Annotated in this window: 49 protein-coding genes and 4 pseudogenes (1 of these 53 only partly in view); 22 read left to right on the forward strand and 31 right to left on the reverse strand. The window is 72.7% G+C overall.

Features of this window, described 5'->3' with window-relative positions; genetic code table 11:
* The first annotated feature begins 174 nt into the window (after positions 1–174).
* Positions 175–357, forward strand: a complete 183-nt coding sequence (locus ACFVVL_RS26575; protein WP_387679421.1) for a hypothetical protein — start codon at positions 175–177, stop codon at positions 355–357.
* The gene (locus ACFVVL_RS26580; protein WP_387679424.1) at positions 344–1,732 is read left to right on the forward strand and encodes an amidase; all 1,389 of its coding nucleotides are present in this window, start codon (positions 344–346) and stop codon (positions 1,730–1,732) included. Before ACFVVL_RS26575 ends, ACFVVL_RS26580 begins: the two co-directional genes overlap by 14 nt.
* Positions 1,733–1,910: 178 nt before the next feature.
* Here ACFVVL_RS26580 and ACFVVL_RS26585 read toward each other — a convergent pair whose 3' ends face one another.
* The 3 genes from ACFVVL_RS26585 to ACFVVL_RS26595 all read right to left on the reverse strand — a co-directional run bounded on the left by ACFVVL_RS26585 (position 1,911) and on the right by ACFVVL_RS26595 (position 3,322).
* Complete coding sequence (locus ACFVVL_RS26585) at positions 1,911–2,309, reverse strand: DUF2267 domain-containing protein (protein WP_387679427.1); 399 nt, start codon at positions 2,307–2,309, stop codon at positions 1,911–1,913.
* 53 nt (positions 2,310–2,362) lie between these two features.
* A complete protein-coding gene (locus tag ACFVVL_RS26590) occupies positions 2,363–2,767 on the reverse strand; it encodes a DUF2267 domain-containing protein (protein ID WP_380289503.1) in 405 nt (134 codons plus the stop codon).
* Between the two features lie 120 nt (positions 2,768–2,887).
* Positions 2,888–3,322, reverse strand: a complete 435-nt coding sequence (locus ACFVVL_RS26595; protein WP_380289501.1) for an Hsp20/alpha crystallin family protein — start codon at positions 3,320–3,322, stop codon at positions 2,888–2,890.
* Positions 3,323–3,431: 109 nt separating this feature from the next.
* Here ACFVVL_RS26595 and ACFVVL_RS26600 point away from each other — a divergent pair, with 109 nt between their 5' ends.
* Positions 3,432–4,118, forward strand: a complete 687-nt coding sequence (locus ACFVVL_RS26600; RefSeq protein ID WP_387679431.1) for a hypothetical protein — start codon at positions 3,432–3,434, stop codon at positions 4,116–4,118.
* Positions 4,119–4,272: 154 nt separating this feature from the next.
* On the opposite strand, the gene ACFVVL_RS26605 is transcribed toward ACFVVL_RS26600, so the two are convergent.
* The 3 genes from ACFVVL_RS26605 to ACFVVL_RS26615 form a co-directional block, all read right to left on the reverse strand.
* On the reverse strand, positions 4,273–4,809 hold the full coding sequence (locus ACFVVL_RS26605) for a hypothetical protein (RefSeq protein ID WP_387679434.1): 537 nt from the start codon (positions 4,807–4,809) through the stop codon (positions 4,273–4,275).
* Between the two features lie 130 nt (positions 4,810–4,939).
* Positions 4,940–5,689: a class I SAM-dependent methyltransferase gene (locus ACFVVL_RS26610; RefSeq protein WP_387679437.1), complete on the reverse strand. Its 750-nt coding sequence runs from the start codon at positions 5,687–5,689 to the stop codon at positions 4,940–4,942.
* Between the two features lie 73 nt (positions 5,690–5,762).
* The gene (locus ACFVVL_RS26615; RefSeq protein WP_387679440.1) at positions 5,763–6,263 is read right to left on the reverse strand and encodes an NADAR family protein; all 501 of its coding nucleotides are present in this window, start codon (positions 6,261–6,263) and stop codon (positions 5,763–5,765) included.
* A gap of 144 nt (positions 6,264–6,407) precedes the next feature.
* Between ACFVVL_RS26615 and ACFVVL_RS26620 the strand changes: the two genes are divergently transcribed.
* Positions 6,408–6,776, forward strand: a complete 369-nt coding sequence (locus ACFVVL_RS26620; RefSeq protein WP_387679443.1) for a hypothetical protein — start codon at positions 6,408–6,410, stop codon at positions 6,774–6,776.
* Between the two features lie 8 nt (positions 6,777–6,784).
* Here ACFVVL_RS26620 and ACFVVL_RS26625 read toward each other — a convergent pair whose 3' ends face one another.
* Together ACFVVL_RS26625 and ACFVVL_RS26630 are read right to left on the reverse strand one after the other, a co-directional pair.
* Complete coding sequence (locus ACFVVL_RS26625) at positions 6,785–7,171, reverse strand: VOC family protein (protein ID WP_380289489.1); 387 nt, start codon at positions 7,169–7,171, stop codon at positions 6,785–6,787.
* Between the two features lie 468 nt (positions 7,172–7,639).
* Entirely contained in the window at positions 7,640–8,635 is a 996-nt protein-coding gene (locus ACFVVL_RS26630; protein ID WP_387679446.1) for a hypothetical protein, read from the reverse strand.
* Between the two features lie 449 nt (positions 8,636–9,084).
* On the opposite strand from ACFVVL_RS26630, the gene ACFVVL_RS26635 reads away from it, so the two are divergent.
* Positions 9,085–9,429, forward strand: a complete 345-nt coding sequence (locus tag ACFVVL_RS26635) for a hypothetical protein (RefSeq protein ID WP_387679449.1) — start codon at positions 9,085–9,087, stop codon at positions 9,427–9,429.
* Between the two features lie 336 nt (positions 9,430–9,765).
* The gene (cpt, locus tag ACFVVL_RS26640; RefSeq protein WP_380289483.1) at positions 9,766–10,299 is read left to right on the forward strand and encodes a chloramphenicol phosphotransferase CPT; all 534 of its coding nucleotides are present in this window, start codon (positions 9,766–9,768) and stop codon (positions 10,297–10,299) included.
* Between the two features lie 237 nt (positions 10,300–10,536).
* Here the strand turns inward: cpt and ACFVVL_RS26645 are convergent, their stop codons facing one another.
* The 5 genes from ACFVVL_RS26645 to ACFVVL_RS26665 all read right to left on the reverse strand — a co-directional run bounded on the left by ACFVVL_RS26645 (position 10,537) and on the right by ACFVVL_RS26665 (position 20,656).
* Positions 10,537–11,142 (reverse strand): hypothetical protein, encoded by a 606-nt coding sequence (locus tag ACFVVL_RS26645; protein WP_387679451.1) that lies wholly within the window; start codon positions 11,140–11,142, stop codon positions 10,537–10,539.
* Positions 11,143–11,780: 638 nt separating this feature from the next.
* On the reverse strand, positions 11,781–12,386 hold the full coding sequence (locus ACFVVL_RS26650) for a hypothetical protein (protein WP_387679453.1): 606 nt from the start codon (positions 12,384–12,386) through the stop codon (positions 11,781–11,783).
* A gap of 441 nt (positions 12,387–12,827) precedes the next feature.
* The gene (locus ACFVVL_RS26655) at positions 12,828–13,589 is read right to left on the reverse strand and encodes a 2OG-Fe dioxygenase family protein (protein ID WP_387679455.1); all 762 of its coding nucleotides are present in this window, start codon (positions 13,587–13,589) and stop codon (positions 12,828–12,830) included.
* A gap of 936 nt (positions 13,590–14,525) precedes the next feature.
* A complete protein-coding gene (locus tag ACFVVL_RS26660) occupies positions 14,526–20,195 on the reverse strand; it encodes a tetratricopeptide repeat protein (protein ID WP_387679458.1) in 5,670 nt (1,889 codons plus the stop codon).
* Positions 20,196–20,206: 11 nt separating this feature from the next.
* On the reverse strand, positions 20,207–20,656 hold the full coding sequence (locus ACFVVL_RS26665; protein ID WP_387679461.1) for a hypothetical protein: 450 nt from the start codon (positions 20,654–20,656) through the stop codon (positions 20,207–20,209).
* Here ACFVVL_RS26665 and ACFVVL_RS26670 point away from each other — a divergent pair.
* Both ACFVVL_RS26670 and ACFVVL_RS26675 read left to right on the forward strand, forming a co-directional pair.
* Positions 20,655–21,056, forward strand: a complete 402-nt coding sequence (locus tag ACFVVL_RS26670; protein WP_387679464.1) for a hypothetical protein — start codon at positions 20,655–20,657, stop codon at positions 21,054–21,056. The two genes, ACFVVL_RS26665 and ACFVVL_RS26670, sit on opposite strands and share 2 nt — an antisense overlap.
* A 27-nt stretch (positions 21,057–21,083) precedes the next feature.
* A complete protein-coding gene (locus tag ACFVVL_RS26675) occupies positions 21,084–21,383 on the forward strand; it encodes a hypothetical protein (protein ID WP_387679467.1) in 300 nt (99 codons plus the stop codon).
* Positions 21,384–21,589: 206 nt separating this feature from the next.
* Here ACFVVL_RS26675 and ACFVVL_RS26680 read toward each other — a convergent pair whose 3' ends face one another.
* Together ACFVVL_RS26680 and ACFVVL_RS26685 are read right to left on the reverse strand one after the other, a co-directional pair.
* Positions 21,590–22,258, reverse strand: coding sequence for a response regulator (locus ACFVVL_RS26680; protein ID WP_380289466.1), 669 nt, complete (start codon positions 22,256–22,258; stop codon positions 21,590–21,592).
* Positions 22,255–23,514, reverse strand: coding sequence for a sensor histidine kinase (locus ACFVVL_RS26685; protein ID WP_387679470.1), 1,260 nt, complete (start codon positions 23,512–23,514; stop codon positions 22,255–22,257). The genes ACFVVL_RS26680 and ACFVVL_RS26685 overlap by 4 nt, the downstream gene beginning before the upstream one ends.
* Positions 23,515–23,722: 208 nt before the next feature.
* Between ACFVVL_RS26685 and ACFVVL_RS26690 the strand changes: the two genes are divergently transcribed.
* Positions 23,723–24,520: an ABC transporter ATP-binding protein gene (locus tag ACFVVL_RS26690; protein ID WP_387679473.1), complete on the forward strand. Its 798-nt coding sequence runs from the start codon at positions 23,723–23,725 to the stop codon at positions 24,518–24,520.
* Positions 24,520–27,123, forward strand: a complete 2,604-nt coding sequence (locus ACFVVL_RS26695) for an FtsX-like permease family protein (RefSeq protein WP_387679476.1) — start codon at positions 24,520–24,522, stop codon at positions 27,121–27,123. The genes ACFVVL_RS26690 and ACFVVL_RS26695 overlap by 1 nt, the downstream gene beginning before the upstream one ends.
* Before the next feature lie 823 nt (positions 27,124–27,946).
* On the opposite strand, the pseudogene ACFVVL_RS26700 reads toward ACFVVL_RS26695, so the two are convergent.
* From ACFVVL_RS26700 to ACFVVL_RS26715, 4 genes and pseudogenes are all read right to left on the reverse strand, one after another.
* Positions 27,947–28,108: pseudogene (locus ACFVVL_RS26700) on the reverse strand (IS701 family transposase); the annotation flags it as partial.
* A 74-nt stretch (positions 28,109–28,182) separates the two neighbouring features.
* Positions 28,183–29,736, reverse strand: coding sequence for a group II intron reverse transcriptase/maturase (gene ltrA / locus ACFVVL_RS26705; RefSeq protein WP_387679687.1), 1,554 nt, complete (start codon positions 29,734–29,736; stop codon positions 28,183–28,185).
* 638 nt (positions 29,737–30,374) lie between these two features.
* Positions 30,375–31,365 (reverse strand): annotated as a pseudogene (locus ACFVVL_RS26710) (IS701 family transposase); the annotation flags it as partial.
* A 309-nt stretch (positions 31,366–31,674) separates the two neighbouring features.
* Positions 31,675–32,799, reverse strand: a complete 1,125-nt coding sequence (locus ACFVVL_RS26715) for a hypothetical protein (protein ID WP_387679479.1) — start codon at positions 32,797–32,799, stop codon at positions 31,675–31,677.
* A gap of 980 nt (positions 32,800–33,779) precedes the next feature.
* Between ACFVVL_RS26715 and ACFVVL_RS26720 the strand changes: the two are divergent.
* From ACFVVL_RS26720 to ACFVVL_RS26735, 4 genes and pseudogenes are all read left to right on the forward strand, one after another.
* Positions 33,780–34,239 (forward strand): annotated as a pseudogene (locus ACFVVL_RS26720) (integrase); the annotation flags it as partial.
* A gap of 175 nt (positions 34,240–34,414) precedes the next feature.
* Positions 34,415–34,624, forward strand: coding sequence for a hypothetical protein (locus ACFVVL_RS26725; RefSeq protein WP_387679482.1), 210 nt, complete (start codon positions 34,415–34,417; stop codon positions 34,622–34,624).
* Between the two features lie 206 nt (positions 34,625–34,830).
* Positions 34,831–35,334, forward strand: coding sequence for a MarR family winged helix-turn-helix transcriptional regulator (locus tag ACFVVL_RS26730; protein WP_387679485.1), 504 nt, complete (start codon positions 34,831–34,833; stop codon positions 35,332–35,334).
* A 325-nt stretch (positions 35,335–35,659) separates the two neighbouring features.
* On the forward strand, positions 35,660–35,992 hold the full coding sequence (locus tag ACFVVL_RS26735; RefSeq protein WP_387679488.1) for a hypothetical protein: 333 nt from the start codon (positions 35,660–35,662) through the stop codon (positions 35,990–35,992).
* Between the two features lie 233 nt (positions 35,993–36,225).
* Here ACFVVL_RS26735 and ACFVVL_RS26740 read toward each other — a convergent pair whose 3' ends face one another.
* The 5 genes from ACFVVL_RS26740 to ACFVVL_RS26760 all read right to left on the reverse strand — a co-directional run bounded on the left by ACFVVL_RS26740 (position 36,226) and on the right by ACFVVL_RS26760 (position 40,357).
* Positions 36,226–36,696 (reverse strand): hypothetical protein, encoded by a 471-nt coding sequence (locus ACFVVL_RS26740; RefSeq protein WP_387679491.1) that lies wholly within the window; start codon positions 36,694–36,696, stop codon positions 36,226–36,228.
* A 214-nt stretch (positions 36,697–36,910) separates the two neighbouring features.
* Positions 36,911–37,981 (reverse strand): alkene reductase, encoded by a 1,071-nt coding sequence (locus tag ACFVVL_RS26745; RefSeq protein ID WP_387679494.1) that lies wholly within the window; start codon positions 37,979–37,981, stop codon positions 36,911–36,913.
* A gap of 28 nt (positions 37,982–38,009) precedes the next feature.
* A complete protein-coding gene (locus ACFVVL_RS26750; protein WP_387679497.1) occupies positions 38,010–39,005 on the reverse strand; it encodes an LLM class flavin-dependent oxidoreductase in 996 nt (331 codons plus the stop codon).
* Positions 39,006–39,132: 127 nt separating this feature from the next.
* Positions 39,133–40,059, reverse strand: a complete 927-nt coding sequence (locus ACFVVL_RS26755; protein WP_387679500.1) for a zinc-binding dehydrogenase — start codon at positions 40,057–40,059, stop codon at positions 39,133–39,135.
* A 145-nt stretch (positions 40,060–40,204) separates the two neighbouring features.
* Positions 40,205–40,357 carry a hypothetical protein gene (locus ACFVVL_RS26760; protein ID WP_387679502.1) on the reverse strand — a complete coding sequence of 51 codons (153 nt, stop codon included), beginning with the start codon at positions 40,355–40,357 and terminating at the stop codon, positions 40,205–40,207.
* Between the two features lie 106 nt (positions 40,358–40,463).
* Between ACFVVL_RS26760 and ACFVVL_RS26765 the strand changes: the two genes are divergently transcribed.
* Positions 40,464–41,066 (forward strand): TetR/AcrR family transcriptional regulator, encoded by a 603-nt coding sequence (locus tag ACFVVL_RS26765; protein ID WP_387679505.1) that lies wholly within the window; start codon positions 40,464–40,466, stop codon positions 41,064–41,066.
* Between the two features lie 36 nt (positions 41,067–41,102).
* On the opposite strand, the gene ACFVVL_RS26770 is transcribed toward ACFVVL_RS26765, so the two are convergent.
* A complete protein-coding gene (locus tag ACFVVL_RS26770; protein WP_387679508.1) occupies positions 41,103–41,951 on the reverse strand; it encodes a phosphotransferase in 849 nt (282 codons plus the stop codon).
* A gap of 115 nt (positions 41,952–42,066) precedes the next feature.
* Between ACFVVL_RS26770 and ACFVVL_RS26775 the strand changes: the two genes are divergently transcribed.
* Positions 42,067–42,597 carry a MarR family winged helix-turn-helix transcriptional regulator gene (locus ACFVVL_RS26775; RefSeq protein ID WP_387679511.1) on the forward strand — a complete coding sequence of 177 codons (531 nt, stop codon included), beginning with the start codon at positions 42,067–42,069 and terminating at the stop codon, positions 42,595–42,597.
* Here ACFVVL_RS26775 and ACFVVL_RS26780 read toward each other — a convergent pair.
* A complete protein-coding gene (locus tag ACFVVL_RS26780; protein ID WP_387679514.1) occupies positions 42,525–43,580 on the reverse strand; it encodes an LLM class flavin-dependent oxidoreductase in 1,056 nt (351 codons plus the stop codon). The genes ACFVVL_RS26775 and ACFVVL_RS26780 overlap by 73 nt on opposite strands.
* Positions 43,581–44,293: 713 nt before the next feature.
* On the opposite strand from ACFVVL_RS26780, the gene ACFVVL_RS26785 reads away from it, so the two are divergent.
* Positions 44,294–44,851 (forward strand): DinB family protein, encoded by a 558-nt coding sequence (locus tag ACFVVL_RS26785; RefSeq protein ID WP_387679517.1) that lies wholly within the window; start codon positions 44,294–44,296, stop codon positions 44,849–44,851.
* Positions 44,852–44,995: 144 nt separating this feature from the next.
* Here ACFVVL_RS26785 and ligA read toward each other — a convergent pair whose 3' ends face one another.
* A complete protein-coding gene (gene ligA / locus ACFVVL_RS26790) occupies positions 44,996–47,068 on the reverse strand; it encodes an NAD-dependent DNA ligase LigA (RefSeq protein WP_387679520.1) in 2,073 nt (690 codons plus the stop codon).
* A 300-nt stretch (positions 47,069–47,368) separates the two neighbouring features.
* Here ligA and ACFVVL_RS26795 point away from each other — a divergent pair, with 300 nt between their 5' ends.
* The 4 genes and pseudogenes from ACFVVL_RS26795 to ACFVVL_RS26810 all read left to right on the forward strand — a co-directional run bounded on the left by ACFVVL_RS26795 (position 47,369) and on the right by ACFVVL_RS26810 (position 51,308).
* Complete coding sequence (locus ACFVVL_RS26795; RefSeq protein ID WP_387679523.1) at positions 47,369–48,655, forward strand: LPXTG cell wall anchor domain-containing protein; 1,287 nt, start codon at positions 47,369–47,371, stop codon at positions 48,653–48,655.
* A gap of 361 nt (positions 48,656–49,016) precedes the next feature.
* The gene (locus ACFVVL_RS26800) at positions 49,017–49,559 is read left to right on the forward strand and encodes a hypothetical protein (RefSeq protein ID WP_387679526.1); all 543 of its coding nucleotides are present in this window, start codon (positions 49,017–49,019) and stop codon (positions 49,557–49,559) included.
* A 416-nt stretch (positions 49,560–49,975) separates the two neighbouring features.
* Complete coding sequence (locus ACFVVL_RS26805) at positions 49,976–50,428, forward strand: GyrI-like domain-containing protein (protein WP_387679529.1); 453 nt, start codon at positions 49,976–49,978, stop codon at positions 50,426–50,428.
* Between the two features lie 282 nt (positions 50,429–50,710).
* Positions 50,711–51,308 (forward strand): annotated as a pseudogene (locus ACFVVL_RS26810) (choice-of-anchor C family protein).
* Between the two features lie 62 nt (positions 51,309–51,370).
* Here the strand turns inward: ACFVVL_RS26810 and ACFVVL_RS26815 are convergent.
* The 3 genes from ACFVVL_RS26815 to ACFVVL_RS26825 all read right to left on the reverse strand — a co-directional run bounded on the left by ACFVVL_RS26815 (position 51,371) and on the right by ACFVVL_RS26825 (position 54,276).
* A complete protein-coding gene (locus ACFVVL_RS26815) occupies positions 51,371–51,604 on the reverse strand; it encodes a WhiB family transcriptional regulator (protein WP_380294443.1) in 234 nt (77 codons plus the stop codon).
* A gap of 133 nt (positions 51,605–51,737) precedes the next feature.
* The gene (locus ACFVVL_RS26820; protein WP_387679690.1) at positions 51,738–53,030 is read right to left on the reverse strand and encodes a PP2C family protein-serine/threonine phosphatase; all 1,293 of its coding nucleotides are present in this window, start codon (positions 53,028–53,030) and stop codon (positions 51,738–51,740) included.
* 178 nt (positions 53,031–53,208) lie between these two features.
* Positions 53,209–54,276 (reverse strand): DUF4190 domain-containing protein, encoded by a 1,068-nt coding sequence (locus ACFVVL_RS26825; protein WP_387679532.1) that lies wholly within the window; start codon positions 54,274–54,276, stop codon positions 53,209–53,211.
* A gap of 296 nt (positions 54,277–54,572) precedes the next feature.
* On the opposite strand from ACFVVL_RS26825, the gene ACFVVL_RS26830 reads away from it, so the two are divergent.
* Entirely contained in the window at positions 54,573–55,496 is a 924-nt protein-coding gene (locus ACFVVL_RS26830; RefSeq protein ID WP_380294445.1) for a hypothetical protein, read from the forward strand.
* Positions 55,497–55,556: 60 nt separating this feature from the next.
* Here the strand turns inward: ACFVVL_RS26830 and ACFVVL_RS26835 are convergent, their stop codons facing one another.
* A protein-coding gene (locus ACFVVL_RS26835; protein WP_387679535.1) for a hypothetical protein crosses the window boundary here: on the reverse strand, positions 55,557–56,418 show its final stretch. Its footprint extends 995 nt past the window's final position; the window shows 862 of its 1,857 coding nt (coding positions 996–1,857); its start codon lies beyond the right edge, outside the window; it ends in the stop codon at positions 55,557–55,559.

Consider the following 56,418-nt stretch of genomic DNA (forward strand, 5'->3'; position numbering starts at 1 on the left):
CATCGACCTCGAAGTCCCCCTCGCCCTCAACAACTGGCTCCACACCTACAACATCACCATCACCGACTAACACCCACCACCACACCCCACACCCCACATAAACCACACACCCGACGGTCCTGCCCACCCACACAGGACCGTCGGGCCCCTTTCGTCCCCGAAAGGAACACGCCCATGCCCCCCACCCCGCAACCCCCGCCCGACGCAGTCGCCCTCGCCCACCACATGCATGCCGAGATCGCCACCCTGCACGAACTCGACTTCGCCGGCATCACCCCCGCCGCGGTCTACCGCATCACACCCATCCCATCCGCCAGCCCCGCCGCGCCCGCGGAACACGCCGATGCGGCCCAGTGACCTCACCGTCGCCGACGCCGCCGCGGCCATCGCCGCCCGCCGGCTGTCACCCGTCGAGCTGACCGAATCGGTCCTGGAACGCCTCGAAGCCACCCAACCCCGCCTCAACGCGTACGTCACCGTCACCGCCGACGCCGCCCGCGCCGCAGCCGCACGCGCCGAACGCGAGCTGCTCGCCGGCCGGCACCGCGGCCCCCTGCACGGTATCCCCTACGCCCTCAAGGACAACATCGACACCGCGGGCATCCGCACCACCGCCAGCTCCCGCCAATGGGCCGACCGCGTGCCCACCCGCGATGCCACCCTCGCCGCCCGCCTCACCGCCGCAGGTGCCGTCCTCGTCGGCAAGACCCACACCCACGAGTTCGCCTACGGCCTCACCACCCCCCAGACCGGCAACCCCTGGCACCCCGACCGCGTCGCCGGCGGATCCAGCGGCGGATCCGCCGTCGCCGTCGCCACCGGATCCGCGCTCTTCGCCCTCGGCACCGACACCGCCGGCTCCGTCCGGGTACCCGCCGCGCTCAACGGCGTCGTCGGCCTCAAACCCACCTACGGCCTTCTCTCCTGCCACGGCATCGCTCCCCTGGCGTGGTCCCTCGACCACCCGGGCCCCATCACCCGCACCGCCCACGACGCCGCCCTCGTCCTCGACGCCCTCACCGGCCAGGACCCCCACGACCCGGCCACCCACACTCCACCACCCGCCGACGTCCCCCGCCCCCACGACCTCCGCGGCCTGCGCGTCGGCATCCCCCGCACCTACTTCTTCGACCGCATCACCCCGGACGTCGACAAGGCCGTCCGCACCACCATCGACCACCTCACCGCCCTCGGCGCCCGGACCGTCGAGATCGACACCCCCCTCGCCGACCACCTCCTGCCCACGCTGTGGGGTCTCATGGCCCCCGAAGCCTCCGCCGCCCACGAGCACCACCTTCGCCACACCCCCCACCTCTACGGCGACGACGTCCGCACCCTCCTCGAAGCCGGGCGCCTCCTCCCCGCCGTCGACCACCTGGTCGCCCAGCGTGCCCGCACCCTCATCAACCGCACCTGGCGCCACCTCTTCACCCACGTCGACGTCCTCGCCACCCCCACCGTCCCCCTCACCGCCACCCCGCGCACCCAATCCGACGTCCACTGGCCGGACTCCACCACCGAGACCGTCACCAACGCCTACCTCCGCCTCACCGCCCCCGCCAACCTCACCGGCCAGCCCGCCCTCACCCTCCCCATCGCCCTCGACCCCACCGGCCTGCCCATCGGCCTCCAGCTCATCGCCCCCCACCACCACGAACCCACCCTCTTCCACCTCGCCACCACCCTCCAGCAAGCCCTCCCCACCCTCCGCCCCCCGCAGCCACTCGCGTAGCGCTCCACGCACCGGGGCAACACCGCACACCCTCGACGCCCCGCTGGGCCGCCGATGCCTGCATCCCTGCGACGCAACCCGGCCATGACGCCCCACCACCGCGGGCCGCTGACGGCGCACCGGTGCGCCTCGGTGGCACAGGCGCCGGTGATCTCCAGCGGCGGCCGAAGCCGCCGCTTCAGGCGACGGCAACCAGGTCCGCGCGGCCGAACAACAGGGCGTAGCCGCGAGGCAGGTGGGCGAGGAGACGGTCGGTGAGGTGGTCGTCGGCGAGGGTCGCGAGGGCGGCCAGGACGGAGGAGGCGTCCCAGCGGGCGGCGGTGAGGCTGGTGCCCAGGGAGTGGGCGAGGCCCTCGACGAAAGCGGGGGCGGCCACCGGTGCCGGGAGGGGGATCTGGGCGGCGAGGACGGCGCGGGCGCGTTCGGGCAGGGCTGCGGCGAGGTCGCAGCGTTCGTCGCCGGTGAGCTGGGAGCCGAGGAGCGCCAGGACGGCGGTGAGGACGCGTTCGGCTTCCTCGTCGGTGGGGTAGCGGCCCAGGTTGCGGACCTGCCGGAGGAGGTGGCGGTAGCGGGTCATGGCCGTGGGGCCTTCCGGGGGCCGGCCGCCGGAAGGCCGGCGGCGTGGGGTGGTCAGGGTCGTGTCCCTGCCGTCGGGCGGCCGAACAGCAGGTCGTAGCCGGGCGGCAGCTGGAGCAGGACGCGCCCGGTGAGGTCGTCTCCGGCGGCGTCGGCCACCGTGGACAGGACGGCGCCGATGTCCCACAGCGCCGTGGCTTCGGTGGCGCCCTCGATCCAGGCCGCGGTGGCGCGCACGAAGCGCTCCGGGCCGAGCGGCTCGGCGGCCTGCAAGGGGTTGAGCAGGATCAGGGCCATGGTCTCCGGTAGGCGGGCGGCCAGTTCCGCGCGCACCTTGCCGGCCAGATGGGCGCCGAGCAGGGCCAGGACGACCCGGGCGGCGCGCTCCGCCTCCTGCGGGGTGTCGTACTCGCCGCGCTCCCGGACCTCGTCCAGGAACGCCTCCCATCGAAGAGTCACCGCACTTCTCCCTCCGTTCCCAGGACCGGTGCGAGGGGTGCCCGCGGGCTGGGGTGTTCCGGCCGCCCCGCCGATCGAGGGGGGAGCGATCGGGGGCGGCCGGAACGGCAGCGGGGCCGGTCAGGCCTGGATCTGCTTGCGGTCGCCGCTGTGGCTGATCGCGACCTTGCGGGGCTTGGCCTTCTCGGCGACCGGGATCTTCAGGGTCAGCACGCCGGCGTCGTAGTCGGCGGTGATCCCGGCGGGGTCGAGGGTGTCGGAGAGCATGACCTGGCGGGAGAACACGCCGAGCGGGCGCTCGGACAGCTCCCACTTCACGCCCTCGCCTTCCTGGCGCGGGCGACGCTCGGCCTTGACGGTCACCATGTTCCGCTCGACATCGATGTCGATCGCCTCCGGGTCCACCCCCGGCAGGTCGAAGCAGATCACGTACTCGTCGCCGGCCCGGTAGGCGTCCAGCGGCATCGGAGCCGGACGCGACCAGGTCCCCGTGCTGCCCAGGAACTGCTGGGTCAGGCGGTCCAGCTCGCGGAACGGGTCAGTGCGCAGCAGCATCGCGAAACACCTCCACTGATCGAATGGGTGCCAGTGCGCTTCACCTGACACCTTTCTAGCGCGTCATCCATCCGATGACAAGTCCCGTAGTCGCCGATAGAGTGACGTCATGAATGAGAAGCCCCGCAACGGCGCCCCCGACGCTCCCCGGCCGGCCGGACCAGCCTCTTTCCTGGCGGCCGCGGCGGCGCTGGCCGCCATCGACGACGCCGTCCGCAGCGCCGAGAACCCCGCGTCGCAGCCCCCGGTCGCCCCGGGCGGGCAGGAGGGCCCCGAGCGGGCCCTGGCCGCCGTGATGCTGCTGCGCGAGCTGCGCGCCCAGCTCGCCGGCTGGGAAGCCGGTCTGGTGGAGAGCGCCCGTGAGGCCGGCGCCACCTGGGCCGACCTCGCCCGGCCCATGGGCGTCGCCAGCCGCCAGGCCGCCGAGAACCGCTACCTGCGCCTCAAGCCCGCCGGCGGCACGACGCAGCCGGGCACCGGCGCGGAACGCGTGAAAGCCGTCCGCGACCGGCGCGCCGCCGACCGAACGGTCACCGCCTGGGCCCGCGACAACGCCGCCGAGCTACGCGTCCTCGCCGCCCGGATCAGCACGACCGCACTCGACCCCGGCGCCCACCCCGCCCAGGCCGCGCTGACCGCCGCCCTCGGCGCCACCGACCCCGCCGACCTCATAGAGCCCCTCGCCGCCATCCGCCCCCACCTCGCCACCGGCCAGAGCGATCTGGTCACGCGCCTCGACGCCCTCACCGACCGCACCACCCGGCTCCGCGACGACAGCGACCGCCGCCGCGCCTGACCCCGTCACCCCCACCGGAAGCCGCCTGCAGAACCCCTGGACCGGGCCATCACCACGACACCACCAGGCCCTCCGACCCCACCGCCGGACAACCCGCCGACCTGCCGGGACCGGAGGCCGGCGCGTGTCCGGGCCGGGCACGGCAGGTGACGGGTCACTCGACCGAAGCGTCGTAGTGGGTCGCGCCTTCGGGGACCCAGGGGAAATGGACCCACGGATGGCCTGCGGGCGCGTGACCGCTCGGATCGAACGCGAGCACCGCCTCGATGAAGGGCATGGGCGGCCTGTATCCGTGGTCGATGACGTAGTGTCCGATGAGTGTCGGAGCGGCGAACGCCCTTCCCGGCCGGTCCGGGACACGGATCTCGCCCGTGCCGACGCTGCTTCGCCGATGTCCCGACCGCGGCTCGTACGACTCGGGCGGCTGCTCGTCCGAGGGCGGGCAGAGCTCGCACTCGTGGAGGCCCAGCATCTCGTTGACGGCCTGCACGGCAAGGACGGCCTCAAGCCTCTCGATGAAGCCCGCCGGCGCCACGCCCCTGGCCCATGGTTCGTCGCCCGACAACCAGCCGACGTTCAGACGCTCGTACGGGGGCTCGAACGTCAGAAACCGGTAGCCCGTGGTCATGTCGGTGAAGCAGTCTCCACCGTTCCAGTAGCTGTAGGGGCTCATGTCCTCGTAGAACGTCACTGTGTGTTCCTACCACCCGCGTCCCCACCCGGTCAGGCCGGGTGCCGCACGCTCTCGACCGGGTCTTGGCGGTCGACTCCCCCGCCGGGAGGAGCGTCGGGGTCGCCGTGACCCGAGGGGGGTGTCGTCCCTACCCGGATCGTCGACGCGCGAGATGGACGGTGATGTCGGCGGCAATCTCGACCGTCCCGGGAAGGACCCGCGTGATCGCGTCGTACGCCCGCTCCCGCCGCGATCGCGGCAGCTGGAGGTACGCCGAGACGGTCGACAGGTAGCCGACGTAGTCCGGAGCGCTCATCGTCAAGCGCCGTTCGACGACGGCCTGCCGCACGTCGCGGAACAGCGGGGACTGCTGCAACTCCGTTCCCGGCCACTGCATTTCCTCATCAGGAGCAGTCCCGTCGGGAGACGGCACCTCGTCGTTCTCCAGGTACGGCGCCCGCGCCGCCCGCACGGACTCCTCCAGGGCCGGGTCGGCCGGCCGCACCTGGCCGCCGAAGGAGGCGAACACGCCCCCCGGTTCCAGCAGCGCGGCCGCTCTCGGCCACCGGCCCGCCGGGCGCGTCCAGTGCAGGGCGGCCGCCGCGAAGACCAGCCCGTAGGTCTCGCCCGGCCGCAGGTCCTCGAACGCGGCGCGGACGGTCGTCACGTTCGCGGGCACGGTCTTGTTCAGCTCGGCGAGCATGGCAGCGTCGGGCTCCGTCGCCGTGACCGCGACCCCACGGCCGGCGAACAGGCGGGTTGCTTTGCCCGTCCCCGCACCGATCTCCAGGGCCGTCCGGACCGGCCGGCCCGCGTACCTCATCACCAGGTCGAACAGCTCCGTGGGATACCCGGGCCGGAACCTTTCGTAGGCTTCCGCAGTTGCGCCGAAGCCCATTGCACGAGCTGACATGCCGAGCATCCTCGCACGAGCGGGGCGGACAGCGCCCGGCAGTACTCCCCCCTCGCCGTCACCGCCCGTCACCAGCCCCGTCGGGCCGGGGCTGGCCGGAACGGCCGCGGCCGTGGTGGGCCTCGGCGCGGAGTTGGCGGCGGGTGCTCATCAGGATCCGCCCGAGCGTGTTGCGTCCCGAGCCGGTCCTTCCGCGCCCCCAGTAGTGATCGGTACCGGTGTCCTCGACGATCTCCTCGTCACCGGTGGACAGCAGGACCGCACGAATGTCCGCGTGCGCCCGGAACTTGGCCCCCACCGCGCGGCGCATCACCTCGTCCTTGACGCGCTCCCAGTCACGCCGCAGCGGTCGCGACGGATCACGGCCCAACTCCGCCGCACGCAGCGGCGTACGGGCCCGACGGATCAGATCCGCATGGCGGGTACCGGCGAACTTCTGCGCCTGGAAATAGTGCTCCGACGTCGGCCACACCGACCCGTCGAGCTCCAACGCGTGCGCGGAGAAATTCGAGAAACACCCGTACGGAACGTCATCCGCACCATAGAAGAAGATCGTCACCCACAGCCCCCCTCACACCGGCGACACCCGCACCGTCCCAGACGCCCCACCCCACCCGCAACCGCATTCGGCCGGCGGCAGCGCATCCGGAGCACCGCCGCCCGCCGGCCGCACGGCACTCCCCGCACTCCCTAGGATCCCGCCGTGACCACCTGGACAGAACAGCCCACCCCGGGCGACATCGAAGCGGTCGTCCGCCACTACTTCCACCTGCTCCGCACCGGCAGGATCCCCGACGTCGAGCAGTTCGTCGACGACCACCCGACCCGGCACGTGCTCACCGCACTGTGGACCGCCACCCACACCGACGACAGCCCCACCGCCGGCCGATGGGGACAGGATCTGTCCTGGCTCGGCGAGCTCCACCTCGCCGCCTTCCGGTGGGGCCACACCACCAGCCACGTCAGCATCGAGATCACCCACGGGGCCCGCACCCTCGACGTCGCCCTCGGCTTCTGGATCAAACCCACCGGCACCGGCTGGACCCTCACGGGGCCGGCCACCTACTGGTAGTACCGCGCTCAGTGCTGGTGGGCGAGTTGGATGAGGTTGCCGCAGGTGTCGTCCAGGACGGCCGTGGTGACCGGGCCCATCTCGGTCGGCTCCTGGGTGAAGTGCACGCCGAGTGCGCGCAGTCGCTCGAACTCGGCGTGCACGTCGTCCACGGCGAAGGACGCGGCGGGGATGCCGTCGCCGACGAGTGCCTTCTTGTACGGGCCGACGGCGGGGTGGCTGTCGGGCTCCAGCAGGAGTTCCGTGCCGTCGGGCTGCTCGGGCGAGACCACGGTCAGCCACCGGGGACCGCCGAGCGGGACGTCGTGCTTGAGCACGAAACCGAGCACCTCGGTGTAGAAGCGCAGGGCCTTCGCCTGGTCGTCGACGAAGACGCTGGTCAGGTTGATTCTCACGGCGTTCCCTCCACCGGGTCTCGATGCGCTCAAGGAGTGTGGTGTCCGGGCCCACGAGCCCACCCTAGTCGTCCCGTCACTGCGGCGCGGTCCTCACGCCTCCGACGTGGACGGCTCGGCCGGCTTCGCCCGGGCAGGCGCGATCGATCCGGCCACGGCCGCCGTCCACGCCTTCGGCCGCCGAGCGATCGCGCAGCTCGGGCGGGGCGAGCGGGCGTCCCGAAGCCGTCACCGAGGCCCCGCCCGTTGTCGGCGTACTCGTGACGGAGGGCGTCGACCTTTCCCTCGTGCAACCACTCGCAGCGGACCAGGGGTCGCACAAGGCCGGCCTCGAACCGGGCAGCCGTCCGTGTCGCCGTGTCCCGCGCCGGGGTCAGTCCGCGAGGCCGGGACGGCGGGTTGCAGCACGATGTCCTCGGCCTTCTGCAGCGGCGGTCGGCACACCCGGTGCACGACCGGGTGAACGACTCACTGCATGACTTCGAGATGCGGATGGTCGAACGACGTCGGGCAGATGTAGATCTGCATGTTGTATCCCCTGCCGATCTGCACCATCGGCGGATCCGAGGGCATGCGAAGTCCGATGCGCTCCGAGGGGACGCGGTCTTCGAGGGGAATCCAGCTGCCGCTTCCGCCGTTCCACTCCCCGCTGCTGACGGTGAGCAGCGGCCGGTACTCGGTCCCGCAGGTCGGGCAGGGCATGGGCGAGGGGTCGCAGAAGCTCCACGGGCCCCAGCCGCCGGTCTTCCAGCCGGGGGCGACCGAGAGCTCGTACTGGTAATAGGCGCCACCGGGGCCTTCTTCCGCGTTCTCCTTCTGCTCCTGCCCCCAGTCGGAGAGGCGGTCGGCGAGCTCCTTCGGCAGTTCGTGCGGCGCCGGGTACTCGGTGACGACCTCGGGGTGCAGGACGCACGGTTCGGGAACGTAGTTGCCGTAGTGCTCGACGTCGGCAGACCCAGGAGGAGCGGTGAGCAGCTCGCCGACGCTCGCGGCGTTCCGCCAGACGAGGCGGGCCGCGGGAAGCCCTTCGCCGTCGTGCTCGACGGGGCACCACAGGACCTGCAGGAGGTCGGCTCCCTCGGGGCCGGTGAGGCCGGGGACGTCGCGGAGGTAGAGCTGGGCGACCGGCAGCAGGGCGTTCGGCTCGGTGCGAGGCGGGTGTCCGGTCTGGAGCTGGTCGAGGTACGCGCGCTCGTCGGGGGTGAGGAAATCCTCCCCCGACTCGCGGTGGCGGAGCCAGGCGGCTTCGAGCAGCGCCCGCCTTCGGCGGACGTCGTCGAGGGAGACGGGCGGCTCCCAGTGGTGGTGCTCCTGCGCGCAGGTCGGCCACGGCTCGTCGGACGGCCACAGGAGCGGCCCGCCGACGGAGCTGTCGCGGACGGACGGCACGCCGGCACGCGGGTGCAGGCGGACGGCTCGCCGGGCCAGCGGCGCCAGCTCCGGGAACAGGGACGCGATGTCCACAGGTCGGGGCGGGGTTGTTCTCGGCACCTGTGCTCCTTCAGCGGCGACCTGCGAGTTCCGGGTGGACTCTATACGCGGGATGTGACAGTTCCTGTCGGCCGCCCGGTCAGGTGGTCTCCGCCGACGCCGACGTCGACGCCTGCCGACATCACGCGGCCCTGGACGCCGGCGGAACGCGCCCGCCTGCTGGGTCAGCCATGGAGGGTGGCGTACCGGCCATCCTCCCTCCCCTCACTTGTTAGTGGCCATGTCAATCGACAGGCTGTATGTGTCCGTACGGCTGCCGTACCGACCGCTCCGCCCCACCGCGGACACCGACGGCCGGTCCTCCGTCCGGTTCGACCACCGATCCGGCATCCCGGATGCCTGCACGGGGTCGCGGCACAGCTGGGGCGGCGTGAACGGCACCGATGTCCAGCGGAACCGTCCGAGAGAGATGAGGAAGAAGCATGCGCAAGATCGGGATGGCCATGATCACCCTGTCGCTCGCCGTGGGAACGGGGATCGCCGCAGCCCCCGGCGCCGCGGCGGCGACGCCGTGCCCGAGCGGAGCGGTCTGTATCCGCGAGTTCGGCGGAGACATCCTGAGCAAGAACATCTTCTACAGCTACGGCGCCCACAACCTCGACAACGTCACCGGGTACCACATACTCGTCAACAGCCAGACCGGCGGCGCGGGCCTCAAGTTCTGCCGCGGCTACGACGGCACGGACTGCTCGATCACGTACCGCGACAAGGGTGAATACCCCGCGATCGACTTCACGCCGATCAACTCCATCGTCCTCCTGCCGTAGTCACGCATTGGGGGGGCAGCCGGGCTGCGCGGTGTCGGCGGCCGGGGTGTCTTCGAGCGCGGCCCGTCGGACGAGGGCGGCCTCGTGCATGTGGCGGCGCCGTTCCTCGTGGGCGGTGTGGTCGGCGAAGGGCGGCCGGGCCGGAGCGGTCGGCGCGGGGCAGTCGGCGGGCCGCTCGTCAACAGCGTGCTCGGGCAGGGGCGCGGGGCCAGGACCGAAGATCGTGGGGACGGTTCCCGGAATCCTGCGCCTGAAATCTGCCTACCCCACACCGCGCTGTGCCGGTTCGTCAGAAAAGATGTCGGATTGGTCCCCGGACCACCTTAGAGTGGCGCGATGGCGACTCAAGTGATCATTCTCAACGGCGGTTCCAGTTCGGGGAAGACCGGGGTGGCCCGCTGCCTCCAGGCCGTCCTGCCGGACCCTTGGCTGACGTTCGGGGTGGACACGCTGATCCAGGGCATGCCCCCGTCCGTCGTCGCCTCGGAGGAGGGGATCGACATCGGCACGGACGGCTCGGTGTCGGTGGGGGACGGCTTCCGGGAGCTGGAGGACGCCTGGATGGCGGGGATCGCGGCCATGGCCCGCGCCGGGGCACGGGTGATCGTGGACGAGGTCTTCCTCGGCGGCCCCGCCTCCCAGCAGCGGTGGCAGCGGGCCCTGGCAGGCCTCGAAGTGCTCTGGGTCGGTGTGCGGTGCGAGGCCGAGGTCGCGGTGTGGCGCGAGGTCATGCGGGGTGACCGGGTCACGGGTATGGCAGAGGCCCAGGCCGAGGCCGTCCACCAGGGCGTGCACTACGACCTGGAGGTGGACACGGCCGGTGCCGCGTCCGTGGAGTGCGCGCGGTTGATCGCGGCTCGACTCGGCTGACCCGCGCGGCCGACACCTGCGCCATCCGGACGCCTGGGCCGCCAGTCCCGAACCTTTGGATCTCTCGGGAATGCGGCCGGCTGGTGTCGCCCCTCACGCCCGGCTTCGATCGGACGGGCCCGGTGGTCACCGAGCAGGACGCCGGGCTCGCGAAGCTGCGCAAGGTGCTGCTCACCGAGCGGGTGAGGCCGGCGCGGCACCCGGGTCGGGTACAGCGGCGCTCGCTGACGCTTCCGATCAGTCGGCTTCCGGCGTGCGGCACCGCTTCGTCAGCCGGGCGGTGACCTGACGCAGGAGGACCGATGGCGACGGCATGACGGCATACCAGGTGTTCGCGCTTTCGTCCGTAGCCGGGGCCCAGGCGGCCACCACCGGGAGTTCACAGTGGTCGCCGACTTCCAGCGGAGGCAGCGTCCACGCCAGACCGTGGTTGTGGCCGAAGTCCACGCCCCATGTGCTCGACGCACGGCCGTCCACCCCGTCGATCAGTGCGGCCCATCGCTGAGGCACCTCGCCCGAATCGGCCGCCCAGCAGATCGCCTCCTCGTCGTTTCCTCCGACGGTGAGCCGGGTTCTCTCGTCCTCCACCGTGATCGCCGCCAGCGCCTGCCCGCCGTCCCATCCCGCGTCGGCACCCTCCGGAAGCCGCAACGGAAGCCCCGCAGAGAACCGCAGCCGCCCGATCGGCGCAAGGACATCGATCCGCCAGACCGCCGCGCGGCAGTCGGTGAGCGGCCCCCAGACCCCGGGGTCGAGCTCGGGATCGTACGGGGTCAGCAGCAGTTCGACACGGGCCACCGGGGTGCCCCAGCGTGCGGCCGCCCGGCAGCTCGAAGTGCGCATCGGGCAGCAGCGGAAGGCCGGTGTTCCCGATGGTCGTGGTGAAGGCCAACGGGCCGAATGGAGTGTCGATCGCCGGCTGACGGGCGAAGCCCAGCGGGGTGCGCGGGACGGCGGGGAGCAGCACCGGCCCAGCGTACCGGGGCATCCTGCGGAGATTGTCGGGTCAGGCAACACCCGCTGCACGGCTGAGCACCGGCGCCTCTCATGCCGGCCGGTCTCGGCATGCCGGCCGTCCGCCGTGAGGTCGTTGTCGCGTTGGAGGCCGTCTCGGCGTGACCACCGTGGCTCTGCGGCCTGCGGCGCCGACGTGACCCGTCACCCCTACGGGCCGAAGGCCTTCGAGTACCGGCTCGCAGGACGTTCAGAAGGTCAACGGCGCCTATCACGACATTCACGGCTGCGACCTCACCGCCGTCGTCACCAGCGGCACGTTCACCAATGGCCGCCCCCCGGTTCTGCACCCAGGGCGGCATCGGCAGGACCGACCACCGTGCTCTCGGCCTGTGGGCCGAGGGCACCGGCCGACCTCCCTGGCGCTGACACCCCGACCGTCGAACCCCCGACGGGGCGTGCCCTCGGTCAGGGCCACCGCGGGCTCCGGTTCCCGGCGGCTTTCGAACCACGTATACCGTGATCATCTAGTACGAAAGATCACGAGACACCGATGGGTTGCCGGTCATCGGGACGCGCCCCTGCCGGCGCAGGAAGGTCCCGCCGTCGATAACCCAGAAGCCGGCCGGAACCGCGCTGCACTTGGCCACTTCGGAGTGCATCTGGGGGTCGGTCCGGTTGAAGCCGACCCGGCGCTCGCCCTGTTCGTCGGTCGGGTAGAACGTGAGACCGGCCTCGGGGTGCCGGCCCTCCTCGAAGAGGTACGGCTCGCCCACGAGCGGGGTGATCACGATCTGCGAGATCGGCCCGGTCACGATGATGGCGCCGTTCCCGTCGACGGTCAGGCAGTCGACGTCGAACTCGGCCCGCGTCGTGCCGCTCTTCTCGAACACGTGCTGCACCACGACGTGCCCCCAGGAGCGGCCGTCGACCGTACGGGCGCTGACCTGCGCAGTGAGCCGCTCGCCGGGGTTGGGGCCCGGGCCGTGCTCGTTGAGCAGGGTCCAGCTGTGCAGGGCGAGGCCCTGGGCCGGTGAGGAAGCGGCCGGCGCGGCCGCGGCGCCGCCGGCCGTCCCGGCCGCGAGGGCCACGGCCGCGGTGGTGAGCGCGATGGCGGTGGTGAGCTTTTGCATGGTCAATCCTCAACGGGGAGAAGGGGATCGGGCTGTTTCCCGACTGCCTCCAATCTCCCGGCTCACCCCCGGTCGCGGCCTCCACCGCAGGGAGGGACCAGCTCCCCCGGGCGGGGGAAACCGCTCCTCATCCGCCCGACTCAGCGGGTGGCAGCCACCGCGCGGCGTGACGTCTCGCGCCCAGGGCGAGGGCGGCCGCGGCTGCCACCGGGGCCGGGGGACCCTTGTCGGTACGCGGCGGCAGGCGGCGGCCGCAGCCGGCTGACCCTCAGCGGCCTCACCACACCCACCAGCGAATCAGCACCGATGCCGCTGCGGTCCTCACCGATCTCGGCCGGCCGGCGGCCGCGCCGCGCCGGAGCGTGCAGGCCGGCCCCACGTCCGCCCCGGCGCCACTCTCCTGGGCTGCGAGGTCGTCCAGCGCGGGCCGTCTGCCTCCGGCTACAGCCCGGGGGTGTAGGGGGCGATGCCGACGATCAGGATGTCGCGGCGCCCGTCGCTCCCGCCGTCGCCGAGGTGGACCGGGCCGACGTAGTGGCTGACGCGCCGGTCATGAACTCCGTAGCCGTCCAGCGGCTCGGTCAGCACGAAGCGGTCATGGATCGCCTCCGAGTGAAGTGTGTCGGGCGTCCGACCGGCGCTCTCCGGGGTGGCGATGACGTTCTCGCCGCCCTTGACGTTCCATCGGCCGACCAGGTGGGCGAAGGTGAAGGTGGCCGGCGAACCGCCGTCCTGGTGGAGGCAGTTCGGCGAGGAGACCGCCACCTGCGCCCGGTCGTGGACGGCGAGGGAGATCAGATGGATCCCGACGTAGACCGGTACGCGGTGCAGATCCTCCAGCCACAGGGCACGGTCGAGGTCGGCACGGACGAGGGTGTCGAGCAACCGGTTGCCGTGCAGGGCTTCCGGGATGTCGGGAAGTCGGCGCCGCATCCGCGGGTACTCGGGGTTGTGCTCGTCCTGCCAGTACTCCGTGACGGTGCCGAACTCCTCGTCGGGCGCGCCGGGGATGTAGGAGAGCTCGCCGGTCCAGGGCAGGTACACGGCGTGCGAGTAGCGGCGGAAGCGGCGGGTCTCACGGGCGTACGGATCCGGAGGCAGGTCCTGGTAGGTGTCGGCAAGCCGGGCGAAGTCCTCGGCCAGTGCCGCTGTGTCGATGCCGAGGTCGGCGGCGTTCAGGCGGGCGTATCCGTCACGGCGCACCCGACCTCCGTGCTCGGGCGGCTGTCCGGGCTGCCCCGGGTTGTCGACCATCGGAATCTCCAGGCGGTCGCGGGCGTCCGTGGGCAGGGAACCGCATGCCCTTCCGGCTTCTTCTCCCACGCTGGCACGTGTGCCGGGGGCGCGCCCCCGGAGGGTCCGCCGTGCGAATGACCCCGGCGGGGTGGTCAGGCCAGCCGTCGCGGGTCGCATACCAGTACAAGCCGCGCAGGAGCTCGCTGCCGAGGCGCGGGCCCTTGTCGCCGTGCTCCGCCTGTCGGGCGGAGGTCATCGCCAAGGCGCGAACGATGGCCGCCAGGGCCACCGAGTCCAAGGCATCGGCCGGAACATCCATATATCGCACTTTCCACCGACGGCAGGCGCGGGTGCGGACGGGTGTCCCAGAACGGCAGGTCGGCCAAGGAACTCCCGCCGACCTCCGCCATCGCGACGGCGGTGCGCCGGTAGTCGTCGAAGGAACCGACCCAGGGAAGCGGACCGAGAGAGGGGAAGTGCAGCCGCAGTACCACGGGCGCAGATGGTTGCCGACGAGGGCGGCCACCGCGCGGTCGGGCGAGTACACGTGGACGTGCAGGGAGCAAACGGCGAGATCGGCGCACGGCGGCGTCCGTAGCTCGACCTGGCGGTCGGTGAATTCGCCGGACACCAGATCCCCCAGCGCGCCTGCGGCGTGGGCGGACAGCCACGGCCCGACGGCCGTCACGGCCCGGCCGGCGCGGTCCACGGCAAGGTACTCCTCCTCCACGCCCACCGACGCCGTCCTGATCCGCCCCGACGGCTACGCCCGCCGGTCCACCACCGGCCGCCACGCCGACACCCCCGCCTCACCGGGACCCTCACCCGCTGGTTCGGCCGCCCGACCGCGGCGGCGCTGAGCTGGGCGGTTCGCCGGGCGCGATTCGGCGGGGCATCGGTCGTTCAGCGCGAGCGCCGGAGCCGGGCCGCCTCCCCGGCGGCGGCCGCCGCCTCCGTGGGCCGCCCCGCTTCCGTCAGGAGCGTGCCGAGCCGGTCCAGCGCGCGGGCGAGTGGTGGCGCGTACTCGGAGGGCTCGTTCGCCGCCGGCAGGCGGTAGGCGTCGACCTCCTCCCCGGCGGCGGCCAGGGCCTCCTCCCGCCGTCCCGCCTTCGACAGGTGCGGGACGAGGTTGTAGAGGAGGCGGGCGAGCCGGGGCCGGTGGGAGCCGGGGTCGTCCTCGGCCAGCGCGCGCCCGATCCCCACCGCCTCCCCGGCGGCGGCCAGGGCCTCCTCGAACCGTCCCGCCCCGAACAGGTCGACGGCGAAGTCCGACAGGGCCGCGGCAAGACTGGGCGCGAAGGCGGCCAGGTTGTGCGCGGCCAGCAGGCGGTAGGCGTCGACCGCCTCCCCGGCGGCGGCCAGCGCCTCCTCCCGCAGGCCGACCTTGGACAGGTGACGGGAGAGAGCGAGCAGCGTGTCGGCGAGGCGGGGTCCGTGGGCGACCAGCTGGTTCGCCGTCAGCCGCCGGTGGATGCCGACCGCCTCCTCGAAGGCGGCCAGGGACTCCGTGCGCCGTCCCGCCTTCGACAGGTGCGGGACCAGGTTGTAGAGGAGGAGGGCGAGCCGGGGCCGGTGGGAGCCGGGGTCGTCCTCGGCCAGCTCGCGCCCGATTCCCACCGCCTCCCCAGCAGCGGCCAGGCCCTCCTCGAACCGTTCCGCGTCCAACAGATCGATGGCCAGGTCGATCAGCGAGTCACTGAGAGCGGGCGCGTAGGCGGCGGGATCGTCCTCGGCCAGTCGGCGCTGGATCTCCACCGCCTCCCGGACCGCGGTCAGCGACTCCTGCCGCAGTTCCGCCTCCGCGCGGAGGTCGCTGAGTTCGTGCAGCGCGAGGGAGAGGCGGAACTGCCGGGCGGGGTCGTCCTCGGCCAGTTCGCGCCGGATCCGCACCGCCTCCTCGGCCGGGGCCAGGGCCTCCTCCCGCAGGCCGAGCTCGGACAGGTGGTGGGCGAGATCGAGCAGTGAGGCGGCCAGGCCGGGTCGGTGGGCGGGGTCGTCCTCGGCCGGCCGGCGCCGGACCTCCACCGCCTCCCGGGCGGCGGCCAGGCACTCCTCCCGCCGCCCGGCCCGCCGCAGGTAGCGGGCCAGGTTGGCCAGTGAAACGGCCAGGCCGGGCCCGTACACGGCCGGGTCGGCCCCGGCCAGCGGGCGCCTGATCCGCACCGCCTCCTCGGTCGGGACCAGGGCCTCCTCCCACAGCCCCGCCTCCCACATCAGGGCGCCGAAGTCGAACAGCGAGGCGGCCAGGTCGTCCCCGAACGCGGCCGGGTCGGCCATGGCCAGCAGGCGCCGGACCATCACCGCCTGTTCGGTGGCCATCAGCGCCTCCTGGTACCACCCCAGCTGCCCCGACCGGATGCCGAGGTCGGACAGCTCGGCGGCGAGCTCCGGCTCGGAAGCGGGCGGCTCGGTCCTGGCCAGCAGCCGGTAGACCTGGTGCGCCACCTCGATGACGGCGCCGGCGTCCACCTGCGGCTCGTCGACGACCTCCTCGACGACGACGTTCAGCTTCGTCCCGTTCGGGAGGTCGACGGCGAACCTCTCCGCGTTCTCGCTGGTGCCGGCATCCTCCCCGATGCTGATCTCCAGTATCCCTTGCGGGAGTTCGACGGTGAACGTCTGCGCCTGCGGTTCGGTGATGGGGCTGGTGTCCTCCTGCCGGGCGTCGGGGTTCCCCGGGGTGGTGAGGTCCGTCCGGGGCCGGTCGGGGAGGTGGGTGGTGAGGTCCGTCCGGGGGCTGTCGGGGAGGTGGGTGGTGAGGTCCGTCCGGGGGCTGTCGGGGAGGTGGGTGGTGAGGTCCGTCCGGGGCCGGTCGGGGAGGTGGGTGGTGAGGTCCGTCCGGGGGCTGTCGGGGAGGCTGGTGGCGCGCGTCCGGGGCTCCGGGCCGGCGGTGGCGGCTCCAGGTGCGACGAGGTCCAACCGCGTCCCGTCCGGAAGTTCGACGGCGAACGTCCGCGACTCCCGGGGTACGCTCCGCCGCGGCTCCTCGCGGCGGGGCCGGAACGCCGTACGGGCCTGCCTCCCGATGCTCGACAGGAGGGCGCCGAGGCCCGACGGCGGGCCGGCCGGGCGGGGTGCGCCGGCCTTGCGCAGTTGGCGCCGGAGCTCCGCGGCCTCCTGTGCGGCGGCCCGGGACTCCGCCCGCCGCCCCGCTTCGGACAGGAAGCCCGCGAAGCCGGACAGCGCGTCGGCGAGCTTGGGCCCGAAGGTCGCGGGGTCGTCCAGGGCCGGTCCGCGGTAGTGGCGGACCGCTTCGGCGGCGGCGGCCAGGCCCGGCGCGCGCCGTCCCATCCGGGTGAGGCAGGAGGCGAAGTCGAACAGCGCGTCGGCGAGGTCGGGCTCGAACACCCCGGAGACCTCCATGACCAGGCGGTGCCGGATGTCGACCGCCTGGGCGAGGAGCGGGAGGGCGTGCTCCTCCCCTCCCGCCTTGATCAGCCCGGCGCCGAGGCGGGACAGCGTGCGGGCGAGGCCGGGTTCGTGGACGTCGGGGTCGGCCGCGGCCAGGTGGCGGTAGAGGCCGAGCGCCTCCTCCAGGGTGACCATGGCCTCCAGCAGCAGCTTCGCCCGCAACAGCCCGGCACCGACGTCGGACAGCGCGCGGGCGAACTTGGCGGAGAAGAGGTCGGGCCTGCGCTCGGCCAGCCAGCGGTAGAGGTGGGCCGTCTCCTCGGTGGCGGCCAGGCCCTCCTTCCACTGCCCGGTCGCCGTCAACCACTTGCCGAGGTTGGTCAGGGAGTGGGCGAGGTCGGCGGCGAAGGCCTCCGGGTTCCCGGCGGCCAGGCGGCGCCGGATCTCCACCGCTTCCCGGACGGCCTCAAGGGCCTCCGCCGGGCGTCCCGCCCGCCACAGCTGGGCGCCGAAGTTGCCCAGCGAACGGGAGAGGTCGGATTCATGGGCCCTGGCGTTGCGGGCGGCCAGCCGCCGCCGGATCCCCACCGCCTCCTCCTCGGAGGCCAGGCCCTCTGCCGGGCGCCCCAGGGCGGACAGGTGGCTGCCGAGGTTGGACAGCGAGGCGGCGAGGTCGGCTTCGTGGGCCTCGGGGTCCCCGGCCGCCAGGCGGCGCCGGATCCCCACCGCCTCCAGTTCCGCGGCCAGGGCCTCCTCTTCGCGCCCCTCCCCCGCCAGCCAGATGCCGAGGTTGGTCAGGGAGTGGGCGAGGTCGGCTTCGTGGGCCTCGGGGTTCCCGGCCGCCAGGCCGCGCCGGATCTCCACCGCCTGCTCGATGGCCGCGAAGGATTCCGCCGTGCGCCCCTCCTCCAGGAGCGAGACGCTCAGATTGGTCAGGGTGAGGGCGAGGTCGGCTTCGTGGGCCTCGGGGTTCCCGGCCGCCAGGCCGCGCCGGATCTCGGCCGCCTCCTGTTCGGCGGCGAGGGCCTCCGCATGGCGCCCGACATCCCGCAGGTGGAGGGCCAGGTTGGTCAGTACCCCGGCGAGGCCGGGTGCGTTGGCCGCGGGGTTGTCGGCGGCCAGGCGGCGGTAGACCACGATCGTCGACTCGGTGGTGGCCAGGGCCTCCTCCCGCCGCCCCGCCTGCGACAGGTGGTGGCCGAGGCCGGTCAGCGCCTCGACGAAGAGGAGTGAGTGCGCCGCCGGGTCGGACTGGGCCCGCCGGCCCAGGATGTCGACGGCCTCCTGGGCGGCGGCCAGGCCCTCGTCCCGCCGCCCCGAGTTCGCCAGCAGGCCGCCGAGGTGGGACAGCGCGAGAGCGAGGTCCGGTTCGCGGGTGGCCGGCCTGCCCGCCGCCAGCCGGCGCTGGAGGCCCACCGCCTCCTGGGCGGCCGCCAGGGCCTCGTCCCGCAGCCCCACCGCTGACAGGTCGCCGCTGAGGTTGACCAGCGAGACGGCGAGGTCGGCGTGGTGGCCGGGGCCGGCCCGGACCAGGTCGCGCCAGATCAGCACGGCCTGCCGGCCGTTGGCGACGGCCTCGTCGCGCAGCCCGGCCCAGGACTGGCGGAGCGCCAGGCTCCGGTGGATCCGTGCGCGGGAGGCGGGGTCGGTGATGGTGGTGGCCAGGCGGTGGGCGGCCAGGCGGGCGGCGACGGCTGCGATGCCGGCGTCGAGATCGGTGTGGCGTTCGGCGGGGAAGCGGGCCTCGACGGCTTCCAGGACGGCGGTGTCGAGGCTCTCCAGGGCGGCCAGCCGGGTCAGGGCGGCGCTGCCGGCGGTCAGGGCGAGATCGGGCCGCTCACGGAGGATCGGATCGAGGTGGCGGGCGGTCAGGTGGGGCCAGCGGTGGGCGGTCTCGATCAGGACGGTGAGGGCCTGGCGTGTGCAGGCGGGCGGTGCGCCGCTCTCGTCCCCGGACGCGAGCAGGGCGGCGGGGGCGGTATCGCTCCAGGGATCGGTGGCGTGGTAGCCGAACTCGTCCTCGTGCCCGGGGAGGGTGAGGGCGAGGTAGTCCTCGCCGAGGCGATCGGGGGCGAGCGGGTCCAGCAGCAGGCCGGGTTCGGCGGGCGGGTAGCAGCGGGCGTGGTCGGCGGCCAGCGCCGTTGCGGCGGTGGTGGTGTCGGCGGCGCCGGTGCGGGTCAGGGCGGTGGCGGCCTCGGAGGGGGCCAGGGCGCCGGCGAGGGTGGCCACGTACACGGCGCGGCCCAGGGTGCGCGGGTCGCTGCGCAGCGGGCCGCGGCCGTGGTGGTGGAAGGAGCGCCAGTGGTCTTGTTCGCGGTCCAGGAGGTAGGAGGAGAGGGCGGCTTGTCCGTTGCCGGTGGGGGGTGTGTGACCGCGGACGGCGGCGTCGACGTCGACCAGGGCGCGCATGTGGAGGGTGAGGGTGAGGCCGAAGGCGGGGTCGTGGAGGTCGCGGGGCGGGGAGAGGTGGTGCGCGTTCGGGTGGTTGAGGGCCCGGGCGAAGCTGTCGCGAGCGGCGGTGTACATGGCGGTGCGAGTGCCGGGGTCGTCGGGCAGGCCCGCCAGGCGGATCGCTTCGCTGTCGTGGACGTCGAGTTTGGCGAGTTGGTGGGCGAGGTTCTGCCACCAGGGGCCGGCCTGACGGGCCAGCAGCAGGACGCGCAGGCGGTCGCGGGCGGCGTCGCGGTGCTGGCGCAGCAGGGTGACCAGGTCTTCCAGGGGCCAGCGTTCGGCGTAGTCGACGATCATGACCAGGCCGGGGGCGCCGACGGTCAGGCTCTGGTCGCCGCCGCCGGCCGAGGCCGTCTCATTGCGGTGGCGGGCCAGTGCGACCGTCCAGCCGGTCCGGGCGGAGCGGGCGGCGAACTCGGCGGCCAGCCGGGTCTTGCCCGAGCCGCCCTCGGCGTACAGCAGTCGCACCGACATCCCCAGGACGGGGCCGTCCCGCCAGGCCTCCAGCGGCCCGGTCTCCGGCAGCGGCACGAACGGCACCACTTCGTGACGGGCCGTCAGCAGTCGGCTGGGCGTCCGCTCCAGCCCGGCCGGCAGCCCGCCTTCCTCGCCCGGCGCGAAGGGCTCCACCCGGTAGGGCGGGGTGCCGCGGTAGATGTAGTTGTACTGGTCCCCGCCCTGCACGGCGTACACCCGGCCACCGTCGACGGCCGTGATGTTCTGCGTGTACACCACGCCCTCGCCCCCGCCCGGGCCCGTCGGCGTTCTCACCCTCGGTCCACCTACTCCGCGAACCCATCGGAATCGGTATCGGGGGAATCCATGAAGTGGTCGTGCTGGGTGCCGTCCTGCACCACGAAGGCGCTGCCGCCGCCGTCGGCGGTGACGTCCTGCACCCACTCCCGCCGCGCCGCTGCCGGCTCCCCGGCCGCCTCGGACTCCTGTCGCACCATGAGAGCCTCCCCCGTTGTCTCGAAGCTTCCGGACCAGCATGGGCTCACCGGCGGCGGCAGCCCGGCCGATCCCGGGCCCTGTGACAGATTCGTTGCAGTGCCCGGGGCGGGCAGGCCCGGTCGGCCGATCACTTTCGCGATTCCCTCACGGGGTACACGGAAGCTCGGCATCATGAAGCTGCCCAGGACGGTGGCCTTGCGATGTCGAGGAGCGGTTGCGTTGGACGATGCGTTGATGACACTTGCGATGACCGGCGCGACAACGATCATGACGGCCATGGCCACCACTGCCTGGAATTCCGCGCGGTCCGGAACCCTCCGGCTGTTCCACCGCTCCGGGCCGGAAGAACAGCGGGCGCTGGAGGTGCAGTTGGACCGTGAAGCCGCTGTGGTGAGTCAGGACGAGGACCCCGAGTCGGCACGTCTGGACTTCGCGGGCGGCTGGCGCAGGCAGTTGGCTGCTTTGCTGCGCGAGCACCCCGAGGCCGAGGTGGAACTGCGGGCTCTGGTGGAGTCGGTGCAGGCCCAACTGCCGGCGGCGGAGAACACGAGATGGACCCAGAACATCTCGGCGACCGGTCACGGCATGGCCATCGGGGCCCAAGGCGGCAACGTCCACTTCCACCAAGCACCGCCCGTTCCCGGGACCGCGAGCGCCCAGCGCGACGACGATGCCTGAGCCTGGCGTCCTTCCTCGTCGGCCTTGATGCTCGGCCAGGAGCAGCGGTACCTGGTGGCGGCGCCCGGCATCGAGGAGGACCAGGAGCCGGCCGCCGGCCGGGCGAAGGTCGCGGTCCGGCCGGACAAGAGCCGCGGTGACCGGTTCGCGGCCGGCCTCGCGGCCCTGGCCGCCTTCGGCGCCGAGGGGCACGCCCGGCCCGCCCGTATCCACAGGACCGGCGACGGGCCGGAGCCGGGTTCAGGGGTCAACGACCAGCACGCCCGCCGGGACACGCCGGCCGAGGAGCAGCGCGGGCAGTTGGAGGCGCTCGGCGTGGCCATGTAGCCCGCTGGACGGCGCGCTGGAGTGGGCCCGCGCCGGGGTGTGCGTCCTCCAGCAGTCCCTGCCCCGGCCGTTCACCGACGTCCTGCTCCGCGGCGAGCCCGACAACGCGCGTGCGGGATGGGGCGGGATCGGGCGGGATCGGCTGGGAAGTACGCCCCGCCGGGTGGCGAATCCCGGGGGGCCGGGGCGGAAGCGCGAGGGCCGGTTCACCGGTGGTTCATGAGGCCGCCCTCGTAGGCGGCGATGACGAGCTGGGCGCGGTCCCGGGCGCCGAGCTTGGCGAGGAGTCTGCTGACGTGGAACTTGACGGTGGAGTGCGACAGGTGCAGTTCGTCGGCGAGCTCCGTGTTGGACATGCCGGTCGCGATCAGGACGAGAACCTCGCGCTCCCGGTCGGTGATCTGGTCGAGGCGGCGGTTGGCTCCGACCGCCACCTGGGGGCGCCGGGTGAACTCGGCCACCAGTTTGCGGGTCACGCGGGGGGAGAGCAGAGCCTCGCCGTCGGCGATGACGCCGATGGCCGAGAGGAGGTCTTCGGGTGGGGTGTCCTTCAGCAGGAAGCCGCTGGCGCCCGCGTGGAGCGCGGTGAACACATAGCGGTCGAGGTCGAAGGTGGTGAGGATCAGGATCCGCACCGGTGGCGGGTCTTCGCCGCCGAGCAGTCGCCGAGTGGCCTCGATCCCGTCCATCCCGGGCATCTGGATGTCCATCAGGGCGACGTCGGGCCGTTCCCGTCGGATGACCTCGACGGCTTCGGCTCCGTCACCGGCCTCGCCGACCACCGTGAGGCCCGGCGTGGTGTCGACGAGCACGCGGAAGCCGGCGCGGACGAGGGCCTGGTCGTCGCAGATCACCACCCGCACGTCCCCGCTCACGCCGATTCCGCGGTGGGGAACCGGGCCCAGACGCGGAAGCCGCCGAGCGGGAGGTGGCCGGCGGCGAAGTCGCCGCCGGAGAGCGCGACCCGCTCCCGCATGCCGATCAGGCCGTGACCGACGCGGCCGCCAGGGCTGTCGGGCGCGACGGCGGGACCGGGGCGGCCGGGGCGGCCGGGTCCGCCGGGCAGACCGGGCAGACCGGCGCAGTCGCGGCCCTCGTCGGTCACCTCGATCTCGATGCCGTCCGGGTGGTAGCTGACCTGGGCCCGGGCGCGGGTGGTCGCAGCGTGCTTGACGGAGTTGGTCAGCGCCTCCTGGACGATCCGGTAGCCGGCCAGGTCGATCGACGGCGGGAGCTGCCGGGCGGCCCCCCTGATCCGCAGCTCGACCTGGAGCCCGGCCCGGCCGGTCTGCTCGATCAGGAAGGGAAGGTCGCCCAGGCCGGGCCTCGCCAGGTCCGAGGCGGCCGCCGCGTCGGCGGCGGGCGGCTCCTCCCGCAGCACGTCGAGCAGGGCCCGCATCTCGCGCAGAGCCGTCCGGCTGACCGTCTCGATCGCGGTCAGCGCCTTGGCGGCCTCGTCGGGGTGTCCGGTGATGACGTGGCGGCCGACGCCGGCCTGCACCGCTATCACGCTCATGCTGTGGGCCATCACGTCGTGCAACTCGCGGGCGATGCGCAGACGTTCCTCGGTGACCGTCCGCTGCGCCTCCTCGACGCGGGCCTGCGCCTGGCGTTCCTCCTGGGCCCGCAGCCCGGCCTCGTAGGCGCGCTGGGACCTGATCATCATGCCGGCCGCCCAGAAGGCCACGATCGGTGCGCTCTGTCCCGACCACATCGCGGCCCACTCGTCGTCGAAGCGCACCGGGCTGCTGCCCATCGCGATGCCGACACCGATGACCGCCTCGGTGAGCACCAGGCCGGCCACCGCCCGGAACCGTGGCTGCGAGAGCGCGAACTGGTAGAGGCACAACGCGACCGCCAACGACGGGAACTTGACGAACCCGTAGGCCGCCATCGTCGCGTACGCCGCCAGCGACACCCCGAGGGCCGGCCGGGGCCACAGCCGTCTGGCCGCCACCGCGCAGGCCAGCGGGATCAACAGCGCGTACCAGCCCGGCAGCGGGATTCCGGCGGTGGCGAGCTGGGCGTCGGTGGGACGCCCCCACAGCAGGAACGCGATGCCGACCGCGACGTCCAGCCCGACGAGTTGGACGCGGGTCAGCCGTTTGGTGAGCGGCGGCCGAAGATGCACGTCCCGACAGTATTCGCGGGCGCGTGAGCGGGTCATCCGTCTGCGGTCGCATCTTCGCACCTGTACCTGCGGCCAGGTGTGCACGCGGTGGCCGGGCCCGGGCCCGGCCACCGAATCCGTGCCGAGGCCTGATCCGGCGGACCGGCCGCGACCGCCATCGTGGAAAGCCGTCCGACCCCTGACGATCCTCGAAGGATGGAGCATCCGCATGACTCTCGACCGAGCACCCGCTCCGGACCAGGCACCGGGTTCCGGGCGGGCACCGGCTCCCGTGTCCCAGCCCGCCGCCCGCGGCGAGAAGATCACCAGGATCCACGGCACGGGCGACGCGAAGGTCACGGCGCTGGACGCCGTCGACGTCGAGATCGAGGGCGGCGCGTTCACCGCGATCATGGGCCCGTCCGGCTCGGGCAAGTCGACCCTGATGCACTGTCTGGCGGGCCTGGACTCCGTGGACCGCGGCCGGATCTGGATCGACGACATCGAGCTCACCGCGTTGCGCGAGCGCGAGCTCACCGAGCTGCGCCGCGACCGGATCGGCTTCATCTTCCAGTCGTTCAACCTCATCCCGACCTTGACCGCCCTGGAGAACATCACCCTGCCCATGGCGATCGCGGGCCGCACGCCCGACCGGGCCTGGCTCAACGAGATCGTGGTGACCTTCGGCCTGGCGGACCGGCTGCGCCACCGGCCCTCGGAACTGTCCGGCGGGCAGCAGCAGCGGGTCGCCTGTGCTCGCGCCCTGGCGGGCCGGCCGCAGATCGTGTTCGCCGACGAGCCCACGGGGAACCTGGACTCGCAGGCCGGGACCGAGGTGCTGCGGCTGCTGCGCCGGAGCGTGGACGAGCTCGAACAGACCGTCGTCATGGTGACCCACGACCCGACCGCCGCATCCTTCGCCGACCGCGTGGTCTTCCTCGCCGACGGCCGGGTGGCCGGCGAGGTGCGGTCCCCGACCGCTGAGACCGTCCTGCAGCGGCTGCGCCGAGGCGGGGGGCACCGCTGATGCTGAAGGTGGCGCTGCGCGGAATCTTCGCGCACAAGGGACGACTCGCGATGTCCTGCCTTGCCGTGGTGCTCTCGGTGGCCTTCGCCACCGGCACGATGATCTTCACCGGCACGATCAACGGGGCCTTGGACGACGCCGCGGCGGCGAGCGCCCCGGACGTCACCGTCACCGCCCCGCTGCCGGCGGGCACGGGGCCGGCCGAGGTCGGCGACGCGGTGCAGCGGGCCGTGGTCGGCGAGGGCGGCACGCTGCCGGACGCCGACACCCTGGTCGGCAAGGTGCGCGCCGTGCCGGGCGTGGCGGCGGCGTACCCCGACGTCACGGTCGACACCGCAACGCTGACCGACTCGCAGGGCAAGGCGATCGACACGGCCGGCGGGATGTCCGGCTTCGGTGCCAAGAGCAGCATCCCCGTCCTGGCAGGCAACTGGGTCGACTCCGACCGGTCACCGGTGCGGCTCGCCGGCGGCCGGGCCCCGCAGGGCCCCGGCGAGGCCGTGCTCGACCGCATCTCGGCCGACCGCGCCCACGTGCGGATCGGGGACACGGTCCGGGTGGTCGCCCTCCCCGGCACGTTCGAGGCCAGGGTCACCGGCATCGCCGACTTCAAGGCCGCCAGCCAGGGCAACACCCGCATCTACGTCGACACCGCCACTGCCCAGCAGCGGCTGCTCGGCAAGCCCGGCGCGGCCACCTCGATCCGGGTGGACGCCGCCGCCGGTGTGACGCCCGCCGATCTCCGTCACAGCCTGGCTGCCGCCCTGGGCGGCGCGGCCCAGGTACAGGCCAAGGATCCGACCGCCGTGAGCCCGGACAACGGGGCCGGTCAGACCACTGACTTCCTCGGCATGGTGATGATGGGCTTCGCGGCGGTGGCCGTCCTGGTCGGCGTGCTCCTCATCTTCAACACGTTCTCGATGCTGGTCGGGGCCCGGACCCGCGAGCTCGGCCTGCTGCGTGCGATCGGCGCGAGCCGCCGGCAGGTGAACCGGTCCGTCCTGCTCGAAGCCCTGGTGCTCGGCCTCGTGGGCTCCACCCTCGGCATCGGCGCCGGGATCGGGCTGGCCGTCGGGCTGCACGCGGCGATGGCCTCCTTCGGCCTCGACCTGGGCTCGACCTCGCTGGTCGTCGGGCCCACTGCCGTACTGGTCGGCTACGCCGTCGGCACCGCGGCCACGCTGGCCGCCGGGGTGATTCCGGCGCGGCGTGCGGGACGCATCCCGCCGATGGCCGCTCTGCGCGAGGCGGCCGCGCCAAGCACCCGGCCCGGCCGGGGCCGCACGCCGACCGGCGCGGCGCTGCTGCTGGCCGGGGCCGGTCTGCTGGTCGCGGGCCGTGCCGCGACGGTACCGGGCATGTTGCTGACCCTGATCGCCTTCTTCCCGCTCGGGCCCGCTCTTGTCCGCGGCGTCGTCCCGGTTCTGACGGCCGTCTTCCCGCGGCTGCTCGGGCCGATCGGCGCGATTGCCGCCGGGAACACGCTGCGCAACCCGCGCCGCACTGCCGCCACCTCGGCCGCGCTGATGATCGGTATCTGCGTGGCAACGGCGATGGCCGTCTCGGCGGCCTCCGCCTCGGACTCCATGGCGGCTCGCACCGACCGGATGCTCGGCGCGGACTTCATCATCAGCGGACAGCGCTCGCAGGCGCAGTTCGGACCCGAGGCCGCCGCGGCGGCGCGGCGTGTACCGGGAATCGGCGAGGTCGTCAGGGAACGGATCACCAGGGCCACGCTCACCGCGGGAGGGACCACGCTGTCCACCACCGTCTACGGCGAGGAGCCCGGCTTCCCCACCGCGATGCACGAGACCTACACGGCGGGCGATCCGCAAGCCGCGCTCGCCCACGGCCAGATCGTGGTCGTCGACACCATGGCCGAGCGACTCGGCGTCGGCATCGGCGACCAGGTCACCCTCGCCGGACCGGGCAGTCCCCCGGTGACCCTGACGGTCGGCGCCGTTCAACGCCAGGAACCGGCCGGCATGTCGATGGGCCGGGTACGACTCGCGCCCAGCGTCGGATTCGACGTCCTGTCCGCCCTGGCACCCACCGCCTCCGACACCACCCTGTTTGCCTTCGCGGCCCGCGGCGCGGACCCGACAGCGGTGGGGAAGGCGCTCACCACGGCGCTGGCCGGGTATCCACAGCTGGCCGTGCAGGACCGGGCAGCCTACAAGGCCTCCGTCCGAAGCAGCTCCGACCAGATGCTCTCGATGGCGTACGGGCTCCTGGCCCTCACGGTCGTCATCGCGGTGCTGGGCGTGGCCAACACGATGGCCATGTCGGTCGGGGAACGGACGCGCGAAATCGGCATGCTGCGTGCGGTCGGCGTCTCACGCCGCGAAGTCCGCCGTATGGTCCGCCTGGAGTCGGTCGTGATCACTGCGCTGGGGGCGCTGTCAGGCGTGTCGCTCGGCCTCGTCTGGGGGATCGCCCTCCATCGCACGGCGGGTGAAGGTCAGACCATCCTGTCGGTGCCCTGGATCACCCTTGCGGAACTGGCGGCGGCTGCCGTGATCGCCGGCGTCCTCGCGGCGCTGACCCCGGCTGTGCGGGCGACTCGCCTCGACGTCCTGTCCGCGCTGGCCGCGGACCAGTAGTCCAGCTCGCCCAGGACCTGCCGCCCGCCGTCCTCGCCCCCCATGCTCGGCCTCCACACTGTCACGGCCGCGCAATGGCGCCGCCGCGCGGCCGCGCCGCCACCGACTGGACTGCCTACCTCGAAGCCCGCACCACCGCCGGGGCGACGAGGACCGCGCCGGCCGATGCCGCAACGGCCGCAGCCGGCGTCAACCCGGGCGGCGCCACGCCGACCACCGAGGGGGCCGAGGGGAGGGACAAGCCACCGGGCACCGGACGGGAGGCGAGAGCTGTACGCCGTGATCACTTCCCCTTGGTGGCGCCGCAGTGCCACTCTTCTCGCCGGCCTCACCCTTGTGCCGGGCCCGGCCGCCGCACCGGTGGGGAGGTCGCCGCCGAACCGCCGACAGCGGCCACCTCCCCTGCCCGACACCGCGAGCTACCCGAACCGCCATCCGCCGACCCCGCCCGCGCCGAACTCGACGACCTACTGGTCGAGGCGCCGTACAGCACGGACGGGGACTCACGCGACCGCGTCCCGCACTGGATCCCGATCTCCGGGGAGTGCGACACCCGCGTCATCTGCACTGCTGGTTCCGGAGACTCACGGGAAGGCGCTGGACCTGTACCCACAGGCACCCGACGACTAGTACTGCAACGGTGCTTACGGTGACGAGGTCTTGGCTCTTGGGCTGTGGTCTCGTCTCTTGTAGTGGCTGGTCCGGGCCTGGTGCTGGCGCCGACGGCGCCAGCGGGACCAGTGCAGGACGTGTGCGGTGCTGCGGCGGACCGGCCAGGTGAGGTTCGTGATCAGCCGGCGGATTTCGGGGACGGTGAGTGGGATCAGATCTGGCGTTCGAGCTGCCCGGTCCCCTTTTCGAGGTGCTCGGCCCGCAGGACGGTGAGGTAGGCGTGGGCGGCCATGGCGAGGGTGATGTGCCGGTACCAGCCCTGGTGGCGGCGGATCTGGTAGTCGTCCAGGCCGCACTGGCCCTCGGCGGTCTGGTCGGGTAGCGGGGACGCATTGCTGCGTCCCCGCCCCCTCAGAACCGTGCGGGCCCGTCGTCCGGGCACACGGCTCAAGCAAGCCCTGATGGCTCGCAGGCTGGCAGAGCTGCCGGCTTGTGTTTGCGACGTCGTTCGGCCCAGTAGTCGGTGAGGGCGGGGTCGTCCACGGACGCCGAGCCCTTGACCATCTGGTGCCGGACGATCTTCGTCCAGGAGAACTTGGCGAGGTAGCGGCCGCTGTCGCGGTCGCCGAAGACCCACCTGTCCCGCCTGGCCTTGTTGAACATGCCGAAGTATCGGGCCACAACCCAGTGCTTCGACTTGTTCGGGTGCGTGTGTGTCGCCCACTTGTAGAGGAGCTTCCACACGTAGGCGTCCAGCGCGTGGAAAACGCGACTGGACACCACGCTCCGGTAATAGGCTGCCCAGCCCCGGATGATCGGGTTGAGCTTGTGGATCACCGCCTGGGCGTTGGCCCCTCGCAAGGCGTGCGCCTCGGCGGCCAGCCTCTTCCGGATCCGTCGCACGGCTGCCGTGCTCGGCTTGATCAGCAGCACCGTCCCGCCGCGGTAGCGGCGGATGCTGAAGCCCAGGAAGTCACAGCCCTCGTCGAGGTGGACGATGCTCGTCTTGTCCTCGTTGAAGACCAGCCCTCGGGGTTTCAACCACGTGCCCAGCCGCGCCTGGATCTGTTTGGCCTCGGCCCTGGAGTGGGCGAAGGCCAGCAGGTCGTCGGCGTACCTGATCAGCACCGGGGAGCCCGGAACGGTTTCACCGGCGTGCGTGCCGCCGGTGTAGTAGCGGACTCCGGCAGCCTTCTCCATCCCGTGGAGAGCGATGTTGAGCAGGAGGGGAGAGATCACGCCGCCTTGAGGAGTTCCCTCCTCGGTGGCGGTGAAGCACTCCTTCTCGATGACCCCGGCCTTCAGCCAGCGGGCGGCCATTTCCCTCGCGGGGAATGCTCCCAGCATCTCGATGAGGTGCCCGTGATCGATGCGGTCGAACGCCGCCGCCAGGTCCGCGTCCAGGACCCACTGCCGCTTCGGGCGCTTGCCGTGCGCGACATTGAAGATCGCTTGGATCGCGTCCTGGCAGCCCCTGCCCGGCCGGAACCCGTAGGACTTGGGTTCGAATCGGGCCTCCCACTCGGGTTCCAGCGCGTTGACCGTCCTGGCCTGCAGGACACGGTCGACAATCACCGGAATCCCGAGCGGACGCCGCTTTCCATTGCTCTTGGGGATGTACACACGCCGAGCGGGCCTGGGCTTCCACGGGGCGGAGCGGTGCTGAACCCAGGTGGCCAGCTCGGCCTTGCCTGGGGCCGTGAGCACGACCCGTCCGTCGATGCCCGCCGTCCGGCGGCCAGCGTTGATCTCCGTGACCCGCCGCACGCTCACGAGCGTGTTGCTGTGGCTTCGGAGCATCAGCTTCTGCAGGTTGCGGACCCTCCTCAGGTCCCTGGCCTGCGACGCCGCGAAGAGGCGCTGGCGCAGACGACGTACGTTCTCCTCGACGGCGGTCCAATCGACCCCGTGCCAGTCAAGGAGTTCGCCCTCCGGTTCGTTCACCGTGCCGCTGGGCGGCGTGGCGTCCAACGTGGCCGTCGGTTCTGTTGTCCTTGTCATCGTCCTCTTTCGCAGGCTCACCTGACCCACGTCAGCACCCTTTCGGGTTAGGCCACTTGGGCCCTGTCCGGTCAGTTATGCGAGACGACCGGCTGGAGGAGCCAGTTTGACCGTCCCGGTTTCCTGCTGCCTTTCGGCCACCGGCATTCGCTTCTTGGGTCATCCTGTTCCCGCCAGGGAGTTGAGCGTTCCTCACGGTCGGCCTACCCGGTGCGAGGTGCGACCGGGACCCTGGCGGGATTTCCACGTTCTGCATGAGCGAGATGCGAGCGGGGTGGGTGCCCTCTCTACCCCGGGACGGCGGTGTCCTCCCGGCTGGCTGCTTCTCTCCAGCCGGCGCCTGCCGCTTCTCTGCGGCCAGTCCTGTACCCCGCTGGAACATCCCATCGGCGAGGTTCGAAGTTACGAGGCATAGCCAAGGGTTCATTCGCATTCACCCGTCCGCTCATTCCCCTTGCCTGTAGCCCCCGGATGGAACGGGAACCCTTGGGCTTTTCCCCCGGGCTTCGCACCCTCCCGTTACCAGGAACGCACGCCGGGGCGGGGACAGGCCCTGGACACAGGCCCGGAACTACACCTTCCTCAACGGAACCTCCTCATCGGTGAGTTCACTCAGCTCAAGCAGCCTCGTGTCGCACGAAGCATTCCTCGATCGCCCGGCGGGCACCCGCGACGCCGATCAGCTCGTTCAGGGTGGCATCGGCGGGCGCGTAGGCGATGTCGTAGGCGACCTTTGTCGGGTCGGCGATGCTGCGACGGGCGAGCACCCAGTGTGTCGGGGCGGTGCCAGGGACGGACCTCGACGCGGGCCCAGTCGTAGATCCGCGGTCCGTGGGCACCTTCGCCGCACGAGCGGCGCTTCCACTTCTGTCGCGACAGCCCCGCGACCAGATCGTGGAGTCGGTGGTCCATGGCCCAACGGGTGACCACGGTGTCGTGCCGGGTGGTGGCCACGACGTGGAAGACGTCGGCCGGTTCGAGCTCTGTGCGCCAGCCCTTGCTGTTGCCGTAGCCGGCGTCCGCGGTCACCCACCGGAACGGGATCCCGTCGTCGATCGCCCGGCGGACCATCCGCCGGGCGATCCGGTGCTTGGTCGTGAACTCGACCTCGTCGCCGATTCCTGCGGCCCGGCAGCGCTCGCGGTCGTCGGTCCAGGACTTCGGCAGGTAGAGCGCCCGGTCGATCAGGGTCCGGCCAAGCCGTCCGGAGTAGGCGAGGAAGACGCCCACCTGGCAGTTCTCGGTGCGGCCGGCGGTGCCGGAGTACTGCCGCTGGACCCCGGCCGACCGCACACCCTTCTTCAGGAACCCGGTGTCGTCCACGATCAGCACGCCGCCGGGGTCGGCCAGGTGCTCGACGACGTACTCGCGCACGTCGTCGAGCACCCCGTCCGCGTCCCAGTCGATCCGGTTCAGCAGCCGCTGGATCCGGTCCGGGCCGCCGTGACCGGCCTCCTCGGCCACCGTCCAGCCGTTCTTGCGTTCCAACGGCGCCAGCAGACCTCGCATGTACGCCAGCGCGGACTCCCGCGACTCACTCCGCGCGAACCGGTGTACAAACCGCCCGTGCAGCCGAGCCAGTCCGTCCGACCAGCGACGAGCATCGACCTCGGATATGTCCCCACCCATGAACAATCCAACGAGCAGATCCGACGAACGTCACGGTAAGCACCGTTGCAGTACTAGGAGGACCACCCCGACCTCGGTGAGACCCGGACAACCATGTCCTGGGACCGTCAACGATGTCCCAGTGGCCGAACTGTCCAAGATCACCTGGGACCTCACACAACGGGGAGTCTGCCGTGTCCGCTGACACCCGGCCGTGCCTTCCGGTGTTTCGGGGCCCGTTCCCCGGGCGGGCGGGCCGGAAGGGAGAGGCGCTCCGGCGCAGGGCGGCAGGGCGGTGCGGGGCCCCGGTCTCCTGCCAGGAATGACGCGTCACCGCACCATGCCCTGTCGCTTGCTCACCACGCCCTGGCCCGTCTCGATCTTGGACCTGGCCGCCGCGAGCCCCCGGGCGGTATGAAACGCCTTCGCCGGGTCGGGGCGGTCGGTCCAGGGCGTGGCGCCGCACCACGGGCCGAGTCGCCGGAACTGATCAAGTGCCGCCTTCCACATCCTTGCCCGGACCAGGTGGTGGGCCAGCAGGTGTCGCAGCGGCGGGAGGTGGGGGTCGTGCTCGGGTACCAGCGCGAGCGCGTTCACGGCGGTCTTCAGGCGTCGGCGTTCGAACAGGGCCCTGACCGGTTCCTCCAGGGGGCGGGACTTCCCCCGCTCGTACAGGGCGTGCAGGATCAGGCCTGCCAGTGGGCTTCCCATGGGCGCGTTGCGCACCGCGCGGCGGGCGAAGCTCATCATCGCGCGGTCGGATCCGTGCCACTTGGCACACCAGTACTGGAGGGCCTGCCAGTGTGCGTCGTAATGGTGCGGTGCCCGGGCGGTGAGTTCGGTCCAGAGCTCGCGGAACTTCGCGCGCCGGTAGCCCGCGCCGCGGGCGGCGGTGATCATAACGATCCAGGGGTTCGGGTCTGCCGGGTCGAGAAGGGCCGCATGGCGGGCCGCCTCGATGGCTGCGGGAAGCTGGGCTCGGAAGCTCGCCATGGCCGGCTTGGGCACCTGGCGGACAGTGCCGCTGCCGCGGATCCGCCAGGCGCGTTGCACCATGAGGTCGGCCTCGATCACGGCCGCGTCGCAGCAGCCGGGCTCGGCCGTACGCCACTTCCGCAGCCAGGAGTCGTCCGTGAGGGCGATCGCGGTCAGTTGCCTCACGCGCACCCAGCGGTCGTCCCAGTCCCCGCCGGCTGCCGCGACGTACCCGGCGGCCGGCTTCCAGTCACCCGTCGACGCGGCGTCGGCGATCTCCTGCGTCTTCCGCGTTCGAGGACCGATCGGGGGCGGTCCGGCCCGGTCCGGTATCAGTGCGGCTCGCGAAGGCATTCCGTACAGGGCCGGGTCGAACTCCGTCTCGATCCAGCGCCGGGTCCGGTTGCCTGCGAGGCGGATCGCGGCGGTGATCGCGACGATCGCCGCGGTGATGATCGCCCCGAGCACTTCTGAGGTCACAGCGGTTTCTTCCGTTGCGTTGGTGGAGGCGGCCGTTTGACCACGGCGCATCATGACACAGCCTCAGTACAGCCCGCCGTGCGAATGGCGAGCGCTGCGGCCGCCTCCCACGCTCAAACCGAGCGCCGTTGGGTGGATCGCGCCGGACCAAAGGACTGGAACGGCGCCTCGGTGGCTACTCGACGTCGAAGAGCGACTGGAGGATCTCGCGGACCAGAAGGCCGGCTCCAATCGGGGCAAGGCCGAGGCGCTCGGCGTGAGGATCGTCGCCCCGGAGGAGTTTGCCGACCTGGTCGCCCAGGGCGTGGCCTCGCCGCCGCTGCCGCAGGACCAGACCGAGGCGCCGCTGCGGGTGGGGCACATCCTGGCCGTCACCCGCACCCGGGCCGTCCTTCGTCGCCGGCGCCCGCACGGCCGGCGAGGAGTGCCGGCTGCTGGACTTCCTGCCGGAGGTCTGCCACCGCTACGGCGAAGGCCCGGGCGGCGCCGTCATCGCCGACGGCCTGCTTCTCTACACGACCGGACGGCCGGACCGGGCGTTGCACCGGGCATTCGTCGAGGGTCGACTGCGCCACCATGGCCGGCGAGAAGCCCGCCGCCAAGCTGACCGGCCACGCCCGTTTCCACGACCGCCGCCCCATCCCGCCGCGCCTCGCACGCCCTGAACGTCCTGCCGACCTGGCAGCAGCACTACACCGTCTTCCCGCGGCTGCTGTTCGTCCTCGTCGACACCGGCGAGCGCGCCGCCCGGCAGCGCATCCGCGACCTCCAGGCCATCGCCGCCCGCCACCCGCTCGTCGCCCGGATGCCTGGGCGGACGGCTCGAACTCCTTGGCCAGCTCCTCCGGCGACCGGCCGGCCCTGACTAGCTCGACTATCTGACGACGAAACTCTGGCGGGTAGACCGGACGCGTCCTTGGCACGATGAACTCCTCCTTGCGGGACTTAGTGCCCCAAAGCGAAAGGTTGTCCATCAAACCGGGGCAACTTCACCGTTCGGTGAGCTGCCGGCGTTCGCACCGGGCCAGGTCATGCAGATCGACTCCACCCCGATGGACGCGATGGTCCTGCTGGACGACGGTGTCCCGGGGCGGATCGAGCTCACCGGCATGATCGACGTCGCGACCAGGACGCTATCCGACGGGGTGCTGCGGCCGACCACGACGTCGGTCGACGCGAGAGTGCTACTGGCCCGCGCGGTCACCCCGGAGTTGATGCGGCCGGGCTGGGCGGAGGCCCTGCGGATGTCGCGTCCGGTGCTGCCGCACCGCCGGCTGCTGAGCCTGGACGAGCGTCTGGAGCACGCCGCCGCGCGGCCGGTGATCGTCCCGGAGATGATCGTCTGCGACCACGGGAAGGTGTTCATCTCCCGCAACTTCAAGGCGTCCTGCCGGTTCCTGGAGATCGACTTCCGGCCCTTGCGCAAGGGATCCGGTTTGTTCAAGAAGTTTTCGAACGAACTCCTCCGCCACCGCCCGAGCAGCTGCTCTGCGACTACTGCGGACGCCCTCCCGCACCCGGCAGGCTACCGCCGGGGCCACCGCCCTGGTGGTACTCGACCCGCTGCCGACGCCGGGCCGAACTGCTCGCGACCGCACCCTCAATCAGGGGCCTCATGCCCGACCGGCGGGAGATCGTCTCCTGCCTCGGCTGCGGCACCCAGGTCATCCGCACGGCACACAGCACGCGCAACACCTGCTCGAAGAAGTGCCTCTCGCTCAGCAGCCGCCTCCGCGACGCCGAACTCGCCCTCTACGAGAACGAGAACCCCAACGCCGTCGAAGACGAGCCGAACGACGACGAGGCAATCACGATCATCACCTAATACTCCAGTGCGGTTACGTGATGTGCTCGCCGGCTGCGTGGGTGAGCCCTTGTCGGCGCTGGCCGCGGTGGGCCGCGGCACGACGGCGCGCCAGGCTGCGACGGCTCGAAGGATGACGGTGGCCGACGGTTCCGACGTGCACCCCGGACGAGTCGCATACCGCATTCCGATTGTTCAGTACGCCGGGGAAATGTAGCGTCGCGATCATGGAATCAGCGACCGGAACCACCACCGATCAGGCACCGGCGAACCCGGCCGCCACCGACGACATGCTGGCCACTCAGCCGGTCGGCTACTGGGCCGGCCTGACCCAGACGGCCGTCACCCGGCATCTGCGTGACGCCATGGCCAAGATCGACGTCACGCAGCCGCAGTACTGGGTACTCAACCGCGTGAACGGCGGCCCCACGGCGCCGAGCCGCGAGGAGGTCGTCGCGCAGCTGACGCACCTCGCCGACGGACCGCACGAGATCGCCAGGGTCGTCGACCAGTTGCTCCACCGCGAATGGCTCCGGATCGACGACGGGCAGCGCCTGCACCTCACGGATGCCGGGGAGGTCGCCAGAGTACGGCTCCGTGGGCTGGCGACCGAGGTTCGCGCCGTGGTTCACCAGGGCATCAGCGACGAAGAGTACGTGGCCGCGCTCAAGGTGCTGCGCAGGATGGTTGCCAATGTCGAGGGCGACGGGGTTCCTGGCAATCCGTCCTGATCTTGCGACCTCGCGACGGACCCAGCGGGGAATGGGTACGGCCACCGCGTGATCATCGGTTGATGTGCGGACAAACGAAGATGGAGGAAGAGCAACTCGGTGCCTAGCGGGCCGGGCCGGGCCGGCGGCGCCGGTGCGGGGCGCCGATCGCTCGTCGGGATCCTGGTCGGCCTGCGGCGCGGGGGGCGGGATCCCGTGACGGTGCCGGGACTCAATTGGTCGAGGGCTGTGAGGATGTGTCGGGTCTGGTAGCGGAACTGGGCGGCCCAGGCCGGGTAGTCACCGCCTACCCCATACGCTGAGCACGGGCCGAAGGAGGAATTCCATGGGTGTGGACGTCGAGTGGCACTCGCGTGTCCCTGACCTGCCCGACTGGCACGCGTCCCGGCGGACGCTGCTGGGAGCGGTGACCGATGAGGACGACCTCCTCGCGGACCTGATCCCCACACTTTCCGCCGAGAGCTACCCGGTTCTGTCCGCGGTGGACCCTTACGGGGACACCGTCCTGGACAGCGGGCAGGCGACCATCGCCCTCTCGGAAGTGGCCCGGCTCGGGGCGGAAGCCTGGAGCGAGCGCATGTTCTGCGAGGAACTGGCACGTCTCCTGGAGCGGTGCACAGAACGACCGGGATCGGTCGTGGCCTTCGTCGGAGACTAACCCGACGAAGGCCCTGAGACCGCGTTCGAGATCTGCCGTATCCCGTGGCTGATGGGGTCGTTGATCCTTGCGTGAGTGGTGCTGGGGGTGGGTATCCGTCTGACCTTGCGAATGAGCAGTGGGCGCTGGTGGAGCCATTGCTCCCGCCGGCACGGGTGGGTCCGTAAGGGTGGTCGACGGGAGAAGCACCCGCGGCGGCGAATCGTGACGCCATCTTCTACGTGGTGCTCTGCTCATGACCGGCCACTCGCGTTCACGTCGAGTGCGGAGGCCTGGCCGACCGCGGCGAACAGAATGAGAGGCAGCTCCTTGTCGGCCTGGCCGATCGCCAGCGCGAGCCAGCGATCGTTGTCGGGGAGCGGCCACACCTGCATGCTCACGGCCTGCTGGCTGAGGTGGCCGAGCGGCTCGGGCACCGGCTCGCCCACGCAGCCGGCGCTGAGATACGGTCCGAGGTCCACGACAAACGCACTGCCCCACCGATCCGTCAGGCGTGCCGCCAGGTCGTCGAGTCGGGCCTGCAGTTCGGCTTCGGCATCAACCCAGGCGCGCCCGTCGTCGTCATCCCAGAAATCCCGGCTGACCTGCAGGTCGCGCACATGATGCTCAGGTCCACCGCCCCCGGAGGCGTCGACATAGGTCACCTCCGGGAACGGCTGCACGGCCAACGCGTCAATCGTCGAGAGGTACTCCTCGGTGGTCATGCGCGCAGACTATGGGACCGCGCAGACAACCTCCGCCGACTGCACACCCCGAGACCGGCCGGACAGCTCCTGGCAGAACCCGGTCCTCTGCGTCGTAGCTATTGATGGGCCGGTCGTCGCAGTCATTGTCGGGGCTCTTCTCGGTGGAAATACCGCCGTAGTCCCTCTCCGTGCCGGCCGGCCTGTGCAGCTGCGGTCTTCCGGGAGCCGGAGACTATTTTTCGAGGGTGGGGTAGTCGGTGTAGCCGTGCGCTCCGCCGCCGTAGAACCCTGCCGCCGACGGTTCGTTCAGCAAGGCGCCAACGCGGCAGCGGGTGACCAGGTCGGGGTTGGCGAGGAAGTCGCGACCGAAGGAGACGAGGTCGGCGCCGTGTCGGAGCGAGCGGGCGGCGGCGCCGGGCTTGTCCTGCCCGTCTGCCGCCGGGGTGACCACGAGTACCGTCGGCCACAACGTGCGGATGGTGCCGTCCAGTTCGGTGCCGGTTTCGGTGTGGTGGAGGTAGGCGATCGGGAGCGGGGCGAGTTCGCGGACGAGGGCGGTGTACGTGCCGTGGGGGTCGGTCTCGGTGAGGTCGCCGAAGGGGTTGCCCGGTGAGATGCGTAGGCCGGTCCGGTGCGGGCCGATGGCTTCGGCGACGGCCCGGGTGGTCTCGACGGTCAGCCGGGTGCGGCCCTCGGCGTCGCCGCCCCACCGGTCGGTGCGGAGGTTGGCGTTGTCGGCGAGGAACTGGTGGAGCAGGTGGCCGTTGGCGGCGTGGATCTCCACGCCGTCCAGCCCGGCGGCCACGGCCCGGTCGGCGGCACGGGCGAAGTCGCCGATGAGTTCGCCGATCTCACGGCCGGTGAGGGAGTGCGGGGTGACGGCGGGCACGCGACCGGCCGGGGTGTGGACGAGGGTGTCGGCGGCGATCGCCGAGGGGGCGGCCGGCCGCACGCCTTCGGGGAGGAAGCCCGGGTGGGCGAGCCGGCCCGCGTGCATGAGCTGGAGGAAGATCCGCCCGCCGGCTGCGTGGACCCGTTCGGCGACCTGGGCCCAGCCGTCTTGGTGGGCGTCGGTGAACAGGCCCGGGGCGCCGGGGCCGATGGCCCCGGCCGCGACGGGGTGGGTGCCCTCCGCGACGATCAGTCCGGCGCCGGCGCGCTGGGCGTAGTACTCGGCCATCAGCGCGCTGGGGGTGCCGTCCGCGTGTGCGCGGGCGCGGCCCATGGGGGCCATCACCATGCGGTTGGGCAGGGTGAGGGCTCCGAGCCGGGTGGGCTCGAAGAGGGCGGCGGGCGCGGTCATGGCGAACTCCTTTCCAGGGGGGTCGGGTTCACTGGCTCCAGGTGTGTGCGAGCAGTTCGTAGGAGCGCAGTCGGGCGTCGAAGTCCCAGGCTTCGCTGAGGATCATCAGTTCGTCGGCGTGGGTGCGGTCGACGAGGTCCTGGAGGCCGCGGCGAACGGTGTCGGGGGTGCCGACGTGGGACTCGCTGAGCATGGCGTTGACCATGCGTGCCTCCTGCGAGTTCCACAGGGTGGTGATGTTGTCGACCGGGGGGAGGAACTGCATGCCGCCGCGGAAGTGGGTGAGGAACTTCTGCTGGAGGGAGCTGAAGATCCGGAAGGCTTCCGTGCCGGTGTCGGCGACGACCGCGTTGGCCGCGACGATCACGTGCGGCTTCTCCAGCGTCTTCGAGGGGCGGAAGGTGGCCCGGTAGAGCTTGAGCGCTTCGCGGAGCTGGGCGGGGGCGAAGTGTGAGGCGAAGACGAACGGCAGCCCCTGCTGGGCGGCGAGGGCGGCGCCGAAGGTGCTGGAGCCGAGGATGAAGACGGGCAGGTCGACGCCTTCGCCGGGGATGGCGCGGACCTTGCGGCCGGCACCGGCGGGGGTGAGGTAGCCGCGCAGTTCGGCGACCTGCTCGGGGAAGTCGGCGCCGTCCTGGTGGTCGCGCCGCAGGGCGCGGGTGGTCGCGGGGTCGGTGCCGGGCGCGCGGCCGAGGCCGAGGTCGATGCGGCCGGGGTGGTAGGTGGCGAGGGTGCCGAACTGCTCGGCGACCACGTACGGGGCGTGGTTGGGCAGCATGATGCCGCCCGCGCCGTCCTTGATGCGTTCGGTGGCGGCGGCGACCTGGCCGATGATGATCGAGGTCGCGGAGCTGGCCATCGCCGGCGTGTTGTGGTGCTCGGAGATCCAGTACCGGTGGTAACCGAACGCCTCGGTGGCGCGGGCGAGTTCGACGGTGTGCGTGAGGGCTTCGGCCGCGTCGTGGCCGGTGCGGACGGGGGCGAGGTCAAGGACGGAGAGCGGGATGTCGGTGTAGCGGGTCATGCCGGGGTCTTTCCGGGTGGGGCGGGGCCGCTCGGTGGGCGGCCCCGCGTGGGGAAGATGGGTCGGTTCGGCCGAGCGGCCGGGCCCTGTGGGTGAGGATCCGGGCCGGTCTCGGGCGTGGGGCCGGTCAGGACAGGTCCAGGACGGCCTTCCCGGGCAGGCGGCTCTCCCGTACCGCCTCGATGGTCTCGGCGGCGTCGGTCCAGTCGCCGCGCCAGGCGATGTTCGGGTGGAGCATCCCGGTGGCGAGTTCGTCGGCGAGCCAGGTGAGGTCGGCGTCGATGCCTTCGCCGCTCATCAGGAAGAAGGTGACGATGGAGCGGTCGTGGCGCAGCGGGTCGGCGAGCAGGCTGCCGGGTTCGAAGGCGGAGGCGGCCGAGGAGGCGGCGCCGGCGGTCACCAGCGTGCCGCCCTCGCCGAGGGCCTGGAAGGCGGCTGTCAGGTCCGGGCCGCCGACCAGGTCCAGGACGCCGTGCACGGGCGCGGTGACCTCGCCGACGCTGGTGACGACCTCGTTGGCGCCGAGTGCCCGCAGTTCGTCGGCGCGGGCCGGGTTGCGGGAGACGGCACTCACGTGGGCGCCGCCGCGGGCGGCGAGCTGGATGGCGAAGCGTCCGACCGCGCCGGCGGCGCTGGTGATCAGTACGCGCCGGCCGAGGATCGGGCCGAGCTTGCGCAGGGCGCGCAGCGCGGTGGTGGCGGCGACCGGCAGGGTGCTCATCGGGCCGAGGTCGGCGCCGTCGGGGACGGTTCCGATCAGGGCGGTGTCGACGGCGCGCAGTTCACCCCACGCGCCGCTCAGGCCCAGCGTGATCACCGGGGTGCCGACGGCGGGGCCGGAGCCGTCTGCGGCGGCCTGCTCGACCATGCCGGCCGCGTCCCAGCCGATCACCGCACCGTCGGGGGCGCCGGGGAGTACGTAGCGGAACTCGGCGGGGTTGAGCGAGATCGCCCGGACGCGGACCAGGGCCTGGTGGGGCGCGGGTACGGGGGCAGCAGTGTCGGCCAGGCGCAGCAGGCCGGGGGCGGTGCGGTCGACGGTCAGGGCACGCATGGGGGTCTCCCTTCGGAGGGGGTTGGAGTGGGTGAGAAAGGGGTTCGCGCGGGCGGGCGGGTCAAGGTGCCCCGGCGCCCGGCCGGAACACTGACCGTTCCGGGCGGGCGCCGTTCACCGCCATCCAGTGGTCGGGTCTGGGGGCTCAGATCTGCGGATTCGGACGCGGCGGGGACACGTCGAAGGACGAGTAGGCCCTGCCCAGGGCCCGGGACTCCGGCAGCCAGGAGGAGATGATCAGGCTGGTGCGGTCCATGAGCTGCTCGATGCCGAGCTGCTCGGGCAGGAACGCCGCCACAAACGGACCGCTCGGTCATGTTCTGAACCGTAGCACAACATGACCGCGCAGTCCGGTTAGCCGCGTCACAACATGACCGACTGGTCCGGTTCGATACGATGGAGCCATGAAGAGAGCCGACGCCGTGCGCAACCGCCGCCTGCTGATGGACGCCGCCGCGGCGGAGTTCGCCGAGAACGGCATGGAGGCGTCGATCACCCGCATCGCCTCCCGCGCAGGCGTGGGCAAGGGCACGGTCTTCCGCCACTTCGACACCAAGGAACAGCTCCTGGCCGAGGTCTTCAGCGACCGCCTGGAGGAACTCGTCGAAGCCGGCCGCAAGCTCGCCGACGCCGACGACCCGGAGGCGGCACTCTTCGACTTCATGACAGTGGGCGTGGAGATCCACGTCCGCGACCGCTCCTTCTGCCAGGCCGCCGCAGCGCTCTCGCGCAGCGAGGCCAGCGTCCGGGCCTCACGCGAACGCCTCGCGGACGTTGCCGACACCCTCGTCGCCCGGGCACAGAGGGCCGGGGCTGTGCGCGACGACGTCACCGGCCTGGACATCGTGCTCCTGCTCAGCGGCGCCTCACAGGCCGTCCTCAGCATCGACGAGGCCGTCCCAGAGCTGTGGCGGCGCTACCTGGCCATGACCATCGACGGCCTGCGCCCCCAGAACGCCCGCCCGCTCCCCGTCGCCGCCCCCACCCTGGACCAGTTCACGGGTTAGTCAGACTCGGCTGCGGGTTTGATACTTGGCGCGCCATCACGGCAGAACCGCGAACGCCTCCTGCACGGCCTCGCGCCGCCCGGTCCACCAGGCCAGGAAGCGCTCGGCGGGCAGGAACAGGTGGTCGCACGAGTGGTCGGCGCGGTCGTAGTGGAAGACCAGCTGCCAGGAGTCCGACATCCGTTTCCACCACAGCCGTTCCACCGCGTCCGCCAGCGCCGGCACCGGGAGCGAGATCACCGATCGGTAGCCGGCCACGAACGCGGAGGTCTGCTCCAGATCGAGGAAGCCGTCCTCACCGCCGAACTGCACCATGGCGGTGCGGGCGACCTCCTCACCGAACGGCCGGACCCGGATCCGGTCCCAGTCGATCACCCCGGCGATCCCGCCGTCCCGCCACAGCACGTTCCGGTGCTGCACGTCACCGTGCGTCCACCCCACCGGGCCGACCGCCGCCTCGCCGGCCGGGCGCTCGTGCCCGTACTTCTCCAGCAGCACCTTGCGCTCGGCCAGCGCCGAGGCCGCCTCGGCGTCGAACGCCGTCCGGCTCTCCAGCCCCGCGACAAGCGCGAGGAAGCGGTCCGCCTCCTGGCGAGCCTCGGCGGGCGTGGTCACCGAGACCGTCACCTGCTTCGGCCCCGGCGGCAGCAGGCCGGCCATCCGCTCGTCGTTCAAGCTCTGGTGGCTCCGACCAAGCAGAACTCCGAGGTCACCGGCCTGCTCGATCGACAGCGCCGTACCCGGCAGATGGCTCCCCTCCATCCACGGGATCAGGCAGTACCCACGGCCGGCGACCTCGCCAACCTCGGCCGGTGTCGCCTGCTGCACCGCCCGGGCGGTGCGCAGCATCGCCGGGATGTCGAGCTTCTCCGTGGTCCGCGACACGACCCCTCCCCGAGCCCGGCGGAACCCCGACGGTAGCCCGCATCGTGAGCCCGCCCCGTGAGCGGGGGCACCGGCGTGTTCCGGCCGGTGGACCGGCTCGGTACAGTGGGGGCCCATGCGGCAGCGAGAACGCGAACGTGCACTGTGGGACGCCTTCTTCCACATGGACGCCGAGCTGTGGCAGGTGCTGACCCGCAGGCTCCAGCAGGACACCGGCCTGTCCGAGCCGGACTGGCAGGTCCTGGACGGCCTGGGCAACGCCGAGGGCCACACGCTGCGCGCGTTCGAACTCGCGAAGGCGCTGATGTTCGGCAAGAGCCGGCTCCACCAGCACGTCGGACGCATGGAGCAGCGCGGCCTGGTGGAGCGGGGGCCGGTGCCCGGCGATGCCCGCGCCACCACGGTCTCCCTCACCCCGCACGGTCTGTCGGTGTTCCGCCGGGCGCAGGCCTACCGCGCCCGGCACATCCGCGAGGAGCTGGTCGGCGCGCTGACCGTGGAGGAGGTGGAGCGGCTCATCGCCATCTCCGGCAAGATCCGCGCCCATGTGCGCCGCGACCGGTCGGCGGGGCGTCACTCCCAGACGGTGGTGGGCACCTCGGCCCGCAGGACGGGCGCCACCTCGGCGAAGAACCGTTCCAAGTAGTCGCGGGTGACGGCGAGTTCGGTCGTGTAGGTGGAGAAGAACCCCTCCACGCCGACGCCGAACACCTGGTTGCCGAACTTCCGCTGCAGGCCGAGGAGTTTCTCGGTGATCTGCTCGGCGGTGCCGACGAGCGCGGAGCCGTTCTTGACGAAGTCCTCCAGGGAGTCGAACGGGAAGCGGGCGCCGGCGCGGTAGTGCGCGGCGACCGAGGCCTCGAACATCGGGCGCGCGATCGCCAGGGCGTCCTGCGAACGGTCGGCGATAACAGGAGAGTGCACGCCCACCCCGACCGGCGCGGTGTCGGGGTCGTGGCCGTGGAAGGCGAGCCGCTCGCGGTAGTGGGCGACCAGGCCCAGGTAGTGGTCGACCCGGTCCGTGCCGTTGGCCGAGTACAGCGGGTCGCCCCAGCGCGCCGCCAGCTCGGTGGAACGCCGGTCGGTGGCCGAACCGTGCCATACCCGGGGCGCCGGCCGCTGCAGCGGCCGGGGTTCGAGGGAGACCTCGGTCAGCTTTGGGCGGTAGCGGCCCTCCCAGGTGACCTTCTCCTCCCGCCACAGCCGCCGCAGCAGCTCGTACCCCTCCTCCAGCCGGTCCCACAGCTCGGCCGGGTCCACGCCGAAGACGCCGGGCGCGACCGCGTCGCCGCCCTTGCCGATGATCAGGTCGAGACGCCCGCCGCTGAGCTGGTCGAGGGTGGCGTAGTCCTCGGCGGAGCGGACGGGATCGGTGAGCGAGAGCACCGCGACCGTGGTGACGAGCCGGATTCGGGACGTCCGGGCGGCGATGTTCGACAGGATCACCGCCGGTGAGGCCGACAGCAGCTCCGGATTGTGCCGCTCGCCGACCCCGAACGCGTCGTACCCCACCCGCTCCGCCCACGAGCCGAGTTCGACCACCTCCGCGAACCGCTCCGCCCGCCCCAGCGGCGGGCTCCCCAGCCCCCTGCTCCGCCTGGGCATCAACGTACTGGCCAGGAACTTCATGACCACACCCCTCCCGATGAGTTCACATGTGAACTCTGAAGGGCGCACCTCTCCCCGTCAATACGACAACCGGATGACACCGCCGTCGACACCCGGTCAGTTCCGCAATGAACCGGCTCGGCATGGCCGCCACCCGATCGAGTGGGATCCGTCGGCTCCGCCCCGCCGCTCGTGCTGCGGTCTTCTGAGGGCGCTGTCAGTGCCGGAGCCTGGTGCAGGCGGCGGGCCCGGTTCGAGGGTTACCGCCCTGGGCGGGTCGGGGGGTGGGACACTTCCGGCCACAGGGGCTGTGTTGGTGGGGAGCCGGCAAGGGGGTCGGGTGCGGATGTGTCGGTGGGTTCGGGGGGCCGGGGCGGCGGTGTGCGCGGCCGCCGGGGCGGAATGGGAGGCGGTGGTGCTCTTCGGCGCCGGCTGCGGCATCCACGGCATCGAGGTCGGTAGGAGCCGTCCGTGACCCCGCCCGCCTGGCCCTGGCGCGGCAAGTCAGGCAAGCGGCACGGACGGGCCCTTCCTTGAGTTCAGCGAGCGACTCGGGACTGAAGCAGCCCGGCCCAGCAGCTTGGACACACCGGTTCTCGCCCTGCTCAACCACCTCGAACTGGCCGTCGTCGCCAAGTCGGAGCACATCGCCGGCCGCGCATCCGAGTACCGGGCCCGGGCTTTCGGCCGGCTCGAACAGCCCGGGGCCCTCGGCGGGTCTGTAGTGTGCGGAAATGACAAGAAGCGAGCGACTCGCGGAGCAGTTGGACTGGTACTGGCGCAAGAACCTGCGACCGCGGCTGGACGGTCTTACCGATGAGGAGTACTTCTGGGAGCCGGTCCACGATTGCTGGAGCATTCGTCCACGGGACACGTCGGCCGCACCGATGTCGGCAGGTTCGGGGAAGTGGACGATGGACTCTGCGTCACCTGACCCGGTGCCGGCACCGGTGACCACGATTGCCTGGCGGCTGGCGCACATCATCGTCTCGTGCCTGGGCTATCGGGTCGGATGGTACTTCGGCGGCCAGGCCGTCGATTCCCAGACGTTCGTCTACGCGGGGACCGCTGACGAGGCGCTGAAACAGCTCGATGAGGTGTACGGGAGATGGAACGCGGGGGTCCGCGCGCTCTCGGACGTCGACCTGGAGAATCCGCCTGCGGTGGGGCCCGAGCGGTTTCCCGTCGAGAACAGGATCCTGCACGTCAACAGGGAGCTGATCCATCACGGCGCCGAGATCTCCCTGCTGCGCGACCTCTACCGCCGGCAGGACGGAGCCGTAGCGCGCTGAGGAGCCGCCCTCGCCCCCAAACCCCGCCGTTCGAATTCCGAGCTGGGCAAACGCCCGGATACCATGGGCCGATATGTCATGATCGGCTCAGAATCAGGCACTCACCTCACGCGGCACCTCGGACGGGGACCGAGCGCGACGGCGCTACCTCAGGTACGCGGCGATGCGGTCCGCGAACTCGTCCGGGGTGAGGATCGGGATGCCGAGCGTCTCGGCCTTCGCCCGCTTCGAGCCGGCCTTCTCCCCGGCCACCAGCAGGGTGGTGCGGGTGGACACCGAGGAGGAGGCCTTGCCGCCGGCGCGCTCGACGAGCTCGTTCATCTCGTTGCGGGAGAGAGCGGCGAGCGGGCCGGTCATGCTGCCGGTGACGACGACGGCCTCACCGGCGAGCGGCGCGACCGTACCCGGCTGCTGCGCGTCCGGACCGTCCGTGGGTTCGCCGACGGCGGCGTTCTCCGCAGCGGCCGGCCCCTGGGGTTCGGTGACGCCGGTGCCGACGTCCTGGGTGGCGAGCTTGTCGAGGAGCGGCGCGAGATCCGCGAGTTCGGCGACGATGACGCGGGCCTTCTCCGTGCCGATGCCGTCCACGGCGGCCAGCGTCTCGGCGTCGGCGGCCCGGATCGCGGCCATGGACCCGAAGTGGGTGGCGATGCGGCGGGACATGGTGCGCCCGGTGCCGCGTACGCCGAGTGCGCAGAACACGCGGTTCAGGGGCCGGCTGCGGGCGGTCCCGATCGCGGCGAGGAGATTCTCGGTACTGGTGTCGCCCATGCGTTCCAGGGCGCGGAGCTGCTCGCGGGTGAGGGAGAAGAGGTCGGCGATATCGGTGACGAGGCCGGCTTCGACGAGTTGGACGGCGCGGGTGCGGCCCAGGCCCTCGATGTCGAGCTGGTCGCGGCCGGCCGCGTAGATGACGGAGGCGACGGCCTGGCAGTTGCGGCCACGGGTGCACCGCCAGCGCTGCTCGGCGGTGTCGATGGCATCGCCGCAGCGGGGACAGGCCTCGGGGAACACGATCGGCCGCTCCTCGCCGGTGCGCTCGTCGGCGAGCGGCGCCTCCACACGCGGGATCACGTCGCCGGCCCGGTAGACGAAGACCCGGTCGCCGATCCGCAGGTCGCGCCGGGTGATGTCGGCGGGGTTGTGGAGGGTGGCGTAGGTGACGGTGACGCCGTCGATGTCGACGGGTTCGAGGACGGCACGCGGGGCGACGATGCCGGTGCGGCCGACGTTCCACTCGACGTCGAGCAGCCGGGTGACCTTGTGCTCGGCGGCGAGCTTGCGGGCGACGGCCCAGCGCGGAGCCCGCGACCCGCACGCGGCGTCACGCTGGTCGGCGGCGGAGTCGGCCTTGACGACCACGCCGTCGATGCCGAACGGCAGCGAGGCGCGCAGTGCGGCGATCTCCTCGACGCGCTGCTGGACCTCCTCCAGGGTGGCGCAGCGCTGCGGGTGGGCGGGGGTGGTGGCGGCAGTGTTGGCACCGAGGGCGGCGAGCAGTTCCAGCAGAGCGCTGTGGTCGAGGGCATCGTCCAGACCGAGGGCTCCGTAGGCGAAGAAGGTCAGCTCGACGCGGTAGGGGCGGTCCTTGGCGCGCAGGGTGCCGGCCGCGCCGCTGCGGGGGTGGGCGAACGGCGTCGCGCCGTGCTCGGTGCGCAGCCGGTTGGCGTGCTCGAACTGGTCGTGGGTGAGCAGCACCTCGCCGCGCAGTTCGACGTCGATGGGGTCGGAGAGCACGGTGGGCAGGCCGAGGATGGCGTCGGCGGCGTGGCTGATGTCCTCGCCGGCGAGGCCGTCGCCGCGGGTGAGGATCCGGTGCAGGCGCCCGGCGCGGTAGCGGGCGGCCACGGCCATGCCGTCGAGCTTGGGCTCCACGCACCAGGCGCTCACCTCACGGCCCAGCCGGCGCTCCAGCCCGGCCGCCCAGGACTCCAGTTCCCCGGCGGAGAACACGTTGTCGAGCGACAGCATCGGCGCGCTGTGCGGCACATCCCCCACGACCGCGCCGCCGGCGACCTTCCCGGTGGGCGAATCCGGCAGGACCTCGTCCGGGTGCGTCTCCTCCCAGGCCGCGATCGACCGCACCAGCGCGTCGTACTCGTCGTCCCCGAGCGGCGTGGCCCCGTCGGTGTAGTACGCGGCGGCGGCCTGAACGGCGACGGCGACCGCGTCCGCGTAGGCGGACGGGGAGGACAGCGGAGCGGATGTCTCGATCATGGCGACATCATGGCGCCCACCACCGACAACATGCCCGACCTGGGAGTGGAGGGCACCAGCCGCAGCACGATCTGTGCGCCGGCCGAAGCGCCCTCAGGGAATGATGCTGTCAGCGGAGAGGTGCCGTCAGCGAGGTGCTCGCCCGCGCCCGGGGGCGTCGGCGGCGGGCTGTCCGGTGGTCCGGGCGGCGCCCGGCTCCGGGCCGCGGACCGGCCGACCGCAGGTGCCGGCGCGGTGGTTCACCCGGACGCCGCCGCGTGGTATCCGGGGCGGAAACCGTGGATCACATAAACGGTTCATATGAGACACACTCACTACGCACAGGCCGGCCTCGCGACCTCCGTGGCGCTGGCGGCCCTGCTCGTCAGCTCCCCCCAGTACACCGCGGCCGCCGCGGGGACCCGCACCTTCGCCTACACGGGCGCGCCCGAACAGTACGTCGTTCCCGCGGGCGTCTGCGAGATCGTGGTGGACGCGTTCGGAGCCGCGGGCGGAAGCGCCGTCTACGGCTCGCCCGGCGGGAAGGGCGGCGAGGTGCGGGCGACGCTCCAGGTCCACGCCGGCGACGTCCTCACCGTCGACGTGGGCCAGGCGGGGAGCGGCGGCGACCTCCTCGTACCCGACAGCATGGCCTACGGCGGCTACGGCGGTGGCGGGCAGGGAGGGTCCGCGACCTCCGAGCACCGCCCCGGCAATGGCGCCATCGGCGCCGGGGGCGGCGGTGCCACCACCGTGACGGCCGCCGCCACCGCCCTGGTCATCGCCGGCGGTGGCGGCGGCGGCGCCGGCAGCTTCAGCGACAACGGGACCGGACGCGGCGGTGACGGCGGACAGGACGGGACCGACGGCGCGGACACCGGAGCGGTCCAGGCGGGCAAGGGCGGCAAGTCCGGCGGCCACGGCGGCGCGGGCGGGGCGGGCGGAACCGGCACCACCGGCTCCGACCACGACGGCTCTCCGGGCGGCGCCGCTGTCGGCGGCCGCGGCGGCGACGCGGCCGTCAACGTCGGCGACATCCACATGGGAACCGGCGGTGGAGGCGGCGGCGGGGCGCACGGCGGCGGAGCCGGCGGCTCCTCCACGGGCAGCACGCTCGACGCCGGCGGGGGCGGCGGAGGCTCCAGCCTCGGTCCCGCCGGTGCGGCCTTCACCACCGGGGCCCGCAGCGGCGACGGCGAGGTCCGCATCGAGGAGCACGTCTGCGCCAGTCCGTCCCCCTCCCCGACCGCCACCACCAGCCCCTCGCCCTCGCACTCCCCCACCGCCACCACCAGCCCCTCGCCCTCGCACTCCCCGACCGCCACCACCAGCCCCTCGCCCTCGCACTCCCCGACCGCCACCACCACCACGACCGCCACGTCCACGCCCCGCCCCACCCACACCGCGAGCCACGGCGGCACCGGCGCCGCCCACCCCACCGGGGGCCCGAGCCACCACCCCGCCCCCACCCCGCGACCCGGCGGCGGAGGCGACCAGCTCGCCGAGACCGGAAGCAGGACGCCGGCGCTCCTGCTCGCCGGGGTGCTCTCGCTGGGGGCCGGAGCCGCCGCACTCCGCCGCGCCCGTCGCCGGGACCGGCGCTCCTGAGCGGCGTCCGATCCGCACCTGACGCCAGGACCGGTGCCCGGCCCCCGCCCCGCGCGGGGGCCGGGCGCCTCCCTTCCCGGTGGCGGACGGGAGTGCCGGTCCGACGGTCGACGGTGCCGGGGGTCCCGCCGAGGAGCATCCGCCGGTACTCGGCCGGCGGCGGCGAATCACCGCCGACACCGCCGCCGTCCCCGCACAGGCGGGGCCGGCCGGGCGCCTGCTGCTCCTCACGGTGTCGGGGTGGGCTGCCCGGCACAGCGCCCGGGGACCCGGACCGATCTCCTGTCAGGGGCGTTGAGGCTCTGATCACGATTCGGTTCCGGCGCACGTGAGGCCGTGAGCCCGATGGGATGCTCCCTGCATGGACGAGACCGCCGCTACACCGCCCGTGCACCTGGTCGAGCCGGCGGCGGCAGCGACCGAGAAGCCGGCCTCGCCGAGCGTGCGCGTGCCGCTGTGGCTGGTGACGGGCATCGGCGGACTCGCCGTCGGTGCCGGTTCGGTCGGCCTGGCGTGGGGTTTGTCCTCCAGTGGCACCGCGACCGGCCCGAGCGCCGTGGCGACGGCGACACCTTCGAAGAGCGAGGTGTTCACGCTGGACGGGCAGATGACGCTCGGCAGCAACGCCAGGGACACTGCGTCCGGTTGCGTGGGGCGGGGCGGGTACGAGGACATCGCCAGGGGGGCATCGGTGACGGTGTTCGATGAGGACGGCACGGTGTTGGCGACGGGGTCCCTCGGCACCGGCCGGTCCAAGGGAACGACCGGTTGTGTGTTCCCGATCGAGGTCATCGGGGTGCCGGTAGGACCGAAGTTCTACCAGGTCGAGGTCAGCCACCGGGGGAAGGTCACCCTGTCGCGAGCCGATGCAGAAGCCGGCCTGTTGGGTGTCTCGCTGAGCTGACGGTCGCCCTCCCGGAACGGCAGGAGGCCGCCAACCTCATTGCTGCTCTTGATCCGCGCCCGGGCCGGCGCGGTCGATCCGGCCGCGGTCGACGCCCTCGGCCGCGAGGACCGTGTCGAGCGGGTCCACCGGCCAGGAAGTCGCGCGCGCGAAAAGCACGGCCGCGTACCCCTGGGGTCGGCGAGGAGGGGTTGCGGAGGGGAGGTGCCGAATTCGGCACGGTCGGTCGAGTACCTGCGGTTCCCGGACGGCTCGGCAATGGTGCGGTCGTGCGTGGGGACCGGGGCGCCGTCGACGATCAGGACCGCACTCCGCCTGTCGGCCGGCGAATTCGGGACGGAATTTCAAAAGGTCGCCGGATGGATTTTATACCTTGCTACCGTTTTCCCCACACCAATCGGACGGAGAACGGATCAATGTTCGCACGGGAAGAAATTCCGGAATCCCGCATCGCCTATCTGAGGCACACCGGGCCCTACGGCGCGGCGAACCGGGCCCACATGGAAAGGCTCAAGTCCTGGGCCGCGACGCACGATCTGCTGCGGGCCGACACCGCCGTCCTGGGCATCGCCCGGGACGACCCCGCCCGTACGCCGCAGGACGCCTGCCGCTACGACACCTGTCTCCTGGTGCCGGAGGACGCCGAGATCCGGGGTCCGGGGATCCGGGAGGGCCGCCTCCCGGGCGGGCGGCACGCCGTTCTCGCCGTCGCCCACACCGGGGAGGCCCTCGGGCGGGCCTGGGCCGGGCTCTTCGCGGACCTCGCCGCCCACGGGTTCGCCTTCGACGGCGCCCGTCCCGTTCTCGAACGGTACCGCCCGAGCCTGCTCGCCCGGCATCTGTGCGAGATCTGCGTTCCCGTCCACTGAGGCCGAACGGCGCGGGGAGGGGAGTGCGCGAGGTGGCGCACTCCCCCGGGCTGCCCGCGCACCCGGTCGCATTTCGGTGCGGCGCGGCGACGGGGACGCCCCGCGAGGCCCGGAACGGCGGGGCCGCGGCCGGCGAAACCGGCGTGCGGGAGCCCGCGCGCGGGCCCGGAGAGACACCGGGCGCCACTCCTCCGGCCTTGGCAGGGATCACCCGAACGGCGGACGCTCGGTGAGCGGCCGGTCACCGGCTGCGTCCGTCCACCAGCCCCGGGAGGGCCATCCATGTCGTTCTCGCGCCTCCACGTCGCCGTCGCCGCCCTGCTCGTCGCCGGTGCCACCGCCCTGGCCGGTCCGGCCCAGGCCGCCGACGGCCACCGCGCCCTGAGCCGCTTCGACGACGGCAGCTTCGAGACGCCCAAGGCCCCGGCGAACGCGTTCACCCCCCTGACCACCGGTCAGGGCATCGGGCCGTGGGCCGTCACCGCCGGCAGCGTCGACCTGATCGGCGCCGGCTTCTGGCAGGCCGCCGAGGGCGACCAGTCGCTGGACCTCAACGGCTCCAGCAGCGGCACCGTCGCCCAGAGCTTCACCACCGTTCCGGGCACCACCTACTCCGTCAGCTACGCGCTGGCCGGCAACCCGGCCGGGGGGGCCGGCCCTGCGGACCGGACGGGCGCTGATCGACGGCCAGGACTTCCAGGACTTCTCCTTCGACGTCACCGGCAGGACGAGGACCGCGATGGGCTACGTGGGCCGCCAGTTCACCTTCGTCGCGCAGGGCGCGGCCACGACCCTGAGCTTCACCAGCACCGTCGCCGGGGCGTACGGCCCGGTCATCGACAACGTGCAGGTGCAGGAGTGCAAGCCCTGTTGCGGGTGAGGCGAGCGGGGCTGCCGGGATTCCCGCGAGGGGGTCCCGGCAGTCGCCGTCCGTCCCGGGTCTCAGGCCCGGCGTCGTCGCATCGCCCGGCGTTCCGCTTCCGTCGTGCCGCCCCAGACCCCCTCCACGGGCTGGTCCAGCGCCCATTCCAGGCACTGGCGGGAGACGGGGCAACGGCCGCACACGGCCTTCGCCTCGTCGCTCTGCACGAGCGTCGCGAAGCTGGTGCTGCTCCCGATGGGGAAGAAGAGTTCGGGGTCCGTGCCGCGGCACCGGGCCGACTGACGCCAGTTCATGCCGTTCCTCCCTGCAGGTCTCCTCCTCCATGACTGCGCAGGGGCGGTGATTGTGACATCGGCGGGCGGGCCGGCCGCGCGGCACGGGCGTCGCGGAAGGGGGCGCGGAAGGGGGGCGCCACGGACAGGGGCGCTACGGAAGGGGGCGGACGGCGGCGGGGATCCGGATGGCGAGGATCGCCATGTCGTCGTGGCCGTCGCCGGGGTGCTGGTCGGCCAGGACGCGGACGAGGTCGTCCAGGGGCAGGGCGGCGTGGGCGGTGGCGAGGGCCGCGAGGGCGTCCAGGCCCTCGTCGATGGCCCGCTGCGGGTGTTCGACGAGGCCGTCGGTGAACAGCACGACGGTGCTGCCGGCGGGCAGCGGGTGGGTGTGGTCGGGGCGGGGGACGGCGGGGTCCACGCCCAGCGGGATGCCGGGTTCGCCCTGGACGTACCGGGCGTGCCCGTCGGGGCCGAGCACCAGGGGCGGCAGGTGGCCGGCGGTGCTCCAGTGCAGGCTCCAGCCGTCGCCGGCGGGTTCGATCCGGGCCAGGCAGGCGGTGGTGACGGGCAGGTCGGTGATGGCACCCACGGTGTGGTCCAGCTGGGTCAGCACCGAGCTGGGCGGGGTCCTGCGGTCGTAGAGCAGCGCGCGGAGCATGTTGCGGGCCTGGGCCATGGCGGCGGCGGCCTGGAGGTCGTGGCCGACCACGTCACCGATGACGGCCACGCAGGCCCGGTCGGGCAGGACCGCCGCGTCGTACCAGTCACCGCCGACGCGGGCCGGTTCGCTGGCGGTGCGGTAGACCGCGGCGCCGGAGAACGGGACCAGGTCGGGCAGGGTGGGCAGCAGCAGGCGCTGGAACTGCTCCGCGCTGTCGCGCACGTAGCCGAACAGGCGGGCGTTCTCGATGGCGATGCCGGCCGCGCCCGCGAGGGCCCGGACGATCTCCTCGTCGTCCTCGTCGAACGGCCGGCCGTCGGCGCGCTCGGAGAGGTAGAGGTCGCCGTAGATCTCGCCGCGGACGGTGATCGCCACGCCCAGCAGGGTGCGCATCGGCGGATGGCCGGGCGGGAAGCCCACCGAGGCCGGGTGGGCGGGGATGTCGTCGACCCGCAGCGGTGCGGGGTGCCGGATCAGATGGCCGAGCACCCCGCGTCCGTGCGGGAAGTCGACGCCGGCGAGCGCCGCCCGCTCCTCGTCCGTCAGACCGGCGGTGATGAACCGCTCCAGGTGGTCACCGGAGGGGGCGAGGACGCCCAGCGCGCCGTAGCGGGCGCCGGCCAGCTCCATCGCCGTCGTGACGATCCGGTGCAGCACCACGGACAGGTCCAGGTCACCGCTGATCGCCAGCACCGCCGACAGCAGCCCCTGCAACCGGTTCTTCGCCTTCGCCAGGGCGAGCAGCTGGAGGGCGACGCCTTCCAGCTGCTCGGCCGGCTCCAGCCGGTTCCCCCGCGGGTTCCCCTCCCCCGGTGACCCGGACGGCTCCGCGTCGGACTTCACGACATCACCTCGTTCGTCCCCACCCACGCTACGCAGGACCGGGCCACCCGGCCGGGCGCACGCGCCCGCCCGGCGCAACGGGGGCGGCAGGGTCGGCGAGGGCGGCGGGGCCGGCGGGTCAGCTGGGCGGGCCGGACCAGACGACGCTGCCGCTCGGCCCCGCGTCGTGGACGAACTCCACGGAGAACGGGTCGGCCGCGGTCTCCGGCAGGCCGTAGGCGGTCAGGCTGGTGACCTCCTTCCCGGGGGCGACGGTGCCGGTGGGGATCTTGAGCCGTCCGCTGCCGTCGATCAGGGTGAGGACGAGGACGCCGTTGGCGTCCCGGACGACGGGAAGGCCGCTGCCGCGGAGCGGGACCTCCGCCGAACCGGTGTTGACGATGGTGATCCTCACCTGGATGATCCTGGCGTTCTTCGGGGCCTTGAAGACGGTCTCGTCCGGGACGTAGCGCTCCGGCTCGGCCATCGTGACCTTCAGTCCGTCCGGGAAGGTGTAGGACTGCCCGAACGCCGGGTGCCGGGCCTTCTCGTCCGCGGCCGCGGCCGCCCGCTCGGCCTCGATGCGCCGGCGCTCGGCCTCCAGCCGCTCCCTCTCCTTCGCCGCCCGCTCCTCGGCGGCCCGGGCGGCCTCCTCGGCGCGGGCCCGGGCGGCCGCCTCGCCCGCCTTGCGCTCCTCGTTGACCGCCCGGATCTCCGTCACCACGAAGACCCCGGCGCCGGTGGAGACCAGCAGGCCGACGACGCCCAGGATCACGCCCGCGAGCGCGGTTCCCCGGTTGGTCGCGACGCCCTTGCGCACCTGGGTCAGGGCGACGGCACCGAGGATCACGGCCAGCAGGGCGGGCAGCCAGGACAGCCAGAACAGGATGACGGCCAGGCCGAGCACGGTCCCGACGATCCCGAGGACCATCGCCGCGATGCCCAGCCCGTTGCGGGGCTGCGGCGCCGGGACCGGGTACGGCGCCCAGTAGGGCACGCCCGGGCCGGGGAAGGCGCCGGGGATGGCGCCCGGGGACGCACCGGGGAACCCGCCCGGGGCGGGGAACGGGCCGGGGAACGGGCCGGGGGCCGTACCCGGAGCCGGGACGGCGCCGTCCGTCCGGTCGGGGCCCGGCGGTGCCCAGGGGTTCTCGGGGGCCGGGGCGTCGGCGGGCCCCGGGCGGTCGGGCGGGGCGGGAACGGTCATCCGGGATCCTTCGGGCGGGACGGAGGGGGGCGGCGCAGCCGGCCGGGTGACGGCGGGCCGGTTCCGGGCGTGCCGTCGGCGGGCCGGAACCGCGTTCGGGGCCCTGCACCGGGCGCCGGCGGATGATCAACATACCGGGTGCCCGTGAACGCCGCCGGACCGGCGCCGTGCAGGCGTGCAGGCGTGCAGGCGTGCAGGAGCAGGCCGGCACCGCCGGGAACGACCGGCGCACCGATTCGGCGCGGGGCGCGGACGGGAAGGATGCCTCCGACCGCGTCGTCGCGCTGAGGAGGGCCATGGTGCGCAGGGAACCGAGGACGACTGCCCAGAAGGGGCATCCGTACGGCCGCCGGCCCACCGGTGGGCTGGCCGACGTCCTGTGGGACTGGTCGAAGTCCGGCACCCGGACGGCGGCGCGCAACCGGTTGCTGCGGAGGCTGCCCGGGGTCGGGCCGGCGGCCGCGTACCGGTTCGGGCTGGTCGAGCGGCCGCACTACGCCTACGGCGTGCGGCGGGCCACCGAGTCGGCGGCGCGGCTGGGCCACCGGGGCGTGACGGTGGTGGAGTTCGGGGTGGCCGGCGGCAACGGGCTGCTGGCCCTCGCCGAGCACGCGCGCTACTACGCCGCCGCCACCGGGGTCGCCGTGCGGGTCGTCGGCTTCGACAGCGGGGCGGGGCTGCCCGACAGCACGGATCCCCGGGACCTCCGCTACCTGTTCGCCCCCGGTTTCTACACGATGGACCACGACCGGCTGCGGGCCCGGCTGGGAGCGGCCGAGCTGGTGATCGGCGACCTCGCCGCGACGCTGCCCGGCTACCTGGACTCGCACGCCGAGGTGCTGCGCGAGCACCCCGTCGGCTTCGTCGCCCTCGACCTGGACTACTGCTCCTCCACGGCGACCGCCCTCGGCCTGTTCCGGGGCCCCGCGCACGGGCACCTGCTGCCGAGGGTGACCTGCTACCTCGACGACCTGCCGGGAACGATCGGGCAGATCGGCGAGGCCGCCGCGATCGCCGACTTCAACACCGCGCACCCCGACCGGCCGATCGGACCGGTCCTGGGCCTGCGGGCGTTCACGCCGTTCGACCCTCCGTGGGCCGATCAGATCCACGTCCACCACCGGCTGGACCACCCGGACTACGGGCGGCTGGAGGTCGGCGCCACCGGCGACCAGCTCCCGCTGGACCAGGCCCCGCCGGGGCGGCGGCGCCGTCGCTGAGACGGCCCCGCCGCCGGGACGGACCCGGGTGAGCGACCCCGGGCCCGCCCCGGCGGCGGGTCAGGGCCGGGGGGACGCCTGGTCCTGGACGCGGCCCTGCAAGGCCTTGGAGAGCTCCGCGACGCAGGCGGCCAGCCGGCTGGTCGTCAACTGCGCCGGATCGCCGCCGCACCCGTCCGCCGGTGCGCCGGGCGTTGCGCCGGGCGTGGCGTCGGGCGCCGGGGCCGGGGTCCCGGACGAGGAAGCGGACGGGGACGGGGAGACGGACGGGGACGGCGCGGGGGACGGCTGGCCGCCCGGGGCGGTGATGCTGCCGTTCAGCGACACCAGGTTGGGCGTCACCCGCGCGTCGCCCGACAGGTCGATGTAGTCCTGGGTCTGGCCGTTGAAGTCCACGAACCCCCGCCACCTGTCCCGGCCGAACGGGATGATCTCCTGCAGCGCGCCGCCCTTCCCGACGCTGATGGTGATCGAGGTCTGCTGCGCCATGTACGACACCATCCGGCTGGCCAGCACGTCCAGGTTCACCGACGGCTCGTCGTCGCCGCGCACGTACACGTGCAGGTCGTTGAGGCCGCCCCCGGCGCGGTCGGCCTGCAGGACGGCGAACGCCACCACCAGTTGCGAGGAGCTCTCCCTCGGCACCAGCGGCGTCACGTAGTAGAGATGGCCGTCCGCCTTGGAGCGCAGCAGGAACTCCCCCGGGTTGGTGGCGTTGGCCGCCGCCGAGGTGTGCGCGTAGCCGAAGCCCCGGTCGTCCTTGGCGCCGCGCCCGCCGAGCCACTGCACCTCGTGGATCTGCGAGCGGACCACCGAGGCCGGGTACACCGCCCCCGGCAGCTCACCCGGGGCCACCTCGGCCCGGTACGTCATGTCCGGGCGGCCGTCCGGCGAACCGCGCAGCACCAGCACCCCGGCCGGC

It is taken from the genome of Kitasatospora sp. NPDC058115, assembly GCF_042884635.1.
Taxonomy (GTDB): domain Bacteria; phylum Actinomycetota; class Actinomycetes; order Streptomycetales; family Streptomycetaceae; genus Kitasatospora.

Coding starts and splice junctions, on each gene's coding strand:
- ACFVVL_RS26665 (WP_387679461.1), bottom strand. CDS start 20,656: ATGGCCGTCATGATCGTTGTCGCGCCGGTCATCGCAAGTGTCATCAAC.
- ligA (WP_387679520.1), bottom strand. CDS start 47,068: ATGATCGAGACATCCGCTCCGCTGTCCTCCCCGTCCGCCTACGCGGAC.
- ACFVVL_RS26750 (WP_387679497.1), bottom strand. CDS start 39,005: ATGACCCGCTACACCGACATCCCGCTCTCCGTCCTTGACCTCGCCCCC.
- ACFVVL_RS26780 (WP_387679514.1), bottom strand. CDS start 43,580: ATGAAGTTCCTGGCCAGTACGTTGATGCCCAGGCGGAGCAGGGGGCTG.
- ACFVVL_RS26740 (WP_387679491.1), bottom strand. CDS start 36,696: ATGACCACCGAGGAGTACCTCTCGACGATTGACGCGTTGGCCGTGCAG.
- ACFVVL_RS26695 (WP_387679476.1), top strand. CDS start 24,520: ATGCTGAAGGTGGCGCTGCGCGGAATCTTCGCGCACAAGGGACGACTC.
- ACFVVL_RS26675 (WP_387679467.1), top strand. CDS start 21,084: ATGCTCGGCCAGGAGCAGCGGTACCTGGTGGCGGCGCCCGGCATCGAG.
- ACFVVL_RS26645 (WP_387679451.1), bottom strand. CDS start 11,142: ATGCGCACTTCGAGCTGCCGGGCGGCCGCACGCTGGGGCACCCCGGTG.
- ACFVVL_RS26600 (WP_387679431.1), top strand. CDS start 3,432: ATGAATGAGAAGCCCCGCAACGGCGCCCCCGACGCTCCCCGGCCGGCC.
- ACFVVL_RS26785 (WP_387679517.1), top strand. CDS start 44,294: ATGACAAGAAGCGAGCGACTCGCGGAGCAGTTGGACTGGTACTGGCGC.
- ACFVVL_RS26815 (WP_380294443.1), bottom strand. CDS start 51,604: ATGAACTGGCGTCAGTCGGCCCGGTGCCGCGGCACGGACCCCGAACTC.
- ACFVVL_RS26795 (WP_387679523.1), top strand. CDS start 47,369: ATGAGACACACTCACTACGCACAGGCCGGCCTCGCGACCTCCGTGGCG.
- ltrA (WP_387679687.1), bottom strand. CDS start 29,736: ATGACAAGGACAACAGAACCGACGGCCACGTTGGACGCCACGCCGCCC.
- ACFVVL_RS26830 (WP_380294445.1), top strand. CDS start 54,573: ATGGTGCGCAGGGAACCGAGGACGACTGCCCAGAAGGGGCATCCGTAC.
- ACFVVL_RS26580 (WP_387679424.1), top strand. CDS start 344: ATGCGGCCCAGTGACCTCACCGTCGCCGACGCCGCCGCGGCCATCGCC.
- ACFVVL_RS26825 (WP_387679532.1), bottom strand. CDS start 54,276: ATGACCGTTCCCGCCCCGCCCGACCGCCCGGGGCCCGCCGACGCCCCG.
- ACFVVL_RS26635 (WP_387679449.1), top strand. CDS start 9,085: ATGCGCAAGATCGGGATGGCCATGATCACCCTGTCGCTCGCCGTGGGA.
- ACFVVL_RS26610 (WP_387679437.1), bottom strand. CDS start 5,689: ATGGGCTTCGGCGCAACTGCGGAAGCCTACGAAAGGTTCCGGCCCGGG.
- ACFVVL_RS26650 (WP_387679453.1), bottom strand. CDS start 12,386: ATGCAAAAGCTCACCACCGCCATCGCGCTCACCACCGCGGCCGTGGCC.
- ACFVVL_RS26585 (WP_387679427.1), bottom strand. CDS start 2,309: ATGACCCGCTACCGCCACCTCCTCCGGCAGGTCCGCAACCTGGGCCGC.
- ACFVVL_RS26730 (WP_387679485.1), top strand. CDS start 34,831: ATGGAATCAGCGACCGGAACCACCACCGATCAGGCACCGGCGAACCCG.
- ACFVVL_RS26775 (WP_387679511.1), top strand. CDS start 42,067: ATGCGGCAGCGAGAACGCGAACGTGCACTGTGGGACGCCTTCTTCCAC.
- ACFVVL_RS26735 (WP_387679488.1), top strand. CDS start 35,660: ATGGGTGTGGACGTCGAGTGGCACTCGCGTGTCCCTGACCTGCCCGAC.
- ACFVVL_RS26755 (WP_387679500.1), bottom strand. CDS start 40,059: ATGCGTGCCCTGACCGTCGACCGCACCGCCCCCGGCCTGCTGCGCCTG.
- ACFVVL_RS26805 (WP_387679529.1), top strand. CDS start 49,976: ATGTTCGCACGGGAAGAAATTCCGGAATCCCGCATCGCCTATCTGAGG.
- ACFVVL_RS26800 (WP_387679526.1), top strand. CDS start 49,017: ATGGACGAGACCGCCGCTACACCGCCCGTGCACCTGGTCGAGCCGGCG.
- cpt (WP_380289483.1), top strand. CDS start 9,766: ATGGCGACTCAAGTGATCATTCTCAACGGCGGTTCCAGTTCGGGGAAG.
- ACFVVL_RS26575 (WP_387679421.1), top strand. CDS start 175: ATGCCCCCCACCCCGCAACCCCCGCCCGACGCAGTCGCCCTCGCCCAC.
- ACFVVL_RS26725 (WP_387679482.1), top strand. CDS start 34,415: ATGCCCGACCGGCGGGAGATCGTCTCCTGCCTCGGCTGCGGCACCCAG.
- ACFVVL_RS26690 (WP_387679473.1), top strand. CDS start 23,723: ATGACTCTCGACCGAGCACCCGCTCCGGACCAGGCACCGGGTTCCGGG.
- ACFVVL_RS26745 (WP_387679494.1), bottom strand. CDS start 37,981: ATGACCGCGCCCGCCGCCCTCTTCGAGCCCACCCGGCTCGGAGCCCTC.
- ACFVVL_RS26670 (WP_387679464.1), top strand. CDS start 20,655: ATGGCCACCACTGCCTGGAATTCCGCGCGGTCCGGAACCCTCCGGCTG.
- ACFVVL_RS26765 (WP_387679505.1), top strand. CDS start 40,464: ATGAAGAGAGCCGACGCCGTGCGCAACCGCCGCCTGCTGATGGACGCC.
- ACFVVL_RS26595 (WP_380289501.1), bottom strand. CDS start 3,322: ATGCTGCTGCGCACTGACCCGTTCCGCGAGCTGGACCGCCTGACCCAG.